The sequence below is a fragment of the Pseudalkalibacillus sp. NRS-1564 genome (assembly GCF_050467905.1).
GTDB classification, from domain to species: domain Bacteria; phylum Bacillota; class Bacilli; order Bacillales; family Guptibacillaceae; genus Guptibacillus; species Guptibacillus hwajinpoensis_B.
The window spans coordinates 173,015-230,685 of the sequence record NZ_JBITPM010000008.1; the positions used below are offsets into that span (position 1 = coordinate 173,015).

58 protein-coding genes and 1 pseudogene (2 of these 59 running past the window's edge) are annotated in these 57,671 nt (G+C 39.2%); 23 read left to right on the top strand and 36 right to left on the bottom strand.

Translation table 11 applies throughout. From position 1 onward, the window contains the following. Nucleotides 1–78, bottom strand: partial view of a metal ABC transporter solute-binding protein, Zn/Mn family gene (locus tag ACIFPW_RS04150; protein WP_430242227.1) — the beginning only. The gene continues 852 nt to the left of window position 1, outside the view; only the first 78 of its 930 coding nucleotides appear in the window; the start codon lies at nucleotides 76–78; its stop codon lies beyond the left edge, outside the window. Nucleotides 79–473: 395 nt separating this feature from the next. Here ACIFPW_RS04150 and ACIFPW_RS04155 point away from each other — a divergent pair, with 395 nt between their 5' ends. Further along, the gene (locus ACIFPW_RS04155) at nucleotides 474–962 is read left to right on the top strand and encodes a universal stress protein (protein WP_430242229.1); all 489 of its coding nucleotides are present in this window, start codon (nucleotides 474–476) and stop codon (nucleotides 960–962) included. Continuing rightward, entirely contained in the window at nucleotides 937–1,164 is a 228-nt protein-coding gene (locus ACIFPW_RS04160) for a helix-turn-helix domain-containing protein (protein ID WP_430242231.1), read from the top strand. Before ACIFPW_RS04155 ends, ACIFPW_RS04160 begins: the two co-directional genes overlap by 26 nt. Before the next feature lie 79 nt (nucleotides 1,165–1,243). Here ACIFPW_RS04160 and ACIFPW_RS04165 read toward each other — a convergent pair whose 3' ends face one another. After that, complete coding sequence (locus ACIFPW_RS04165; protein WP_430242233.1) at nucleotides 1,244–2,143, bottom strand: ATP-binding protein; 900 nt, start codon at nucleotides 2,141–2,143, stop codon at nucleotides 1,244–1,246. 28 nt (nucleotides 2,144–2,171) lie between these two features. Further along, nucleotides 2,172–3,023, bottom strand: coding sequence for an MHYT domain-containing protein (locus ACIFPW_RS04170; RefSeq protein WP_430242235.1), 852 nt, complete (start codon nucleotides 3,021–3,023; stop codon nucleotides 2,172–2,174). Between the two features lie 284 nt (nucleotides 3,024–3,307). Here ACIFPW_RS04170 and ACIFPW_RS04175 point away from each other — a divergent pair, with 284 nt between their 5' ends. Next, entirely contained in the window at nucleotides 3,308–3,592 is a 285-nt protein-coding gene (locus tag ACIFPW_RS04175; RefSeq protein WP_430242237.1) for a hypothetical protein, read from the top strand. On the opposite strand, the gene ACIFPW_RS04180 is transcribed toward ACIFPW_RS04175, so the two are convergent. Further along, nucleotides 3,593–5,440 (bottom strand): helix-turn-helix domain-containing protein, encoded by a 1,848-nt coding sequence (locus tag ACIFPW_RS04180; RefSeq protein ID WP_430242239.1) that lies wholly within the window; start codon nucleotides 5,438–5,440, stop codon nucleotides 3,593–3,595. Between the two features lie 19 nt (nucleotides 5,441–5,459). Continuing rightward, nucleotides 5,460–6,665: a M20 family metallopeptidase gene (locus ACIFPW_RS04185; protein WP_430242240.1), complete on the bottom strand. Its 1,206-nt coding sequence runs from the start codon at nucleotides 6,663–6,665 to the stop codon at nucleotides 5,460–5,462. A gap of 262 nt (nucleotides 6,666–6,927) precedes the next feature. On the opposite strand from ACIFPW_RS04185, the gene ACIFPW_RS04190 reads away from it, so the two are divergent. Then, nucleotides 6,928–7,545 (top strand): NAD(P)-dependent oxidoreductase, encoded by a 618-nt coding sequence (locus ACIFPW_RS04190; RefSeq protein ID WP_430242242.1) that lies wholly within the window; start codon nucleotides 6,928–6,930, stop codon nucleotides 7,543–7,545. Here the strand turns inward: ACIFPW_RS04190 and ACIFPW_RS04195 are convergent, their stop codons facing one another. The 6 genes and pseudogenes from ACIFPW_RS04195 to ACIFPW_RS04220 all read right to left on the bottom strand — a co-directional run bounded on the left by ACIFPW_RS04195 (nucleotide 7,546) and on the right by ACIFPW_RS04220 (nucleotide 13,576). Then, nucleotides 7,546–8,646: a Ger(x)C family spore germination protein gene (locus tag ACIFPW_RS04195; protein WP_430242244.1), complete on the bottom strand. Its 1,101-nt coding sequence runs from the start codon at nucleotides 8,644–8,646 to the stop codon at nucleotides 7,546–7,548. It lies immediately after the preceding gene. Then, nucleotides 8,636–9,723 (bottom strand): annotated as a pseudogene (locus ACIFPW_RS04200) (GerAB/ArcD/ProY family transporter). Before ACIFPW_RS04200 ends, ACIFPW_RS04195 begins: the two are co-directional and overlap by 11 nt. A gap of 27 nt (nucleotides 9,724–9,750) precedes the next feature. After that, nucleotides 9,751–11,223: a spore germination protein gene (locus tag ACIFPW_RS04205; RefSeq protein ID WP_430242246.1), complete on the bottom strand. Its 1,473-nt coding sequence runs from the start codon at nucleotides 11,221–11,223 to the stop codon at nucleotides 9,751–9,753. A gap of 149 nt (nucleotides 11,224–11,372) precedes the next feature. Beyond that, entirely contained in the window at nucleotides 11,373–12,083 is a 711-nt protein-coding gene (deoD, locus tag ACIFPW_RS04210; RefSeq protein WP_430242248.1) for a purine-nucleoside phosphorylase, read from the bottom strand. A gap of 226 nt (nucleotides 12,084–12,309) precedes the next feature. Next, complete coding sequence (locus ACIFPW_RS04215) at nucleotides 12,310–12,840, bottom strand: DUF420 domain-containing protein (protein WP_194221071.1); 531 nt, start codon at nucleotides 12,838–12,840, stop codon at nucleotides 12,310–12,312. Nucleotides 12,841–12,961: 121 nt separating this feature from the next. Continuing rightward, complete coding sequence (locus ACIFPW_RS04220) at nucleotides 12,962–13,576, bottom strand: hypothetical protein (protein WP_430242249.1); 615 nt, start codon at nucleotides 13,574–13,576, stop codon at nucleotides 12,962–12,964. A 395-nt stretch (nucleotides 13,577–13,971) separates the two neighbouring features. Here ACIFPW_RS04220 and zwf point away from each other — a divergent pair, with 395 nt between their 5' ends. From zwf to ACIFPW_RS04235, 3 genes are all read left to right on the top strand, one after another. Then, nucleotides 13,972–15,465, top strand: coding sequence for a glucose-6-phosphate dehydrogenase (gene zwf / locus ACIFPW_RS04225; RefSeq protein ID WP_194221069.1), 1,494 nt, complete (start codon nucleotides 13,972–13,974; stop codon nucleotides 15,463–15,465). 174 nt (nucleotides 15,466–15,639) lie between these two features. Beyond that, nucleotides 15,640–16,263 carry a cyclase family protein gene (locus ACIFPW_RS04230; RefSeq protein WP_194221068.1) on the top strand — a complete coding sequence of 208 codons (624 nt, stop codon included), beginning with the start codon at nucleotides 15,640–15,642 and terminating at the stop codon, nucleotides 16,261–16,263. A gap of 84 nt (nucleotides 16,264–16,347) precedes the next feature. Further along, nucleotides 16,348–16,923: a hypothetical protein gene (locus ACIFPW_RS04235; RefSeq protein WP_430242251.1), complete on the top strand. Its 576-nt coding sequence runs from the start codon at nucleotides 16,348–16,350 to the stop codon at nucleotides 16,921–16,923. 57 nt (nucleotides 16,924–16,980) lie between these two features. On the opposite strand, the gene gndA is transcribed toward ACIFPW_RS04235, so the two are convergent. Continuing rightward, the gene (gene gndA / locus ACIFPW_RS04240; RefSeq protein WP_194221066.1) at nucleotides 16,981–18,393 is read right to left on the bottom strand and encodes an NADP-dependent phosphogluconate dehydrogenase; all 1,413 of its coding nucleotides are present in this window, start codon (nucleotides 18,391–18,393) and stop codon (nucleotides 16,981–16,983) included. 346 nt (nucleotides 18,394–18,739) lie between these two features. Between gndA and rpiA the strand changes: the two genes are divergently transcribed. Then, entirely contained in the window at nucleotides 18,740–19,405 is a 666-nt protein-coding gene (gene rpiA / locus ACIFPW_RS04245; protein WP_430242253.1) for a ribose-5-phosphate isomerase RpiA, read from the top strand. A 30-nt stretch (nucleotides 19,406–19,435) separates the two neighbouring features. On the opposite strand, the gene ACIFPW_RS04250 is transcribed toward rpiA, so the two are convergent. Next, nucleotides 19,436–19,870 carry a universal stress protein gene (locus ACIFPW_RS04250; protein WP_430242255.1) on the bottom strand — a complete coding sequence of 145 codons (435 nt, stop codon included), beginning with the start codon at nucleotides 19,868–19,870 and terminating at the stop codon, nucleotides 19,436–19,438. Nucleotides 19,871–19,934: 64 nt separating this feature from the next. After that, nucleotides 19,935–21,233, bottom strand: coding sequence for a purine/pyrimidine permease (locus tag ACIFPW_RS04255; RefSeq protein WP_430242257.1), 1,299 nt, complete (start codon nucleotides 21,231–21,233; stop codon nucleotides 19,935–19,937). 185 nt (nucleotides 21,234–21,418) lie between these two features. On the opposite strand from ACIFPW_RS04255, the gene ACIFPW_RS04260 reads away from it, so the two are divergent. The 5 genes from ACIFPW_RS04260 (at nucleotide 21,419) to ACIFPW_RS04280 (ending at nucleotide 25,053) form a co-directional block, all read left to right on the top strand. Further along, nucleotides 21,419–22,693: an NCS2 family permease gene (locus tag ACIFPW_RS04260; protein WP_430242260.1), complete on the top strand. Its 1,275-nt coding sequence runs from the start codon at nucleotides 21,419–21,421 to the stop codon at nucleotides 22,691–22,693. Between the two features lie 115 nt (nucleotides 22,694–22,808). Then, complete coding sequence (locus ACIFPW_RS04265; RefSeq protein WP_430242419.1) at nucleotides 22,809–23,702, top strand: polysaccharide deacetylase family protein; 894 nt, start codon at nucleotides 22,809–22,811, stop codon at nucleotides 23,700–23,702. Further along, complete coding sequence (locus ACIFPW_RS04270) at nucleotides 23,699–23,818, top strand: DUF6254 family protein (protein WP_226612411.1); 120 nt, start codon at nucleotides 23,699–23,701, stop codon at nucleotides 23,816–23,818. Before ACIFPW_RS04265 ends, ACIFPW_RS04270 begins: the two co-directional genes overlap by 4 nt. Nucleotides 23,819–23,878: 60 nt before the next feature. Continuing rightward, nucleotides 23,879–24,085, top strand: coding sequence for a heavy-metal-associated domain-containing protein (locus tag ACIFPW_RS04275; RefSeq protein ID WP_430242261.1), 207 nt, complete (start codon nucleotides 23,879–23,881; stop codon nucleotides 24,083–24,085). Between the two features lie 167 nt (nucleotides 24,086–24,252). Beyond that, nucleotides 24,253–25,053 (top strand): sensor histidine kinase, encoded by an 801-nt coding sequence (locus tag ACIFPW_RS04280; RefSeq protein WP_430242263.1) that lies wholly within the window; start codon nucleotides 24,253–24,255, stop codon nucleotides 25,051–25,053. Here the strand turns inward: ACIFPW_RS04280 and ACIFPW_RS04285 are convergent. After that, nucleotides 25,050–25,901, bottom strand: a complete 852-nt coding sequence (locus ACIFPW_RS04285) for a YihY/virulence factor BrkB family protein (RefSeq protein ID WP_430242264.1) — start codon at nucleotides 25,899–25,901, stop codon at nucleotides 25,050–25,052. The genes ACIFPW_RS04280 and ACIFPW_RS04285 overlap by 4 nt on opposite strands. A gap of 144 nt (nucleotides 25,902–26,045) precedes the next feature. Then, a complete protein-coding gene (locus ACIFPW_RS04290) occupies nucleotides 26,046–27,080 on the bottom strand; it encodes an LCP family protein (RefSeq protein ID WP_430242266.1) in 1,035 nt (344 codons plus the stop codon). Nucleotides 27,081–27,339: 259 nt separating this feature from the next. On the opposite strand from ACIFPW_RS04290, the gene ACIFPW_RS04295 reads away from it, so the two are divergent. From ACIFPW_RS04295 to ACIFPW_RS04310, 4 genes are all read left to right on the top strand, one after another. Continuing rightward, entirely contained in the window at nucleotides 27,340–28,989 is a 1,650-nt protein-coding gene (locus tag ACIFPW_RS04295) for a PAS domain S-box protein (protein ID WP_430242268.1), read from the top strand. 130 nt (nucleotides 28,990–29,119) lie between these two features. Further along, nucleotides 29,120–30,148, top strand: a complete 1,029-nt coding sequence (locus ACIFPW_RS04300) for an SEC-C metal-binding domain-containing protein (protein WP_430242269.1) — start codon at nucleotides 29,120–29,122, stop codon at nucleotides 30,146–30,148. Between the two features lie 209 nt (nucleotides 30,149–30,357). Further along, nucleotides 30,358–31,203 carry an STAS domain-containing protein gene (locus ACIFPW_RS04305; RefSeq protein ID WP_430242270.1) on the top strand — a complete coding sequence of 282 codons (846 nt, stop codon included), beginning with the start codon at nucleotides 30,358–30,360 and terminating at the stop codon, nucleotides 31,201–31,203. Nucleotides 31,204–31,516: 313 nt separating this feature from the next. After that, a complete protein-coding gene (locus ACIFPW_RS04310) occupies nucleotides 31,517–32,191 on the top strand; it encodes a DNA alkylation repair protein (RefSeq protein WP_430242272.1) in 675 nt (224 codons plus the stop codon). A 33-nt stretch (nucleotides 32,192–32,224) separates the two neighbouring features. Here the strand turns inward: ACIFPW_RS04310 and ACIFPW_RS04315 are convergent, their stop codons facing one another. Together ACIFPW_RS04315 and lepB are read right to left on the bottom strand one after the other, a co-directional pair. Then, nucleotides 32,225–33,019, bottom strand: coding sequence for a CAP domain-containing protein (locus tag ACIFPW_RS04315; protein WP_430242274.1), 795 nt, complete (start codon nucleotides 33,017–33,019; stop codon nucleotides 32,225–32,227). 308 nt (nucleotides 33,020–33,327) lie between these two features. Beyond that, nucleotides 33,328–33,882 (bottom strand): signal peptidase I, encoded by a 555-nt coding sequence (gene lepB, locus ACIFPW_RS04320; RefSeq protein WP_430242276.1) that lies wholly within the window; start codon nucleotides 33,880–33,882, stop codon nucleotides 33,328–33,330. 167 nt (nucleotides 33,883–34,049) lie between these two features. On the opposite strand from lepB, the gene ACIFPW_RS04325 reads away from it, so the two are divergent. Together ACIFPW_RS04325 and ACIFPW_RS04330 are read left to right on the top strand one after the other, a co-directional pair. Next, the gene (locus tag ACIFPW_RS04325; protein WP_430242278.1) at nucleotides 34,050–34,718 is read left to right on the top strand and encodes a haloacid dehalogenase type II; all 669 of its coding nucleotides are present in this window, start codon (nucleotides 34,050–34,052) and stop codon (nucleotides 34,716–34,718) included. A 299-nt stretch (nucleotides 34,719–35,017) separates the two neighbouring features. Next, nucleotides 35,018–35,353: a hypothetical protein gene (locus tag ACIFPW_RS04330; RefSeq protein ID WP_430242280.1), complete on the top strand. Its 336-nt coding sequence runs from the start codon at nucleotides 35,018–35,020 to the stop codon at nucleotides 35,351–35,353. On the opposite strand, the gene ACIFPW_RS04335 is transcribed toward ACIFPW_RS04330, so the two are convergent. Both ACIFPW_RS04335 and ACIFPW_RS04340 read right to left on the bottom strand, forming a co-directional pair. Then, nucleotides 35,348–36,181 carry an STAS domain-containing protein gene (locus tag ACIFPW_RS04335; RefSeq protein WP_430242282.1) on the bottom strand — a complete coding sequence of 278 codons (834 nt, stop codon included), beginning with the start codon at nucleotides 36,179–36,181 and terminating at the stop codon, nucleotides 35,348–35,350. The two genes, ACIFPW_RS04330 and ACIFPW_RS04335, sit on opposite strands and share 6 nt — an antisense overlap. A gap of 164 nt (nucleotides 36,182–36,345) precedes the next feature. Next, on the bottom strand, nucleotides 36,346–39,510 hold the full coding sequence (locus ACIFPW_RS04340; RefSeq protein WP_430242283.1) for an efflux RND transporter permease subunit: 3,165 nt from the start codon (nucleotides 39,508–39,510) through the stop codon (nucleotides 36,346–36,348). A gap of 223 nt (nucleotides 39,511–39,733) precedes the next feature. Here ACIFPW_RS04340 and ACIFPW_RS04345 point away from each other — a divergent pair, with 223 nt between their 5' ends. Together ACIFPW_RS04345 and ACIFPW_RS04350 are read left to right on the top strand one after the other, a co-directional pair. Continuing rightward, nucleotides 39,734–40,618, top strand: a complete 885-nt coding sequence (locus tag ACIFPW_RS04345) for a TetR/AcrR family transcriptional regulator (RefSeq protein WP_194221049.1) — start codon at nucleotides 39,734–39,736, stop codon at nucleotides 40,616–40,618. A gap of 397 nt (nucleotides 40,619–41,015) precedes the next feature. Then, a complete protein-coding gene (locus ACIFPW_RS04350; RefSeq protein ID WP_430242284.1) occupies nucleotides 41,016–41,498 on the top strand; it encodes a sigma-70 family RNA polymerase sigma factor in 483 nt (160 codons plus the stop codon). 85 nt (nucleotides 41,499–41,583) lie between these two features. Here the strand turns inward: ACIFPW_RS04350 and ACIFPW_RS04355 are convergent, their stop codons facing one another. Continuing rightward, complete coding sequence (locus tag ACIFPW_RS04355; protein ID WP_048310190.1) at nucleotides 41,584–41,826, bottom strand: type B 50S ribosomal protein L31; 243 nt, start codon at nucleotides 41,824–41,826, stop codon at nucleotides 41,584–41,586. A gap of 337 nt (nucleotides 41,827–42,163) precedes the next feature. Here ACIFPW_RS04355 and ACIFPW_RS04360 point away from each other — a divergent pair, with 337 nt between their 5' ends. Beyond that, the gene (locus ACIFPW_RS04360) at nucleotides 42,164–42,331 is read left to right on the top strand and encodes a hypothetical protein (RefSeq protein WP_194222344.1); all 168 of its coding nucleotides are present in this window, start codon (nucleotides 42,164–42,166) and stop codon (nucleotides 42,329–42,331) included. Here ACIFPW_RS04360 and ACIFPW_RS04365 read toward each other — a convergent pair. The 3 genes from ACIFPW_RS04365 to ACIFPW_RS04375 all read right to left on the bottom strand — a co-directional run bounded on the left by ACIFPW_RS04365 (nucleotide 42,284) and on the right by ACIFPW_RS04375 (nucleotide 43,558). Continuing rightward, complete coding sequence (locus ACIFPW_RS04365) at nucleotides 42,284–42,406, bottom strand: Spo0E family sporulation regulatory protein-aspartic acid phosphatase (protein ID WP_430242421.1); 123 nt, start codon at nucleotides 42,404–42,406, stop codon at nucleotides 42,284–42,286. The two genes, ACIFPW_RS04360 and ACIFPW_RS04365, sit on opposite strands and share 48 nt — an antisense overlap. A 257-nt stretch (nucleotides 42,407–42,663) precedes the next feature. Then, on the bottom strand, nucleotides 42,664–42,843 hold the full coding sequence (fbpA, locus tag ACIFPW_RS04370; protein WP_194221047.1) for a Fur-regulated basic protein FbpA: 180 nt from the start codon (nucleotides 42,841–42,843) through the stop codon (nucleotides 42,664–42,666). A gap of 16 nt (nucleotides 42,844–42,859) precedes the next feature. Continuing rightward, the gene (locus tag ACIFPW_RS04375) at nucleotides 42,860–43,558 is read right to left on the bottom strand and encodes a DUF421 domain-containing protein (RefSeq protein ID WP_430242287.1); all 699 of its coding nucleotides are present in this window, start codon (nucleotides 43,556–43,558) and stop codon (nucleotides 42,860–42,862) included. 258 nt (nucleotides 43,559–43,816) lie between these two features. On the opposite strand from ACIFPW_RS04375, the gene recQ reads away from it, so the two are divergent. Beyond that, nucleotides 43,817–45,907: a DNA helicase RecQ gene (gene recQ / locus ACIFPW_RS04380; protein WP_430242289.1), complete on the top strand. Its 2,091-nt coding sequence runs from the start codon at nucleotides 43,817–43,819 to the stop codon at nucleotides 45,905–45,907. A gap of 39 nt (nucleotides 45,908–45,946) precedes the next feature. Here recQ and ACIFPW_RS04385 read toward each other — a convergent pair whose 3' ends face one another. The 12 genes from ACIFPW_RS04385 to ACIFPW_RS04440 form a co-directional block, all read right to left on the bottom strand. Beyond that, entirely contained in the window at nucleotides 45,947–47,134 is a 1,188-nt protein-coding gene (locus ACIFPW_RS04385) for an ABC transporter permease (protein WP_430242292.1), read from the bottom strand. After that, nucleotides 47,131–47,823 (bottom strand): ABC transporter ATP-binding protein, encoded by a 693-nt coding sequence (locus tag ACIFPW_RS04390; RefSeq protein ID WP_430242295.1) that lies wholly within the window; start codon nucleotides 47,821–47,823, stop codon nucleotides 47,131–47,133. The genes ACIFPW_RS04385 and ACIFPW_RS04390 overlap by 4 nt, the downstream gene beginning before the upstream one ends. Further along, nucleotides 47,820–48,938, bottom strand: coding sequence for an efflux RND transporter periplasmic adaptor subunit (locus tag ACIFPW_RS04395; protein WP_430242297.1), 1,119 nt, complete (start codon nucleotides 48,936–48,938; stop codon nucleotides 47,820–47,822). The genes ACIFPW_RS04390 and ACIFPW_RS04395 overlap by 4 nt, the downstream gene beginning before the upstream one ends. A 3-nt stretch (nucleotides 48,939–48,941) precedes the next feature. After that, nucleotides 48,942–49,622 carry a Yip1 family protein gene (locus tag ACIFPW_RS04400; protein WP_430242298.1) on the bottom strand — a complete coding sequence of 227 codons (681 nt, stop codon included), beginning with the start codon at nucleotides 49,620–49,622 and terminating at the stop codon, nucleotides 48,942–48,944. Nucleotides 49,623–49,862: 240 nt separating this feature from the next. Continuing rightward, a complete protein-coding gene (locus tag ACIFPW_RS04405) occupies nucleotides 49,863–50,066 on the bottom strand; it encodes a hypothetical protein (protein ID WP_430242300.1) in 204 nt (67 codons plus the stop codon). A gap of 342 nt (nucleotides 50,067–50,408) precedes the next feature. Then, the gene (locus ACIFPW_RS04410) at nucleotides 50,409–51,653 is read right to left on the bottom strand and encodes a DHH family phosphoesterase (RefSeq protein WP_430242302.1); all 1,245 of its coding nucleotides are present in this window, start codon (nucleotides 51,651–51,653) and stop codon (nucleotides 50,409–50,411) included. A gap of 249 nt (nucleotides 51,654–51,902) precedes the next feature. Continuing rightward, a complete protein-coding gene (locus tag ACIFPW_RS04415; RefSeq protein ID WP_430242304.1) occupies nucleotides 51,903–53,465 on the bottom strand; it encodes a fatty acid--CoA ligase in 1,563 nt (520 codons plus the stop codon). 179 nt (nucleotides 53,466–53,644) lie between these two features. Further along, nucleotides 53,645–54,241, bottom strand: coding sequence for a TIGR00730 family Rossman fold protein (locus ACIFPW_RS04420; protein WP_430242306.1), 597 nt, complete (start codon nucleotides 54,239–54,241; stop codon nucleotides 53,645–53,647). Nucleotides 54,242–54,288: 47 nt separating this feature from the next. After that, nucleotides 54,289–54,753, bottom strand: a complete 465-nt coding sequence (locus ACIFPW_RS04425) for a GNAT family N-acetyltransferase (RefSeq protein WP_430242308.1) — start codon at nucleotides 54,751–54,753, stop codon at nucleotides 54,289–54,291. 118 nt (nucleotides 54,754–54,871) lie between these two features. Continuing rightward, nucleotides 54,872–55,585 (bottom strand): NAD-dependent deacylase, encoded by a 714-nt coding sequence (locus tag ACIFPW_RS04430; protein ID WP_427391676.1) that lies wholly within the window; start codon nucleotides 55,583–55,585, stop codon nucleotides 54,872–54,874. 187 nt (nucleotides 55,586–55,772) lie between these two features. Beyond that, complete coding sequence (locus tag ACIFPW_RS04435) at nucleotides 55,773–56,597, bottom strand: STAS domain-containing protein (protein WP_430242310.1); 825 nt, start codon at nucleotides 56,595–56,597, stop codon at nucleotides 55,773–55,775. A 216-nt stretch (nucleotides 56,598–56,813) separates the two neighbouring features. Further along, on the bottom strand, nucleotides 56,814–57,671 hold the 3' portion of the coding sequence (locus ACIFPW_RS04440) for a glycine betaine uptake BCCT transporter (RefSeq protein WP_430242312.1). It continues 714 nt past the right edge of the window; only the last 858 of its 1,572 coding nucleotides appear in the window; its start codon lies off the right edge, out of view — the gene reads right to left on this strand; the stop codon is at nucleotides 56,814–56,816.

The window sequence follows — 57,671 nt, forward strand, 5'->3', positions numbered from 1 at the left end:
TGTCTCAGTACTACTGCACCCCGACATCACGATCAAAAATAATCCTGCACCGAAAACAAATCCTAACCACTTTTTCACATTTACCAACCTCTCTTTTTCTAGTTATACCGGAACCATTTCCCTTTACCTAACGTATGGGCGTTGTTTCTGTAAGGTGCTTATCCATTTCAATTTAACGAAAAACATTTGCTTAACGTCTTTGTTTTTTACCAGATAAACATTTCTTTCCCTAAGGCAAATTGTAAACAAAAATTTTTAAACTTCTCATATCAGCTAGTCAATATTCCTCTAACCACAAATGTTTCCTTAGCACAAAACTATCGCATGAATGCAGTTTTGTCAACTTAAGTTTATGCAGTTTTTCCTTGATATAGAATATTTTCATCATAATAGTGATATATCTCACAGTAATGACAAATGAGACGCTATACAATAAAGCTAAGAAATAAAGTTTCTATTGGGAGGGTATTAGAATGAGCACAAAGCATTCAAACATACTTGTTGCTGTTGACGGTTCTGATTCAGCCGAGATTGCTTTTTCCAAAGCTGTAGAACTTTCGATTCAAGACCAGGCTTCCCTACTGATTGCTCATGTCATTGATACGAGAAATTTCTCAACTTTTGAACTTTACGATATCGCAACGGAACGAGCAGAAGACTTTGGAAAGCGTCTATTAAAGGAGTACGAAGAAAAAGCACGAATGGCAGGAATTTCGAATGTTGATACAGTTATTGAATATGGATCCCCGAAAGCAAAAATTGCAAGAAAGATCGCTCCACAAAATAAGATAGATTTAATTGTTTGCGGAGCAACAGGGATGAATCGCGTAGAAAGATTGCTTATGGGCAGCGTTTCTGAACATATTACTCGTCACGCCACATGTGATGTATTTGTTGTAAGAGGCAGCAAAGTACTTTCTGAGGAGGTTGAGAAAGATGAACACAGCAGACAAAATACGTAAGCACCGTTTGGAAGCCAATTTATCCATTTCTGAGTTAGCGGTGAAAGTACGGATTGGGGCGGGGCTTATGCAGAAAATAGAAGAAAATCGTTATCAGCCAGACGTTCAAACACTCCTAAGAATATCAACAGCATTAGATATTCCAGCCTCTGAATTTCTTGAAAAGGAAACAATTGAGCAGTTAGAAAAAGCCGATACATGAAAGGATAGCTATTTATTAAAAAACGAGAAAAAACGCTAGCAAGTTGCTAGCGTTTTTCATTTGTACTAACTCTATTTCTTCAAACATTCACCAGCTTATTTTCATAAACTGGTAGGATCACTTCGACGGTAGTTCCTTCTCCTTCAACACTTGTTAAGCGCATTCTCCCGTTATGGTTATCAATAATGCTAAAACTAACCATTAGTCCCAGTCCAGTCCCATTCTCCTTCAACGTATAAAATGGTTCGCCGATCCTTGGCAATTGGTGCTCTGGGATACCTACACCCTGATCTACAAACGTTATAACCGCTTCTTTTTTCTCATTTTCTTTTACTTTTACAAAGATAGTGCCACCATCAGGCATCGCTTCAATAGCGTTTTTCACAACATTGACAAACACTTGCTTTAGCTGATTTTCTTCACCTAAAATAGGAAAGTGATCACACTCATACTGTGTTCGAATAACAATGTTTTTCAGGATTGCCTGGGATTTAAGAAGGGCGACTACGTGCTGAAGCAACGAAATAAGATCACTTTCTCCAAACTCTTTCTCTTGAGGTTTTGCAAGGAGCATAAATTCACTCACTATGAAATTAATGCGATCAATTTCCGATAACATGATTTGAAGAAACTCTTTTGATTTATCGTCTTCAGAAGAGCTATAGACTAATGTTGCAAAGCCTTTTAAAGAAGTAAGTGGATTTCTTATTTCATGTGCAACTCCCGCAGCGAGCTCTCCTACCGCTGTTAATTTCTCTGAGCGTCTTAGCAGTGCTTCCGTTTCTTTAAATTCTGTAATATCCTCCACTATGACAATAACACCCTGTACTTTTCCATGAACCATATGAGGAATGGAAATTAACTTCACATGAACCGAGTGACCTTCTCGATGAACAATGGCAGATTCACACTTTTGCGGAATACCTTCTTTCGTTCTTTCAAAACAATTTAACGTCTGCTTTAAGTAACGCTGATCCACGAATTGAAAACTCGTTTTATTACTTGTGCTATTCGATGAGTAGCCACTCATTTTTTTCTAAAGCGGGGTTCATATTTAGTATTTGACCACTGATATCTAGTACCATGATACCATCGGGACTATTTTCGACGAGTGAGAGGTATTTCCGCTCGCTCTCTTGAAGTTGTGTGGCCTGTTCTTCTAACTTTTGACCTCGAATCACACTAATTAAGGTTAAAACAGAAATAATGAATATGCCAATCAAAACAAGATACTGCAACACCGTATTTTCACTGTAGCTTTCTATTTTAAAATTTGAATTTGAAGCCGAGGAAATCATCGTAAAATAATGAACGGCGAGAGTACCTAGACCAAATACAATTGCCCCTGATAATTTCCCCCAGGAGTTCCGTTTTTCATTTGATACACCATAAACTAACCAAAAACTACAAACTGTCGAAATGAAGGCGATCAAACCTGGAATGACAATTTTCCACCAATCCGTCAAATGATAAATCTCTCCTAATAAATAGACAGATGTTAGCAATTGCAAAAAGACCAAAACAATGGTGAGAGAGAAACTTGCCACTACCAACTGTTTCAATTGTCTTTTTGATGAAATGATGTTGAATGACAGGAGTGATCCAACAATAGGAATAACTAAAGTAATGATAACAAACCATGGATTGTAAAAGGTTGAGTCGGCTGTTGAAATCCCTAACAGTACAAGATACTGTAGAATCCAAATCCCTGCCCCCATTGCTAATGCACTGCCAAATATCCATAGCTGTCGATATGAATGCGTCATATTGTAAGCCTTCTCATGAAAATCAAAAGCTGTATAAGTATAGCTAACTACCATTAAAATCGAAATCAAAATAAGAAAAAAAATGAAATTCATAGATGAGGTCTTCCATGATACGCTCCACTCCGTTTTCCATAACAAAATCAGTTCAAGTGCAAGTAATTCCTTTCACTATTAGTAGTCATTAGACATTCATCTTCAAATTCCTTCCACATTTTCTTAGATGATACAATTTTCCCATCTCATTTCCCTATCATTTAATCTGCTCAAGAAAGTTTCCAAATAAAAACAGCCTGCATGAAAGGGCAGGCTGTTACAAACATATCTTATGGCTAATTCATTTCAAAAAAGGGTATGGGGGAAAGGAAGGAGGATCTTACATGCCGCAAATATTATTTAAAGTACAGGAAGTTAAGCGACTACAAGACCATCACATACCCAACACGCTTGAAGCGAACGTCGAAGTGGAATTTATCAATCGAGAAAGTGGTGAACTGTTAAAGACAGGGCTTATTCCCGTTCGTTTCAATGAACACGGATCTTTCCCATCCATCTCTCATATCCAAATTTTCGAAGAAGAAAAGAAATTACAAACCAAACTCTTATTCGACATTCGACGATACGTACGAAAACTTCGCCCGTATCTTCAGCCAGACGATGAATAACTAGGCTTCAAATAAATAACGATAAATATTACAGGCAACTTGGATATTCATAAGGTCTGAAGGGTCATTAAAATTAATCGTTAGTATTTCTTGTATGCGTTGAATTCGATAGTTCATTGTATTGACATGAACATGGAGCTGTTCAGAAGCGTTTTTTAAATCTTGTCCGGTCGATAAGTAAACAAATAAAGTTTGAAAGAGCTCTCCTTTGCGACGTTTTTCATAAGCTAGCAACGGAGAGAGATACTCAAGCGCATAGCTTGCTAGATCTTCTTCTTTATTGTTTAACAGGAGTCGAAGCGCCCCGATTTCTCCATACCAAGATGAATAACCCGCGAACGTAAATCGCTTTAGAAATTTAATCGTCTTCTTCGCTTCTTGAAAAGATTGATCAATGGCACGGATTCCTCTAACTGGTTTTCCAATTCCGATTCTGCAAATTTTTTCAGTTGTAACAGACGAGATTAACTCATTAAATTCTTGGATGAACTGATTAACAGTGAGAATTGATGATTCGATGCCTTTCTCATCATCTTGATGGAACAGCAAGACAATTTGACGGCCCCACTCTGTAACACGCACAGTTTTTTGATGATTTTTCTCTAGTAAATGTTTAATAGATGCATGAATACATCTTCTAAACCATTCCTCACGTCCTTGTTCAAACTCCTGAGGTACATCGATTAAAGCGATTGTGAAATAACCATTTAATCCTGTCTTCAAACGTCCTGCAAGGTAACTTAAATCCGCTTCATCCTCTTGTGGCGATAGTAGATGGATGAGTAATTCTCCAGTTAAACGCTGTTGTTCTTTATGCTCCGATTCCTTTTTCATTAGCTGAAGACCCGCAACTGTACATGCGTGAAAAACGGCTGACTGCTCAAACCTTGTAAGTGGAAGCTTTTCAGAAAGAATAGCGAGATAACCGAGTGGAAATGACAATCGGCCAAGAGGAAAAAGTAAAGAATCTTCATCTGTTTGCACAACTTCTAACTCATTTGTCTCATTTTGAATGGTACTCAAATGATTAAGAATAATGCTTTGTAAGCTTTTTTCTGCCTTCCAATCAATCTGACTAGAAGCCTTCACCTCTCCAAATGGATCATAGATGGCTACGCTCTTTCCAATAGACTTTGTGAGATACGTGCAAATTTCTTGAAACGAGTCTTCATTCATCCCTATGTCAGATAGTGCCTGGTGTGTATCTACCGATATCGATAGACTCTCGTTTTGGTGAATCACTGTTTGATTAAATTGCTTTAACTTCTGTAAAGAAGCTTCTTTGTTTTGATACAAATTCGCGTTCATTAGTGCAATAGCCGCCTGTGAAGAAATAGCTTCCACAAGTCGGATGTCATCTTCTGTAAATCCTTTACCCCCATTAAACCGGTCGAGCACTATGACCCCTGTACAAGTACCTTCTTTTTTAACCGGGATACAAATCGTACTCAGCGGTAGCTCATGTGCAGATTGGTAATATAGGCTAGCATTTTGATGAGACATCGTTCCCATAGCTTTTTCGACTTCATCACTTGTTTTGAAGTGCAAAGTGGTTTCTTTCTCAAATGCAAGACCTGTCATCGACTCACCTGAACGGAGCATAACTTCATTGACCGTCTTCTTTCGAAACCCTGTCGACCCAGCCACTTTCAAACCTTTTTGTTCTTTATCATATAGAAAAAGCACACCACCATCAGCTGCATCAATGGCTGAGACGGCTTCTTCTATAACAGACTGAATGACAGAATAGAAATCTAGTGATGAGTTAAAGATTGTTGAAACTTGCATAAGTAAATGCAACTGCCTTTTGCTAAGTTCTGCCTCATTCTCAAGTAAACCCCTCGCCATCCATTTCACTCCTTTTATTTTAAGTGTTAACCTCTTCCGTCTCATAACGATGTTGCTCAAGATAAGCTAACGTTGCTTCCCCAAGCGTTTTGGCAGCAATCAACATAGCGTTCTCATCGATATCGAACATTGGATGATGATGAGGATACGTCGATTTACTCTCAGCATTACCTGCCCCGGTTAAGAAGAATGTTCCGGGAACCTCTTCTAGATAATAAGCGACATCTTCTCCGATCATTAAAGCTTCTGTTTCTACAACATTTTTCACCTCAGCTACTCTTTCTGCAGCTTCCTTCAACATCATCGTTTCTTTTTCATGGTTAACTACAGGAGGATACCCTCTGTCATAACTAAATGTATAGTCTGCCCCGCTACTCTCACACGTGCCTTTAATCATTTGTTCCATATACCCGATGATCTTCTCGCGAACATCTCGATCAAAGGTTCTAACCGTCCCTTTCAATGTTGCCGTTTCTGAAATAACATTGAAAGCGGAACCTGCGTGAAATGAACCGATAGAGATGACTGCTGTACTTGAAGGATTGATAAACCGGCTGACAATTTGTTGGAGATTACCAACCAACTGACTGGCGATCACAATTGAATCAAGCGCCTCATGTGGGATACCCCCATGGCCACCTCTCCCTTTGATCACAATTTCAAAAGAGTCAGCAGCAGCCATAATGCGTCCTGGTTTATACGCAATTGTTCCAGTTGGGAATCCAGACCAAAGGTGTGTTCCAAAAAGAACATCCACTCCCTCTAGGCACCCGTCTTCAATCATTGGCTTTGCTCCACCAGGTGTAATCTCTTCAGCGAATTGATGAATAAAGACGACACGACCTGCTAATTGATCTTTTTGCTCATGTAGTGCTTTTGCTAAGTGGAGAAGCGTTGATGTATGACCATCATGACCGCACGCATGCATTACACCTGGAACAGTGGATTTGTAGGGTACTTCTTTTTCATCATTGATTGGAAGGGCATCAAAATCAGCACGTAAGCCCACTGTCTTTCCTGGCATTGCACCTTCTAAAGAAGCCACTACTCCTCTGCCACCGACATTTATTTTAACGTCCATGCCAAGTTCCTCGTAGAAATCTGCAATTAGTTTAGGTGTTCGAACTTCATGGAATGACAATTCAGGATTCTGATGAAGATCTCTTCTTAGGTCAATCATTTGTGGTACTAAATCTTCTAATCTCTCAAAAAGCGCTTTTCTCATGTTTCATTCCCCTCTCCTCTATCTAAAACAAAATAAACTTCACTCTCTTATTACGTTACGAGTATTTTAACAAAAATTCTGAACTTTATAAGTAGAAATCAGAAATCTATTGTGAAATATAAAGGATTCTTCAATGTAAGCGCTGTATTCTCATTAAATCACCAAAAATACCAGTGCGGAATAATGTCATTCCATGAATATCGTTAGTTGCAATAGAGCCATTCCTTTTTTAAAATGAATAGTATTAGAAGGGAGAGTCAAGATGAATATATTGATTTTAGGGGCAACAGGACGAGTCGGAAGCAACATTCTTACATTAGCTCTCTCCGATCGGCATCAGGTGACTGTTTTAGCACGATCACCTGAGAAGCTCCCTACAAATAGTAACCTTACGATTGTCGAAGGGGATGTTCTCAATGAAGACGTCGTTGAAAAAGCTGCCAAGGGTGTTGATGTGATCGTTAGTGCACTTGGTACTGATAAAACAACAACGTTATCAGATAGTACCCCGATTTTAATACGGGTGATGAAAAATCAACAGATTAATCGGATTATCACCGTAGGAACAGCTGGCATACTTAATAGCCGAGTCGAACCAACTCTCTATCGTTTTGAATCCTCTGAGTCTAAACGAAAGACAACGCGAGCAGCAAGGGAACATCTTTCTGTTTATGAAATGCTCTCTGCTAGCGATCTGGACTGGTCAATCATCTGTCCTACTTATTTGCCAGATGGCCCGGCAAAAGGAGAATATCGCGTGGAAGAAGAATATCTTCCTGATGGTGGTCGTGAAATATCAACCGCAGACACGGCTGCTTTTGTATATAAGGAACTCTTCGATCGCAATCACTCCTGTAAACGTGTGGGGATTGCTTACTAATTACTGAGACATGCCTGTATCTTTTATCGTCACATCAACGTTTACTGATACAGGTATTGTTTCAAGGTATTCATGTTTATCTAGGTTTTTCCATTCTTGATATGATAGTGAATGCCTTACATATTGCCCTAGTCCAAGACTATCCGTTTGATTTTCCTTTAACACTTTAAGAATCCCCTCCGCGTCACGTTCAATATGTTCCGCAATTACCTTTTCAATTTTCTTAGTTTCGTTAGTACTTGAAATTTCTTTTGCTCCTGTATCCTCAATGACTGAGCCACGCATCTTCACATTTATTAGAATGTGATCAACCTTACCATTACTTTTAACAACCTTAATTTTCCTATTACTCTTAATATAATCAAAGTGAAGGTTGCGGATGTTATCACCATCCGGAATTTTAATCGTTAATTCCCCACTTTTTACTTTTCCAAGAAGAAATAAAAAAACCTTTGACTGAAGTAAATCCAAATGGGCTACATACTTATCTTCTCGAAAAAGAGCAGTTCCCATTAACACTAGATCATCATCTTCTCTGCTAAAAAGAGGGGCGACCGGATCAATGCCGTCATCAAAGTAATCTCTTGAAAAATGAAAGATGTCCATCTCTGGAATCGTAAATTTATCCGTTTCCGTTTTTAACATTTTGTCAACATAGCTACCTACATCCGGTTCGACATCTGTCTTAATGATCTCTTCCCCTTCTCCAAACGCCATGACAAGCTTCACTTGTGAACCAATTTCCTGATCTCGTTCCATCGATGTAATGACACGACTGACCCCTGCTTCAGCAAGTGTTCTTCCTATTATGATTGAATGAATTTGTCCATTGACAACCTGTTGCCTCGTTTTGGATGAGAGAAGATCTTCAGCTTCTTTTTTTGAATTGGCTACCGTATCAATGATTTCGTCCTGCTGGGATGTCTCACTTGATAAATCGGGGAATGAAGCCGTTACTTTTAACTTTCCTTCCTCCCCTTCTATTCGATCAAAACCAATCATACTAATAATCGCCAGGTCTTCAATTACTTTCTTGTCATTACAACTTGTCAGAACGATCATGGCTAAGATAACAATACATAGCTTTTTGTTATTCCGCATGTCGTTTCCTCCTTATACTTCTGATCCAAAGCGTTACGAGCAATAGTATAGGAAGCCCAAATGCAATCCCTGCAGCTGCTAATCCAAAAATTAATAGCCAGGGCGCTAGCTCGTATGCTACATCCACCTTTAACGTGATCAAATAAGCCACAAAGATGAGAATGAATACACACCACTTTTCATTAATAGCAGGTATTGCTCTATTGAGCAGGAGCTTCGCTGCCCATAAATACATAACGACGGTTATAAGAATTTTCATTAAGAACAAATTGAAAACAAGACTTTCAATCCTCTCAATAAGCTCGATTTCAATATAAGCAATCAAATTCAGCACTGGAAAACTAGTTAATTTAAGCTGATCAAATGAAAAATACATAAATGAAACGAAACATGTAAGCCCATAGACAACTGTTGTAATTACATGTCCAACATAAACACTTCGAAACCATTTAGGCTTTGTTTGATCAATATAAGGAAAGAGAAAGAGCACAATTTCAAAACCTAAGAAGGCAGTATAGACCTCGATCAGTCCTTGAATAGGATTACTCCCATCTTTAAAGATAAATGGTGTTAAGCGCATCAAAGAAGAATAAGGAATATGATAAATAAGCATAAACGTCATCCAAATCGTCAAAAAAAGAAAACGGTTGTTGTTTTCGTAATTGTATAAATGTCTTTAACGACAAGATATAAGGCGAGGAGCAAGATAATACTATACAGCAACAGCAAACTGGTATTTTGAAAAGCAAGGACTTGCGTGATGAGCATGTAGTCTTTTCCTACAAGAAGAGGGAGAATTGACCATATAAGCGCTAATATGACATAAAAAGGGGCAAGAACCTTTTGCGGAACAAGCCCTTCCATAATTTCAAATACATTCTCTCCCCTCCGAAAACGATTCACAAGAGAAACGAGAAAGATGTTTAATCCAGCAATGAGGGAAATAATGAGAATCATAACCCAGCCGTTTGTTCCGAAACTCACCGCGAGCATTCGAGGTAATTTATATAGCGTTACACCTGATTGAATCATATAAATCAGGATGGCGAGGTGGAATGGCGCTATTTTTTCCGACATTAATATCCCTCAATTTCTATCAGCTACTTACTTCACTTTTTTCTTATTTGAACTTCTCGGTATAGCTGGCCTCGTTTTCATTAATGAGTAAGGAGCCCTTAATAAGAAGTCGCCCCAGTCTTTCTTGAAAAATGGGGATAAGGGTGCTAAATATGGTGCTCCAACGCTCGTTAAGCTACTTAAATGAATCACAAGAATCGTCAATCCAATCACGATTCCGAGATTGCCAAGTAATCCTGCGAGTAGAATTAAACCGAACCGCGTTAGACGGATACTTGCACTCATTACATAACTTGGAACTACAAAAGAAGCAATGGCAGAGCTTGCCACCACAATAATGAGAACGTTGCTTGTAATACCAGCCTGAACAGCCGCTTGCCCTATGACAATACCGCCTACAATACCGATCGTTTGTCCTACTTTTGTAGGCAGGCGAGCACCTGCTTCACGTAAAAATTCCAGAGTAACTTCCATAATTAACGCTTCATATAAAGGATCAAATGGTACTTTGCTTCTTGAACCGGCAAGAGTTGTTAGAAGTGACTGTGGAATCATTTCATAATGAAAGGATGTGACGGCAACGTATAGGGCGGTAAATCCAATCGTAATCATGAATGCACCAAAGCGCAGTAGTCTTGTGGCCGTTCCAGTAATCCACCTTTGGTAATAGTCATCACCCGTTTGAAAGAAGTCAAAGAAGCTTGAAGGGGTAATAATCACTGCAGGACTACCGTCCATAACAATGACGACTTTTCCTTCTACAAGTGCTGCTGCAATCGCATCCGGCCTTTCTCTTAACATAAATTGCGGAAAAAGCGCATTAGGCTGATCCTCAATTAATTGAGTAAGAATATGTGAATCATAAACGGCATCAATTTCAATTTTTTCAATCCTATTAGTCAAATCTTGAACGATTTCATCATTTGCAATTCCTTTAATATGAAGAACATAGACGCTTCCTTTTGCCACTTCACCTACTGGAATTTCATTAATCTTTAAGTGTGAACTTCTCACACGTCTTCGGATCATAGAGAGATTGATTTCACTGCTCTCCACAAATCCTTCATGTGGTCCTGTAATCGTTGTTTCCGTTTCGGAAGGCTGAATTTCACGCTGCTTTGGTCCAGAAATATTAATTAAATAAGCTTGTTCTTTATGAAAAACAACAGCCTCTCCCTTTAAAATGCCATCAATTAGCTTCTTCTCATCATCTGATTTGTGAAAGTTCGATCTTCTAAGGAAAGGTAGAGAAGCTTCTTCAGAAGCATGGTAAAGGGGTTCAAGCAACTCCATCTTCAGCAGTTGATCGTTAACTAAATGCAGGAAATAAATAATTGAAATGCTTAGCTCCGGGAAAGTTCGATGAACAAGGTCATCACAATCGCTGAAGTTATCTAAAATAAGCTCTTTAAGGGTGGTTTTGTTGTTTTGTTGGTTATCCGATTGCTGATCCATTTCTTTCAATTTATGAAGTCGTTTGATTGTTCTCCTTCTAACCATTGTAAATCCCCCCTCATACGTTAGTTCTAGCTTTTGGAGATAACGTATGAAATATGCATTTCTTGGGATAAATGAGTCACAAAAGCAATTAATGCTAAATGAAAACAAAAAAAGAAGACGAGCTTTTTATTAGCCGTCTTCTTCTCGTTTTATTTTTGTTTTAATGCCGCTTCAAGGGCAATAATCATCATCTCTTTAAAGGTTGTTTGTCGTTCTTCAGAGGTCGTTTCTTCCCCCGTTACGATATGGTCGCTAACGGTTAACACCGTTAAGGCATTCACGCCGAACTTCGCAGCAATTGTATAGAGAGCAGAAGTTTCCATTTCTACACCAAGTACCTGGTAGTCAGCAAGCTGCTGGAAGATTTCCGGATTGTCACGGTAGAAGGAATCACTTGTAAACACATTCCCTACATGAACGCTCATTTCCTTTTCAGCTGCAGCGTCGTAAGCGTTTTTCAAAAGATTAAAATCAGCTGTAGGAGCAAAATCCATACCGTTAAACTGAAGGCGATTCACACCTGAATCCGATGTCGCGCTCATCGCAAGAATAACATCTCTTACTTGCACTTCCTTCTTTAATGCTCCACATGTTCCAACACGAATAAGATTCTTAACACCATAGCTCTGAATCAATTCGTTCACATAAATCGAAATAGATGGAACACCCATTCCAGTTCCTTGAACAGAAATTCGTTCGCCTTTATATGTACCTGTATATCCAAGCATACCTCTTACTTCGTTGTAGCAAACGACATCTTCTAGGAATGTCTCTGCGATATACTTAGCACGAAGCGGATCTCCTGGTAGTAGAATCGTTTCCGCAATATCCCCTTGTTTTGCACCAATATGAACACTCATAGTCGTACCTCCTTGATATAATACGTACACTAACAAAAGTAGCATAAGATCCGCTCTTATGCCACACGCAATCATATAATAGTAGCCTATCCTTCCTTAAAACACACTATACAGGAGGTTAGCGAGCTTACTAAATGCTATTTATACTGTTGTTAATCTTTACCCCACTCATTAACTTAGTCATAAAAAAAGCCCGAAGCGGACGCTTCAGACTTTATATAAGGCCTTAATAATATGGTGAGATCATCAAGTAAACGACAACACCTGTAATACTAACATACAGCCAGATCGGCATCGTCCACCTAGCGATTTTACGGTGTTTAGCCACTTGCATGTTTAATCCTCTCGTAACCGTAATTAAAGCCAGAGGAACAATAGCGGCAGCTAAAATAATGTGCGTAATTAAAATAAAGAAGTAAATGGGAACGATGATGCCTTCTCCTCCAAACGAAGTGGATTCAGAAAGCCCATGATACGTCACATATGAAACGAGAAAGAGTGCCGTTGTTGTAAAAGCAGCAAAAATAAACCGCTTATGCATTTTAATATTCTTTTGCATAATAAAAATGAGCGCTGCTACTAAGAAAACAAATGTAAAGCTATTAAAAACAGCATTTAGCAAAGGGAGCAGCGTAATATCAAATCCTACGTCACCACTATACTCAGGTAGGAAAAAAAGGACAACAACGAGCACATTCACTGCAATTGATAGCCCGACAATCCATGGTGTATAATTCCGTTGTTTAACATCATTCATTAGATTTCTTCTCCTTATCACAATAATCTACCTTTTAAGGATAAGAAAGTTTCTCGGATTGAGCAACCAATGAGGTACATCTCACACGTAAATTTCAAATTCGTGACACGATTTGTTCACATTAAGGTGTCCATTGATCATGAATAATTCCAATTAAATAGTATTGTCCGTTATATTCAGAGAATACCAATTTAAGACTTTTCCAATCCATTCCTTCGAATTCTTCCGATCCGGGCACAAAAAATTCTACATAGTGACTTTCCGGAAACACATCCTTAATATTCTGTATGCTATTTGTTTCCCGATGAATGCCATCAAACGTAACGATTTCCGTCTCGCTAAATTCTACATCGTATACATATGCATTAAAATATTCCTCAGGCGATAAACGAATGGGATCGCCTCTTCCTGCTTCTGTTCCCCATTCAAGCTGCTTAGAGTTCTTAAAGAACTCTTTTAGTTGAGCTGGCATAAACACTTGAGCTCGTTTTACTTCTATCGTTCCATAGGGAGAAAATAGCACACCTTTTTTTGGGTGAACAAATTTAGAAAGCTCTTTGCCATCTTTCGATTTAATCGCATTTAACACGTTATACCCTTGCTTCATTACGATACTTTGAACAGATTCTGTGCGCTCTGCTTCCACTTCTCCTGAATCTTGAGACTTCTCCTCAACAGTTGAACATGAAATACTGAAAGCAATAAGCAGGAAGAAGATGACCAGTTTTTTAAGCATTGTACTCATCCTCCCTTTTCTTCTCAATCACTTACCTACTATATTCGCCGTAATTGAATCCATTCATTCTATTTCAAAAAAATTTACGAATCTTCCCTTCAAAATCCTTGCACACACCTTTCCGCAAAGGAATCAGCTTGGTATCGCTTACAGCCATATACCATTATATTTATTTTTCAAAATCCTACTGTAACTTCAATCACACAATTTGATTTTAACGCGAAAAAGCTATAAAATTTTTACTTGGGAACCCGGTAATATCTTCTATTACGGGATCGATAGAATTTCAGCAGACGTTTTATCATTAACAGTCTTTACTGATGAATTAAGGAATTCACTGTTCCTTCCATAAGTTCCCTCTGGAACAGCAATAATCAAAAAGTGAGGTCACAAAGATGAATCAACCATCAAAACAGGCTTCTGTTATCGTGATTTTCGGTGCAACAGGAGATCTTGCCAAACGCAAGCTATTTCCATCACTCTATAACCTCTATTGCAAGGGAGTACTTGCAGAGGATTTCGCTGTTGTTGGAGTAGCAAGAAGACAACTTACTAATGAAGAATTCCGTTCAAATGTTCATGACTCTGTTATACATACAGCATGCATGGATAAAGATGACAAGCATGAAGAATTTAGCAGTCACTTCTTCTATCAACCATTTGATGTTACGAAGAAAGAATCTTACCAGGAATTAAATGAATTAACACAATCGCTTGATGAGAAATTTAATATTCCAGGAAATCGCATTTTTTATATGGCGATGGCTCCAGAATTCTTTGGAACAATTGCATTAAATCTAGACTCTGAAGGTTTAACAGATGGTGACGGCTTTAATCGCCTCGTTATCGAAAAACCTTTTGGCCACAATTTCCCATCAGCTCAAAAGCTGAATGATGAAATTCGCCAAGTGTTCTCTGAAGATGAAGTTTATCGTATCGATCACTATCTTGGAAAAGAAATGGTGCAGAATATCGAAGCGATTCGCTTCGCCAACTCAATGTTTGAACCACTCTGGAACAGTCGCCACATTTCAAATATCCAGATTACTTCTAGTGAAACGGTTGGTGTCGAAACACGTGGTGGATACTATGAAAAATCTGGCGCTCTACGTGATATGGTCCAAAACCATGTCCTACAGATGGTTTCACTTCTAGCGATGGAACCGCCTGTCAGCCTCTCAACAGAAGAGATTCGCGGTGAGAAGGTTAAAGTGCTTCGCGCGCTTCGTGCAGTTAAACCGGAAGAAGTAAATGACTACTTCGTTCGCGGTCAATACAAACAAGGCGAAGTAGATGGAGAGACATTACCAGGCTACCGTGAAGAAGATAATGTGGATGAAGAATCAAATACAGAAACATTCGTTGCAGCGAAGCTAATGATTGATAATTTCCGCTGGGCTGGTGTTCCATTCTATATTCGCACTGGTAAACGAATGACAAATAAATCTACTAAAATTCTGATTGAGTTCAAAGACTTGCCAATGAACCTTTATAAGAATGAAAGTGGCAAGCTCGGACCGAATATCCTGGTCATTCACATTCAACCTGAAGAAGGCATTACGCTTCACTTGAATGCCAAAGATACAGGCGATATGCGTAAAACAACACCGATCCAGTTGAATTTCAATAACGATCAAGAAAACAACATGAACTCCCCTGAAGCATATGAACGCTTGCTTCATGACGTGATGCGTGGGGATGCAACAAACTTTGCTCGCTGGGATGAAGTAGCTCTCTCATGGCAGTTCATTGACCCTATTTCCGTGACATGGGCTAACGAGAAAGAACAAGACTTCCCGAACTACCCGGCTGGATCTATGGGACCTAAAGCAGCAGATAAACTTCTTGAAAATGATAACTTACACTGGTGGCCCCTACCGAAAGAGTAAAGTAATCGAGACACTGGAACTCTATAAATTGAACACGCTCTTTGTGTTCCTATTCGACAAACATCGTAGTTTCTGCGATTCGTCGCAATTGATTCAAAATGACAAAAGAAAGATACGTGCTTCACGTATCTTTCTTTATCATATACACTACTATTTGAAAGGAAGTGTTTCTTAATGAAAATGTATGATGTAAGTGCACCTATCTTTAATGGAATGGCCGTTTATAAGAACAAGGAAGAAAAACAGCCTGAAATCAACACCACGACGAATGGCCATGTAACAGAGTCTCGTCTATCTCTTGATGTACATACGGGCACTCACGTAGATGCTCCGCTTCATATGATGAATGATGGCGCAACGATTGAATCAATTAATCAAGAAGATCTTGTTGGAAAAGCCAAAGTAATCGACGTCACCAATGTAAAAGGTGCGATATCTGATAAAGATATTGAAGCTGAAGACATCCAAGAAGGAGACTTTATCCTTTTCAAATCACAAAACTCTTTCGAAGAGGAATTTAACTTTGACTTTGTTTTCGTTGGTGAAGACGCTGCACGCTACCTTGCAGAGCGAAACATTCGCGGGGTTGGCGTAGATGGTCTTGGTATTGAACGTAGTCAGCCTGAGCACCCTACACACCGCTCTTTATTCGAAAAGGATGTTATCATCATGGAAGGCTTACGCCTAAAAGACGTGGCCGCTGGAGAATACTTCATGGTTGCTGCACCTTTAAAACTTCAGGGAACTGATGCATCACCTGCTCGCGTTTTATTGTTTGAAGGATTAAAAGAAGCATAGTACAAAGAAAGCCAGGGTGAATCCCTGGCTTTCATACTATCTTCTGTGATTGAGATACCCATACTGATAATATGGAGGGTTTTCATGAAGTCCCTACTTTATCTTTCTAGAAAGTTAAGTTCTCGATTGACTCCAAGTATTTGGTTTCTCTCTGTAGTCATTTTCGCCTTATTCCTCGCATTTATTCTTCCTGAAGTATCGGAAAGATCGTATAAAGTCACTAGGACAAGTGATTCTCCTGATGGCTCTTTCTTTTATACTCCTGAAAAGCTTTATAGCGTTGCAGAGCAATATGGAGAAAGCGGGAGAAGCTATTACATTAAAGAGCGCTTTAGCTTTGATATTATTTGGCCACTCGTTTACTGGTTCTTTTTAACCACATCGATTACTGTTCTCTTTCGAACTATTTCCAACGAAAATTGGCTACTTCTAAACTTACTCCCCTCTTTCGGTGTTCTATTTGATTACTTAGAAAACATTTCAACATCTGCTATGATGTATTTTTATCCAACTACGTTCCCATTCATTTCATGGGCTGCACCGTTCTTCACCTCAATCAAATGGTCACTCATTTATGCTAGTTTTTTACTCATACTCATTGTCGGTCTATTGCGATTCATTCAAGTTGGTAAAAAGATGGTATATAAATTTAAAAACTGAAAGTAAAAAACCGCTAACCCTCCCTTAAGGAAGTGATTAGCGGTTTTTGTTTAACTTTTAGTCTTCAAGCCATTCTGTGTGGAACACACCTTCGCGATCAATACGCTGATACGTGTGAGCGCCGAAGTAGTCTCTCTGCGCCTGTAGAAGGTTTGCTGGAAGAGTTTCGCTACGATAGCTGTCATAGTAAGCAATCGCGCTTGCAAGCCCAGGAACAGGAATTCCACGCTGTACAGCAAGTGAAACGATATCACGAGCAGCACCCTGATAAGATTCAACGATTTCCTTGAAGTATGGATCAAGAAGAAGGTTCGTTAAGCTAGGCTCACGGTCATAGGCTTCTTTAATGTTTTGAAGGAAACCAGCGCGGATTATGCAACCACCGCGGAAGATCATAGCGATTGAACCATAATCTAGATTCCAATCATACTCATCTGAAGCAGAACGCATTTGTGCGAAGCCTTGTGCGTAAGAACAAATCTTACTCAAGTAAAGAGCTTTACGGATCTTCTCAATTAGTTCTTCTTTATTACCATCAAACGCTGGTACATTAGGGCCAGCAAGAAGCTTGCTTGCTTTCACGCGCTCTTCTTTCATTGCAGAAATAAAGCGGGAGAAAACAGATTCCGTAATGATTGAAAGTGGTACACCAAGATCAAGAGCACTTTGACTTGTCCATTTACCTGTACCTTTTTGTCCAGCTGTATCAAGAATGACATCTACAAGCGCTTTGCCTGTTTCAGGGTCTTTCTTCGTAAAGATATCAGCTGTAATTTCGATAAGGTAGCTATCAAGCTCACCTTTATTCCATTCTTTAAATACTTCGTGAAGCTCATCAGTAGAAAGACCCAGCACGTTCTTCATCATGTAATAAGCTTCGCCGATTAGCTGCATGTCACCATACTCGATGCCGTTATGCACCATTTTCACATAGTGACCTGCTCCATCTGGACCGATATATGTTGTACAAGGATCGCCATCTACGTTTGCAGCGATCGCCTTAAAGATATCTTCAACTTCACTAAACGCATCCGGCTGTCCACCAGGCATAATAGAAGGACCATTAAGTGCGCCTTCTTCTCCACCAGAAACACCAGTACCAATAAAGCGAATACCTTTTTCTTTCAAATCTTCGCTACGCTTTTGCGTGTCTTTAAAGAACGCATTCCCGCCATCAATGATGATATCATCTTTATCAAGATGTGGAAGCAGCTGGTCAATCGTTGCATCCGTCGGCATGCCAGCTTTCACCATTAGCAAAATTTTTCTAGGTGTTTCTAGAGATTGAACGAACTCTTCAATGCTGTATGTATCCTGAAAATTTCGTCCTTCAACTTCTGACATCATTTCTTTTGTTTTTTCTTCAGATCGGTTATACACAGAAACAGAATAGCCGCGACTTTCGATGTTCATCGCGAGGTTCTTCCCCATGACCGCCAATCCAATAACACCAATTTGTTGTTTTGACATCTTATTCCCTCCAGCTCATTTCCTATTTTTCGTTAACTCACCTATCGCAAACCATTTTGTTACAAGTAAATCACCCTATTGAAATAGTATGTTCACCTGCTATCAAGCTAGTCACGCGAACAGTCTGACAGTATGCATTATACGTCTTTCCTGCTAACCGTGCAAAGATTAGTAACTAAACAACATGGTATAAATAACCTATAAATATCATGATAGAAAATGGCATATTCAAGAGATCCTTATCACACCAATGAAGTATGCGCTTACAAAATTCATTATTGGGAAACCGGGTACATTACGATTATAATTAATGGGTTAGCATAGATAGAAAAGGAGTGGTTGAATTTTGAACGAAAAACAACGCGCAGGCGAAGAAGCCGCTAACTATGTTCAGAATGGCATGATTGTTGGGCTTGGCACAGGCAGTACTGTCTATTGGACAATCCTCAAAATCGCGCGAATGGTTAAAGAGGGATTGGATATTAAGGGAGTAGCAACATCGACTAATACTGAAATACTCGCTCGTGAAAACGGCATTCCCCTTCTATCCCTTGAAGAAGTGTCCTCCATTGATTTAACGATTGATGGGGCAGATGAATTAACAGAAGATTTAACCCTTATAAAAGGAGGGGGCGGCGCCTTACTTCGCGAAAAAATTATCGCTTATCATTCGACACATATGATCGTTGTTGCTGACTCTAATAAATTTGTGAAAAAGCTTGGGACATTTCCTCTTCCAGTAGAAATCGTTCCTTTTGGATATTTAAAAACCATTAACGCTTTAAAGAAATTTGGATGTCAAACGGCCATACGAAAAAAAGAAGGTTCATTTTACGTCACGGATAATGGCAACTACATCGTCGATTGTCAGTTCGGAGAAATTAATTACCCCTCTACTTTGCACGACAATCTTAATCAGGTTCCAGGTGTTGTAGACAACGGGCTTTTTATTGGCTATGCTGCTAAAGCAATTATTGGTCAGGAAAACACAATTACATATGTGGAGAAATAATAAAACCCGGCAGAAATGCCGGGTTTTGAGTTATTTAATAATTAATACGGGACAATGAGAACGCTGAAGGACCGTATGACTCACGCTTCCGAGGAACCACTCACGTAAACCGTTCAGTCCCCTGCTCCCCATAATAATAAGGTCACGATGATGCTCATCTGCATATTTCACAATTTCATTTCCAGGGTTCCCTTCAAGAACCATTGTCTTCACTTTATGATTTGGTAGCTGAACGTCTAACTTTTCGCTAATCCCCTTCAGCATATCCACCGCTTCTTTTCTAAGTTCATTTAAGATACTCGCGTAAACAACAGCAGAGCTAATTTGCGCTGTGGGGTTTAATGCTGTGACAACGTCAATTTCAAGAGAGTCATTTTCTTTTGCCATAGCGATCGCTTCATTTAATGCTTTAACACTCAGGTCAGATCCATCAAAAGCTACAAGAATTTTATTGTATTTTTTCATTGCAACATTCTCCTCCCCTGTTCTACTTTCATTTTAACATAAGAAAAGAACTAGTCCTGTGACATTAATCACGAAGAGATGTTTCCTTACGGTGTTTTTTGTAGAGAATTTGCTCTGTCAAAATCGCAGTAATGGAACCGAGAATAAGTCCATTGTTTAGAATAGACGCCGCAATTGGAGGTGCTTGCTGAAAGGCTTCGGGCGGAATAAACATAGTTCCAATACCAACCATAAAGGAAATCCCTATTATAAATGGTTTTCCCTCTGACTGATCTTTCTTAAACTCATTGAAAGCAATTCCAACCATATTCACAAATACAATAAAGATAACGGCATATCCAACCGGTTCCGGTAGCGCTGCAAAGAAGCCCATTAAAGCTGGAAACAAACTAATGATAATAATAAATCCACTTCCAAGTACAAAAGGAAGTCTCTGCTTTAATCCTGTTGTTAATATAAATCCAGCGGCACCTGAGATCGGCACGCTTCCCACCGCAGAAAAAACGCCTCCAAGTAATTGATTTATACCTGAAACAAAACCTGCTTGTCTATAGCGTCCCATTGGCTTTGTATTTGCCAACTTACTCAACACCTCTTCGACTACGCGAATACTTGCAATCATGTTGGTGAGAAGAAGCAGCGTGACTAGAAAAGATGTGATTATCATGCCGGAATCCCATGTAGGATACCCAAATGCAAGTACCTCAGGGAGCTCAATCATTCCTCCCTCAGGAACAACGATCGGTTTGGCTAGTCCAAGCACCGCAAAAATGATCCACCCTATAATCAGGATAATGAGAATACTGTATTGTTGAATCATCGCAGGCATAGAACGTGAAAACCAAATCGAGATAAATACAAGTAAAAGCGATAGTCCAGCAATTCTAAGATCAATGCCTTCTTTTAAATAACCCACACCCATCATTCCATTTAGAAACGATCCGCTAAGTTGAGCAACAAGAAGCAAGAGATAAATTCCTGTCACGACCGGTGTAAAGAGACGAGATAACTTTTCTACTAATCCAAACGCACTAAGAAGAATGAAGATCACTCCGCTTGCAATCATTGCTAGCTCAAGTGCTTGTAGCGTCTCTATATCAGATCCGAAAAGGGTAGAGCTTAATCCTGCATAAAGCACAAATACTCCCCACCATAACCCGGCAGGACCTTCATTAATAGGTAAGCGATGACCGAACGTTACTTGAAGTATTCCGGCTACGCCAAGCACAAACATCGTTCTTTGTACGAAGCCTGCTGCCATGGCAGGATCCATATGGAACAAGCTAGCGATAGCAACCGGAGCAACGATTGACCCTGCAATCATAAAAACGGCCCATTGAAGAGCAGATAATGTATTACGCATGTAAAAGCCTTCTTTCCTTATAACAAATTATATACCCCACTTATTTTATCAAAGTGACTGAATGAGGTCATTACGTATTTTTCCACTATAAAAAAGATCAAGGCTCTGTTATACTATTTTATTGGTGATTTGATTTAATCAAATACACGGGTGGGAGAGGGAAACACAAGTAAGAAGGGAATAAAGTGAAAACGAAAATTAATTTTGATTTTCAGGCTCACGATACTTCACTGAAGAAAGAAATTCTTGCAGGCATTACATCATTTTTTACGATTGTTTATATTGCAGCGGTTAACGCGTCAATCCTTGCTGATGCAGGAATTCCTTTCGAAGCAGGAATGATTGCAACAGTCCTGACGTCAGTGTTCGGCTGCCTGTTAATTGGTTTTTATGCAAATGCACCGATTATCCTCGTACCAGGAATGGGTGTCAATGCGTTCTTTACGTATACAATGGTTGAATCAATGGGATTAAGTTGGGAGGTGGCGCTTGCTTCCGTCTTTGTTGCAGGGATTCTCTTTGCAATCACGGCATTCACACCACTTTCAGGTGTCCTGTCGAAGTCAATCCCAAGATCATTAAAAGAAGCCATTACTGTCGGAATAGGTTTGTTCTTAACATTTATCGGATTACAAAAAGGTGGCATTGTCGTTTCTAGCGATTCGACTTTTGTAGAACTTGGAAACCTTGGATCCGCTCATGTTATGGCAACTCTTGTAACGCTTGCAATAGCAGCTATTCTGTTTATTCGAAATGTAAAAGGTCATTTCTTAATTAGCATGCTTCTCGGGACAGCACTTGCCTGGTCACTTGGCTTAATTTCAACCGGAAAACAGGAAAGTTTCTCTTTTTCCTCATACGGAGCTGTCTTTGGAGCGATGTCATTCGATGATATTCTTATGCTCCCTTTCTGGATCGCAACCTTTTCAATGGCGATGATTCTTGTTTTTGAGAATATGGGCTTGCTTCACGGCTTACTTCCAGATCAATCGAAATTCGATAAATCTTACAAAGCAAATGCCATTTCAGCTATCTCGTCTGGACTTTTCGGCACAAGTCCTACCGTTTCAACTGTCGAGAGCGCCTCAGGTATTTCTGCAGGAGGTCGTACTGGTTTAACGTCCATCACAACAGGATTATTGTTCTTAACGTCTCTCTTTTTCATACCTGTCTTCAAGATGATTCCTGATTCTGCGATCGCCCTAGTTCTTATTATTATAGGCGGACTGATGATCACATCCATTCAGAACATCTCTTTACAAGATTTCTCTGAAGGGTTTCCGGCGTTCTTAATCATAGTGATGATTCCACTCACGTATAGTATTGTAGACGGTATTGCATTTGGCTTTATTGCCTATCCTTTTCTTAAAATTGCTTTAGGAAAAGCAAAAGAAGTTCCTGTTCCAATGTATATTATCGCGAGTTTATTTTTCATTAACTTCTTTTTGCATACGATCTAAGATTAACGTTATAAAAGTATGAATGAAACCTTCCTTGTTGGGAGGTTTTTTTAATATCCATCACTACATCCAAATATTGTGTGATAAGCTTGAAAAGGTGATGAAATTGACGAATATGAAAACAGCTTTTCTTATACTATCCATTCTTCTTATCTCTGCTTGTCAGCAACGAGAAGCCCAACACTCCTTTTCTGAAGCATCCTTCATTAAAAGACCTATTCCCCATATGCATCGTGAAGTGCCAACCGAACTAATTCGTTCAAAATACGAAACGCTTAAGCCGAATGAATGGGGTGAACGCGTCACAGGGGTCCAAACGCACTTTGAAACATCAGAAAAAGAAATCGCTCTTACCTTCGATGCATGTGGTGGACCACATGGCAATAACGTCGACCGTGAACTTATCAGATTTTTAAAAGAAGAGCAGGTCCCTTCAACCCTTTTCATTAATAGCAGATGGATTGAAGAAAACACCAAACTATTTCAGCAGCTCGCTACTGATCCGCTATTTCAGATTGAAAATCATGGCACTCATCATCAACCTCTATCTGTAAACGGTAATTCCGCGTGGGGTATTTCAGGAACGGGTTCAGTCAAAGAAGTGATTGCGGAAGTCAAAGAAAACCAGAAGAAAATCGAACAACTTACAGGATCGAAATCAACTTTGTTTCGGTCAGGAACGGCCTATTACGATGAAGTGGCAGTTCAAATCGCTAAGGATCTTGGTATACAAATTGTAAACTATACCATTCTTGGAGATGCTGGTGCGACTTTTTCAAGCGGACAAGTGAAAAACGCTCTTATGACGGCCAAACCTGGCGATATCGCTTTGTTACATATGAATCAACCAAAAAAGTGGAACGTCAGAAGGCGTGAAACAATCCGTTCCTATTCTCCAAGAGAAAGGTTTTACCTTTGTTCAACTTCACAACCAGAATTTGCAGTGACTACAATTGTTCTGAATGGTCACCTTATGAATGAACAACTAATAAGGGGTGACAACACATGAGTCAATCAAAAGGCCAGCGTGAAAGGCAATTTCGAAAAAGAAAAGAAGCGCAAAACCCACACGGCAAGATTAAGTCGCTTGAACAGCTTGCTAACGAAACACCGAATAAACCTTAGTTCGATTAAACTCCTTCTAATATGGGTAAAGGCAAGTAGAGTAAGAAAGGAGTTTGTTTTATGAATGAAATGACGGTATCTGTATCCGGCATGAAAGGTGAAGACTGCATTCAACGCATTGAATCTGCGCTTCTCTCTTTAAACGGTATCGATCGAGCTCTCGCCGATCTGAATGAAGAAACAGTGACCATTGTATATGATGAAGATGCCGTTGGTCCATCGGCAATCATGCAAACAATTGAAGACGCTGGCTATCAGCCTTCGTAGCTTCGTTAGAGTCTGTGCAACTTGCAGGCTCTTTTTTTAGTGACGATATTCTACATAGATCAACAAAAAAACTCGAATTCTTTCCTATGAACTTTCAATCTTCGCATTTTCATGGTGGTAAGGTATAACTATGCGCTAATGAAAAGTTAAGGAAAGGGGTGGCGTGAGTGGATCACACTAACCTGAAAGTCGAAAAAAAACTCCCTCTAATGCCAGAACATTATCCATCACCTTGCTCATTAGAGGAATACAACGAGTTAATCGAGAAGCTTGAAGCTTTAGCTTATGAAAATAAAACACTCAGTACCGTTCATTATCTTGTAGCAGGTGTAGCACATGAAATCAAAAATCCTCTTACCATCATGAAAGGTTTTCTCCAGCTCATTAAACCCGATTTAGATAAATTACAAAAAAACGACATAGCTGATTTACTATTATCAGAAATCCATCGAACCAATACATTGATTGAAGAATTCCTTCAAGCTGCACGTCCTATAGAACATATTAAAGAGCGTATTGATGTTGTTCCTTTCCTAAAAAATATTATCCTTCTTTTCCATAGCCAGGCGACTTTGAACAAATGTGATATTACTACGAATCTAAATCACTTTACAGAACCACTAGAAGTGACGTTCGATTCAGGACAATTTAAGCAAGTGTTCTTAAATATGATCAAGAATAGTATGGAGTCGATTCGTAGTAGCAATAAAGAAAGCGGAAAGATTTCATTATCAATTGCAAAGCGTCTTCACTCCGTTACGATCAAAATTAGTGATAACGGAGCTGGCATGGATACGTCCACTCAACAAAAGGTCTTCCAACCTTTTTATACAACAAAAGAAAAAGGAACAGGACTTGGCCTATTCCTCTGTAAACAAATTATTCAAAACCATAAGGGAACGATTAAGGTGAGTAGTGCTCCATCGTTTGGAACAACTTTCACTATTCAATTACCACTGACTCATTAAAATCCGACTTGTTCACTTTCTGCTGAAGTCGTTGCTCTCCTTCTGTTCTTATGGAGAAGCGCGTTAACCTCACCGCCTACGAGAAGAATGATGCCCGTTAAATAGAACCAGAGCATTAAGATGATAACACCACCAAGACTACCGTAAGTTGCTGAATAGTTACCGAAATTACTTACGTAAAAAGCGAATGCAAGAGAAATCACTTGCCAGCCAATCGTGGCTACGACCGCTCCAATAATAACCTCTTTAAATGGAAAGTGCTTATTAGGAGCAAATCGATAAAGAGCTGCCAGAATACACGCCATTATTCCTACAGCAATAACCCAACGTAAAATACGGAAAAGAAACTCAGTCGAGCTCGGAAGATTAAGTGTCGAAGTAACAGCATCTATAATGACGTCACCGAAAACAGGTAGAACAAGTGTGACAATAAAGACAAGTATAAGTCCAACTGTTAGGCAAATTGAAAGCAACCTAGCTTTAATAAAAGATCTCGTTTCTTCAACGTCATATGCAAGGTTAAGAGCCTGCATCAGAGCCATCATACCGTTCGATGCAGACCAGAGAGTACCCAGTAAACCAATCGTTAAGAGCCCTCCCTGCGGCTCACTTATGATTGATAGAACATTATCCTGAAGTATACTTCCTGTCTCTCCGGGAGCATATTTTGTGAGAAAATCCACTGCTTCCTGTTTATCAATCGATAAGTATGGAAGAATTGAAAGAATTAAAATAAGTAAAGGAAAAATCGAGAGCATAAAGTAGTATGCTAATTCTGCTGCAAGACTTGTTACACGATCTTCTCCTATTTCTTTACCTAATTTTTTAACGAATGCAATCCCTGACATCTTCACTAGTCCCCTTTCTACAGTTCTTCCCTTCCATTCCCTATTATGACTAACTGTAATCATCAACATAAAAAGGAAGCAGACACGTTGTCTGCTCCCTTTAGATCTTACCTTTTACTCTTAATTTAATTTCGAACATTCCATTTAAGGCGTTGTTGAATCCTGCTCTTCTTCTATAGCATTCATATTCCCATTTGGATCTTCAATTTGATCTTCTAGGTTCAAATGAGTTTTAAGCTCCGTTTTCGCCGTCGCTAGCGACTGATCATCCAGTTTGAAATAATAAGTCCCAGCCGGTTGAAAATCAGTACCTGTTAACTGTAGTTTTTCAATTGAATCGATTTTCGAAATAAATGGATAAAGTCCCAGAGCTTCGTTAAAGGTAAAACTCATCGTTAAGTTCTCACCGATACGATCTACTAAGTCCCCATACTTCGGAATAGAGGAAAGTGAACTGACTTTATCAATGGCTGCAGTAATCACTTCCATTTGGCGCTGACCACGCTTCAAATCTGAATCAGCCTTACGGGTTCTTGCAAAAGCAAGGGCCTCTTTCCCATTTAGCGTCTGCTCTCCTACTTCTAAATCAATTTTCCCTTTAGATTCCTTGTATAGTTGATCTGCGATAAGCTGCGAATCGATATTAACTTTGATTCCGCCCATTTCATCAATCACTGTTTTGAAAGCATCAAAATTAACTCTGACAACTTCATCAATTGGAATTCCTAACAAACCTTCCACTGTATCAATGGTCAAATCAATTCCACCAAAAGCATGAGCGCGAGTGATCTTGTCCATTCCTCTTCCAGGAATGTTAACATACGAGTCACGAGGAATACTAAGAAGCTTCATTGATTTATCATCTTGATTAAATGTGGCTACCATCATCGAATCACTGCGCCCATTCGATGTATCCTCTTCATCATCAACACCGAGTAATAACACAGAAAAATGATCTTTCCCCATATCAACTGCACCATTTCTAAGATCTGACTGGTTTCCACGTTCTGGCTCCATCACTGATTGGTCTGAAACGCTGGAAACTTTATAATAAAGGTATCCCGCATACCCACCAAAACCGACTATAATAAATAATAGAATGAATAGCGTTATTCTTAATCCACGTCGTTTTTTCTTAGGCTTATATCGACTTCGAGGTTCCATATGTTCATCATTCATAGAAAATTATCTCCTTCAATATAAATCTTCTTTTACTACATGCCTAGATCATTCGTATCATAAACCGAATGATCGTCGGTCTTTCGCTGACCGATTCCATTGTAAAAGGTTTATTCTGAAATAATCCTAACTATAAATGTATCACTCTTTATCACGACTTTCTACCTAAATATTTTACCAACTAGTTGGGAGTACTTTGTAATAATCTTAAGATATATGTAGAATACAATAAGAAGCTATAGAGAAAGGACAAACTCTAGTGCATATTAAAACCGAATCAATCCCCTGGATCATTATAGGAAGCTATTTTCTATTCGGCTCAGTTTGGATATTGCTTTCTGATACAATTCTGTATCACTTCTCTTCCGACTTCTTAGCAAATAAGCAAATTGGGCTATATAAAGGCTGGTTTTTTATTTTACTAACTTGTTTGTTTCTTTATTTCCTATTGAAACACCTTCTCTATAAAAATGAAGTTATGGAAAATCAGCTTCTTGAAAGTGAAGAACGATATCGGAGGCTTGTTGAATCTTCTCCTTATGCCATTTGTCTTATGGAAAAGGATGAAATCACCTATACAAACCGTACTGGACTCCAAATGGTAGGTGTTGACTCGATTCAAGACCTCTATGTTAATCGTCAATCACTTATCGCTAACTCGGAAGATACTGAGAGGTTCAAAGGCCTACTAAGTAAAATACACGCTCAAGAGGAACCGTCTTCTGAAACAATTGAATACCAATTGTTACGTTCAAATAACGAAGTCATAGATGTCGAATCAACGCTGATTCCAATTATATTCAATCACAAATCCACCACGATCATCCAAACTCGAGACATCACAGAACGAAAAAAAGCTGTGAAAGAACTTTGGGAAGCGAAACAACTCATACAAGCGATCATTAGCGCTTCTCCTATCGCCACTCTTGCCCTCGACATGGAGTCAAACATTCGACTGTGGAATCCAGCTGCCGAAAAAATATTTGGATGGAAAAGCGAAGAAGTGATCGGCAAGAAAAGCCCCATTGTTCCTGTAGAGGAAAAGGATATTACGATTCCTGAAATTATTGAATATGGACATATCGTAAATAAAGAAGTCAAACGGATGCGTAAGGATGGATCAGTCGTCTTTACAGCTTTGTTTACAGCGCCTATCCAAGATGAAAATGGTCAGATCAATGGGATCATGGCTGCGTTTATGGATATAACAGACAAAAAGAAGACAGAAGATGCTCTGCTAAAAACAGAAAAACTATCTGCTGTTGGCCAACTTGCCGCTAGCGTAGCTCATGAAATACGAAATCCTTTAACATCTGTCAAAGGATTCATTCAGCTTCTAAGTAGTGATAATGATTTTGCAGATAAGACGCCGTTCCTTTCCATTATGCTATCTGAAATTGACCGGATGGATTCGATTATTAAAGATTTGCTAGTCCTTGCCAAGCCTCAGGCTGAGCATTTTACATTTTTTAATGTAAATGCATTGCTTTCATATGTCATGCAGCTTTTAAGTACACAGGCATCTCTGTACAACATTTCTTTTATAACAGACTTCACTGAACGTCACGAATCTCTATATGGAGAAGAGAATCAGCTGAAGCAAGTTTTTATTAATTTAATCAAAAATGCGATGGAAGCGATGCCTGATGGCGGCGTATTACGATTAAAAACTGTAGTAAAAGACAATAGCATTAACGTGATCATCGTCGATGAAGGTGTTGGTATCCCAGAACACAAACTAAAAACACTTGGAGAACCTTTCTACACAACAAAAGAAGAAGGCACTGGTCTAGGTCTGCTATCTAGTTTTAAAATTATTGAGAATCATCAAGGAAAAATCGATTTTAATAGTACTGTCGGAATTGGAACCACTGTGACCGTTTGCTTTCCGATTGAACGTGAGACATGATAGGAATGAATAAAAAAATAGTCATTTCCGCTCGGATTTTGTCCATTTTTTGTGCTTCTAGCCATTTCTATGCTAAAATATCATTCGTCTCTTATTCTCGAATAAGCTTGACCTGAAGGAGGAAGCAACATTGCAAAAAACTAAAAGAAATGATCCCTGTCCTTGTGGCAGCGGCAAAAAATATAAAAAATGCTGTATGACATCTGAAAGTGCACAGGATCAATTAGAAGAACAGCTCTATACACAAGAACTATATACAATTCAAGCACAGCTTGTAGAGTATGCTATGAGTGAACATGATCAAAAAATGGTCTCTCTAGCAAATGATTTATTCAACCGTTTTGAAATCCCGAAAAACCTTGAGGAAGCTTATATGCACGGTATTTTCCCGTGGGCCATTTTCCATCAATCTCTTAACCAGTGGAACAAAACCATTATTAGAGAATATCTTCAACTTTATTCGCACACCTTCTCTACTGAGAAAGTTAAAGAAACTGTGAACGACTGGCGCGATGCATACATGTCTATTTATACAGTGGAAGAAGCATCAGGTCACACAGCGGTCGTAAAAGAACTCGGGTCAAACCAACCGATCAGTGTCCTTTTACATGAAGAAGTGATCCTTACTAGCGGAGAAAGTCTAGCAGGCATTCTTCTCCCTGTCAAAAATGGTGCCATGCCATTTATTGAACTTCTTAAAATCGCACCAGATGCTATGGAAATGGTGGAAAAGAAACTTTCATCAGAAGAAGCGAACTACAATGTTCGTTCCATGATGCAACGTGATTTCCCAGAAGTACTTAGTCAAATTGTGAAGCACGGCAACGGTTCAGAAGAATCAAACGAATCGATTGAAATGATTTGGTCTAGAAAAGAAGATGCAGAAGTAGCTTCACTCTTTATGGAGCAGGTTAGTGATGAGTACTCTCAGGAACAACTTCAAGAAATTCTTCGTTTTTGGAAGAAATATGCTGATGATGAAAAGCCTATTGTTAGAAAAGCTTCTATCTTTGCAGCATCTCTTGAATATCTTGCTGCCAAAGTTTATGACACTTCAATCAGCCAGAGTGCTCTTGCGAAAAAATATGGAACATCTGCTTCTAGTATTTCTAGTAAATATAAAGCCTTCCACGAACGCTTTATCCCTGTCATGAACTAAAATTAATGATCACACATTTAAGCTGGTTTAACCTTAAGCCAGCTTTTTCATTAATTTCGATTTACATATAAGATATAATAAAAGGGTTATGTTAAGGACCATTGTTGTTTTCAAATGCTTAATGCTCTGTGATAACCAATCGCTTCGAGCAAAAGGTAGAATCAACAATAGAAACGAACATGGCTAACACGAAAAAAAGGGGAACTGAAGTGACCGATCAAACATCTACTCAAAAAGTAGGAACTTATATACTTGAACAAGCCTTGGAGATTGCACAAAGTACATATGAACGTCAGCGCCAGGACCTTGATGACGCAGATTTTAATAATGAACCGAAACTTTCCATAAAAAACACGACCTATCTTATAAAATTGATTGGTAAAAGTCTTCAAAAAGACACTGTGAACGCATTTGCAGCAATCGAAGAATTTGGAGAAGAATCTGGCGAACTCGTTCAAGACGAAAATGAAATGATCATTTCTCTAATTGTGACTGTACCTCTCATTCGAGAAGCGATATGGGAGGCAATCGAACCAATCGTTGAAAATTTAAATATGAAACCACGGGATGTCATTCAATTACCAAGTAGGATAGATCCTCTTCTTGACCAGTTTGTGTATAGCTATGGGAGTTCTTATATCACTAGTAATCAGCAGCTTGAAACAAAATATAACTCGACTCTGGAAGAACTTTCTACACCGATCATTCCTATTATTCAAAATCTTGCTATTCTTCCACTTGTTGGTAATATTGATACGTACCGCGCAACACTAATCATGGAGAAAACGCTTGATCAATCTCGTAAACTTGAACTCGACCATATGATCATTGACTTGTCAGGAGTTGTGACAATGGACACGATGGTCGCAAAACACCTGTTTGACATAACAGAAGCGCTAAGCCTTATGGGAGTTCAGGTGACACTGACCGGCATAAGTCCTTCGATTTCGATTTCAGCTGTACAGTTAGGAATTGATTTACACAAACTAACCATCAAATCCAGTCTTCACAATGCACTTACTGAATTAGCCGTTCTTTCTAATCCTTCTGTTTAGTTCATTACGCTGTTCACAAATCTGTCATTCTTATCAAAAACATCCCATAATCCTCATATTTTCATGAAAGCCTGCTATACTTTAGTCATTCCAGAAAAGCTTTCTCCCAACCCGGAAAGCTTCTCTGGTTCCAACGTATAGTAAATTAATGCATCCCTTCCCTCCCCCGGGAAACCTCCTTATTTTAGTAAAGAAGAAGGCGCGTCAAAAGACGCGCCTTCTTCTATTTGCAGAAAAAACTTTATTAAAGTATATTATCATCATTCCAATAAAAACCAAATATTTTGTAAAATGTAGGAAGGAGGTAAGAAACATGTTAACTGTATCCATTATTCAAAAAGAGCTTGAACCGCTCCAAAATCCAGAGCAATCTAAAAAAATGGAAAAGTATATGCGAAATCAATTTCCTTTTCTCGGCATTAAGACACCAGAAAGAAGGAAAGCTGTTATTAATGCGCTTAAAATTCATGGAAAACCAGATCTCGATACCCTTAAAGAACTGCTTGAAAAGCTATGGGCATTACCAGAACGAGAGTATCAGAATGCCGCCCTCGATCTTCTTGACCGAGTCAAACGTTTTCCCAAAGACTATATCGATCTTATTGAGCAACTTATTATCACAAAATCCTGGTGGGATACTGTAGATGGACTTGCTGTCCATAGTGCAGGTATTTACTTTCAACAATATCCTGATCAAATTGCACCGATAACAGAGGAATGGGTGAACAGTCCAAACTTATGGCTAAACCGTAGTGCGCTTCTTTTTCAACTTTCTTATAAAGATTCCACAGATTTCGATCGACTCAAAAGATACATCCTACTACTCAAAGATTCAAATGAATTTTTCATCCAAAAAGCGATCGGCTGGTCGCTCAGAGAATATTCCAAAATAGATTCTGAAATCGTGAAAAACTTCTTAGAGAATTATACTTTACCCCCTCTTAGCAAACGTGAAGCTAGTAAGTTTATTAACAAGCAAAAAAAATAACCCATCTACTAGAGATGGGTTATCAATCTATTATTACTTACCAATAAACTGTTGTGTCCAAATATTTCCTTCTTCTACATAACCAACACCAATATGTGTGAAGCTACCGTTCATAATGTTCTTACGGTGTCCTTCACTGTTCATCCAAGCGTTCACAACTTCTTCTGGTGTTTGTTGTCCTTTAGCAATGTTTTCTCCAGCTGATTGATAATCTACGCCAAACTGGTTCATCATATCGAATGGTGAGCCATACGTTGGGCTATTGTGAGCAAAGTAGTTATTATCTCTCATATCTTCAGACTTTGCTTGTGCTACTTTACTAAGTTCAGTATCTACTTCAAGTGCAGGCAATCCAGCTTTTTCACGCTCTGCATTTGTAAGATTAACAACCTGTTGTTCAAATTCTGATAATCCTGTGTCTTCATTAGTTTCTTTAGCTGGTTCTGCCTGCTCTGTCTCTGGTGCAGGCGCTTCTTCTGGCTGTGCTTCAGAAGGTGTAGCTTCTTGAGCTTCGGCTTGTTCTTTAGCTGGCTCTTCAGAAGGAGCTTCAGATTTCTCAGCCTGCTCCTCTTGTGCTGGCTGTTCAGTATTACCTTGCTGTTGGAAAATCTGATCTAGATTAATAGAATCTTTAATAGAAATATTATATTGTTTTTCGAAACGATCCAGAATAGACTGCAACTCATTTATATTGTTGACCTGGAATGTTTGCGCATTAACTTCTGCTTTGACAGCGTGTTGGTCGCCTGTATTAGCAGAACTATTTGATGGGTTTGCTGCCAGCAGGGCTACTGCCGCTGTGACACCTAGAATAATTGACTTTTTCAATGTGATTCCTCCCTGATTGGTGAAATTTCTTACACACTGAGAATATCATAAGATTGCTAGTCTAAAAGACCATAATAACTTCCTATGCTAGTAATTCATACCAGGTGATTTTTCGTATAAATCAAGTTAATTATTCATAAAAACCCTTTTATATCAACGGTTATGAGCAGAATATCTTAATATACTTGAAACTTTAAGTTTGGTAAAAGATCCATATATTAGGCGGCGACTTACTGTTAACGTTTCATTTCAACTGTTTCAAAAGCGTAACAAAAACAAGAAGAGCGATTACGCCCTTCTTGTTTACTTCAATTTGTTGACCTCACTTCTTTAAAGGGAAACCACACCACTTCTGCTTTTCTAACGACTTCTTCCAACTCAATTTTCCCAAGACCATTTCGGCTATCCATACTTCTCAAACGATTATCACCCATCACAAAAAGCTGACCTTCGGGTACTTCGATCGGACCAAAATCTTCGGTTAATCTCATTCCCATTGTTTCTGCATCAGCACGATTTCCGTCTAAGTAAGGTTCTTTAAGCTGTTTGTCGTTTACATAAAGGTTATCCTGACTCATTTCGATAATGTCTCCAGGTAATCCAATTACTCGTTTCACATAATGCTTCTCTGCATCTTCATCCTTAATAATAATAATGTCTCCTCTTGCTGGCTCTTCCTGCACATAGGAGATGAATTTGTTAACGAGCAGACGATCTCCATCATGTAGGGTTGGATCCATTGAAGCTCCTTCTACAATGTATGGAGCGATGATAAACATTTTAATCACAAATGCCAGGATAATAGCAAAAAGGAGAGGTGCCCCCCAATCTTTTAGCCAATTTGCTTCTATTTCTGTTTTCATTTCGCCCTCCAGCATTCAATCAAGATTCTATATTAAGTCTAGCATAATTTTCCTATAAAGTTCCATATGAATACCACTGTCTTTCAGCCTATTTTGAGCAAAAAGTTTTATCTTCCCTTCTTTTTGTGGAACACTTAATCAAGTTACATCCTTAAAGGAGGATTCTTATGAAAAATATAAAGGCTTTCGTATTTGATGCATATGGTACGTTGTTTGATGTTTATTCAGTATCTAAAAAGTGTGAAGAGCTGTTTCCTAGTAAAGGAGATCAAATCAGTCAAAGTTGGAGAAAAAAACAGCTTGAATATAGCTATCTCAGACAAATGATGGGAAACTACCGACCTTTTTCTGAGGTTACTCGAGATGCCCTTCGCTATGCTGTAGAAGAAGCAGAGACAGAATTAAGTCATGAGAATGAGGAAATTCTTCTCGAAGCTTATCAGCAACTAGATGTGTATGAAGAGGTTCCAAAGGTACTTCAAGAATTAAAAGCACAAGGTATGACGCTTGCTATTTTTTCAAATGGTTCACACGATATGCTCGATCCGCTCGTAAAGCAATCTCCTCTATCTGAACACCTGGATTACATTATAAGCGCAGATGACATTAAACAATTCAAACCATCACCTGCTGCTTATACTCATGCACTTGACTTCCTTGAGCTTAAGCGAGAAGAAGTTCTGTTCATGTCTTCAAATGGATGGGATATATCTGGTGCCAAGAACTTCGGTTTTCATACAGCCTGGATTAATCGTAACGAAAACCCTGTTGAAAAGCTAAACCTTCAACCAGATAGTATCTACCATGAGTTAAGTGGTATAACGAACTGGTCGTAGCACTTCATTCGAGATCATATGGATTTCTTCACGTTTCGCCCCTTGCCTTAAAATAAAAGAATTAAATATACTTCCGAAAACCTGAACGAAAGTTCAGGTTTTCGTATTGAAATTGTTATCCATGCTTGTATCAGAGATTACAAGAGCGTTCTTCAACACGAACAATACTTTAGACCCACAGCCAAATCACCCATTCACCAAAATAGGCCCATTGACCAGCACAATGCTTAGCCGTATAATCTACACATCAAAGCGTTCATTTACTAAAATTTGAGAGAAAGAAGCCAGGTGCTTGGACTATGATTAATGTAACTTATTCAATTCAGAAGGAAATCATTCGCTATCAGGAACAGCTACGATTATTTCGTATTTCACTTAAAAAACTGCCGGCTAGTACGCCGGCAGAGCATGCGACTCGAGACTTGTGTAGAGAAATAGCCTTTAAACTAGCTTCAACGGAAGATCTTGTAAGGAGTATTTTTAAGTCGAGAAAATTACCTTATCGCGAGCTTTCAAAGCAATTCTTTTATAAGATTAGCATCCTTAAGCGTAATAGCAAATACATCATAGCTCTCTTTTTATTGAAGCATGGCAATTATCAATTGCTTGATGATCACCTCACATGCATGCTATAGAATAGCACTCAAAGCTTGATGCAGGTGAGCATAAGTATTCACATTATTAAAATCAATTCCGAGCTGAACAGCTGTTTGCGCAATTTCAGGCCGAATACCCGTTAGAATCGATTCAATACCTGAGAGTTCAAGCATGTTGATGAGTTGAAAGATCTCATTTGCTACCATCGTATCCATAATTGGTACGCCTGATAAATCGATTACAAGATAGGACAGCTGTAGATCAGCACTACGTTCAATTCCTTTTCGCTGAATAAGAGATGCACGGTATGTGTCAATCGTTCCTATCAGGGGGAGTACGCCAATTTCTTTTGAAATCGGAATGATTGGCACGCTTAGTTCAGTAATCTTTGTTTGCTGAGCTGCAATCTGTTCTTCATTTAATTGATTGGTATAGACAGTCACCTTATGAAGAAGCAAATCAAACGACTTGTTCATGTAACTACCCCGCTCAGCTAATCGACTTGCTTCAATCAGCTGATCTTCTTGTGCACTAAACTCTACCATCACGTCCCAAAGAATTTGTCTGAGATAGGTTAAGCTTGCCACTGACTGCTGTAGAGAAAAGGTGTGATTCGAAAAAATCCCTACCATTCTTTCAGCCCACCCTAGAACATCCCTGCTATTTGATTCAAGAAAAATCATTTGTTTTACAAAATCCGAACAGAATAACTGAATTTCGTTTTTTAATTCCGGTAATTTAAGAACTGCCGTATCGGTTGCTTCTCTCTCATCAACCAAAAGTTGTAGGCGCTTCGTCCATTTGTCTCCGATCTCTTCTAGACGCTCATGAAAATATTCGACATACATTACTTCCACTTTTTCCATTGTTATGTCTCTCCTATTTACTCATTAATAGTTCATTGTTTCCCGAAAACACCATTTTGTACACATCTGACAACTCATTTAGAAAAACAGTGCGATTCGCATGTTTATTTACCCAATCAAAGCACAAAAAAATGGAGGCCCCACCGGCCTCCATCTTTTATTCTCTATTCGCTTTTGGGTTTCCTTCTAAACTTCATGAAGAATTCGTACACAACAGGCACAATAATTAGCGTAAGAAGAGTTGAACTTGTTAAACCACCAATAACAGTGACCCCAAGTCCTTTAGAGATGAGCGCTCCGCCTTCTAAACCGAATGCAAGTGGTGCTAATGCGCCAATTGTCGCAAGTGCAGTCATTAGAATCGGTCGAAGTCGCGTACCACCAGCTTCAAGTAGCGCTTCCCTTGTTGTATATCCTTCTTTTTCCTTATGAATCACGCGGTCAATCAGTACAATCGCATTTGTTACAACAATACCGATTAACATTAGCATTCCAATTAGGGAAGAAATACTAATTGTTTCTCCAGCAATCAATAGTCCGACTAGTCCACCAATCACGGTAAACGGAAGTGAGAACAAGATCGCAAGTGGTGCAAGACCACCTCCGAAGGTAATAACAAGAACCAGGTACACAATCGCAATAGCAGCAAGCATTGCTAAACCGAGCTGAGTAAAGGACTCATTAATATCCTGAGTTACTCCGCCGAGACTTACTTCTGAAGAGTCCGGTAAGTCCATGTTATCAATGGCTTCTTGCACATCTGCAGAAACTTGACCAACATTGTCATCAAGTACTTCCGCTGTCACGTTAGCATACACTTTGCCATCGCGACGAGTGATTGTGTTAGAAGACTCCCCTTCTTCAATCGTTGAAATCTCACTTAGAGGTACGTCCATACCAAGTGGTGACGTAATCGTTGTACCTTCTAAATCTTTTTGATCTTTATATGTCTTCTCACTCACTTCAAGAACGACATTTATTTCTTCTCCATCTTTTTCAATAGTTGTAAGAACTGGTGCTTCCCCTGTGTTTCGAAGCTCCATTCCTATTTGACCAGCTGATAGCCCTAGCTCACTTAGCTTTTCTTGATTTGCTACAATCGTAAACTGATCGTAGGATTCAGAAATACTAGAACTAATATTTGTTAGATCTTTTTCTTTCTCTAGAACGGCCGTTACATCTTCAACAACTGGACCAAGGTCATCCATTGTTTCTCCATTCACAACTAATGTGATCTGGTTACTTCCACCAGAAGCAGAGATGTCCTGATAGCCCCATTCACCTTTTTCAGTCATTTGTTTCAAATCTTCAAGAACGTTTTTGCGTTCTTCTTCAAATCCTTCTGCTTCTTCATCATAACTTACGAAGAAGAGAACCTGGTTACTTGCACCTGGATTCATTGGATTTTCTCCACCAACTGAGAACTGAATGGTATCAACATCTTCCTTATCAAGGAAATAATCTTCCGCTTCAAGAGCGAGATCATTGATATTCTCAGTCGTTTCACCAGGCTCTGGATTATAGGTCGCTACAATCATTTTCTCTTGATCGGAAGGTAAGAAGCTTACGCCAACGATCGGTGCGAGGAAAAGACTTCCTACTAATACAAGTAGACTTGCTCCAAATGTAATCAGCTTATGATTGAGTACCCAATTCAGCATCTTCTTATAACCGTTCGCAAGACGACTATTGCCTTCTTCTTTATGCGAAGGTTTTCCTTCTTTTTTCACAAGCCCTTTTTTAAAGAGAGAGTGAGCCATCGCTGGCACAATGGTAATCGCAACAAGCAATGATGCTAGTAGAGCGAATACCATCGTTAGTGCAAACGGTAAAAATAGTTCACCTACTGGCCCCTGTACTAGGCCAAGTGGTAGGAATACGGCAATCGTTACAATGGTAGAAGACATGATTGGAAGGAACATTTCCTTCGTAGCTTCTGTAATGAGTTCTTTCCCACGTAGCTTCTCACCTTCAATGGCCATACGTCGATAAATATTCTCTATGACAACAATGGAATCATCGACAACACGACCGATCGCAACCGTCATCGCACCAAGCGTCATAATGTTCAGTGTAATATCTAATTGATTTAAAACTAGCAATGCGATTAACAAACTCAGCGGTATTGAAATAACCGAGATTAAAGTTGAGCGAATGTTACGCAAGAACAATAGGATGATTAGTACTGCGAAAATCGCTCCAATAATCGCTTTATTCAACATTGTACTAACAGATTCTTCGATAGGTTCTCCTTGGTCGAATATCGTCACAATACTAATGTCGCTATTCGAATCCTCAAGTGATGCAATTTTATCTTTCACACCATTTACAACATCAACAGTGTTAGCATCTGCGCTCTTTGTAACTTGGATACCAATCGATTCTTGACCGTTCGTACGTGAAATTGATTCCGCTTCCCCAACTAATTCAATGTCTGCAATGTCCTGAAGCTGAACGGTTGGAACTTTCGGTTGTGCTTGAGCTTCGCTAGCTCCTTCAGCAGAAGCGGACGGGGCTTGTGCACCATCAGTTGATGAAGGTGCTTGAGTAGCTGAGCCTGCTTGAGCTCCCTGACCCTCCTGTGATGGAATGACTGGAATTTCAAGTTCTTTTAAATCTTCTAATGACGATACATTACCGTCTACAACAACAGCTTTTTGATTATCGTCAAAGTTATATAGCCCAAGAGGAATGTTAACAGCAGAACCTTTAATGAGATTCTTAACAGTCTCTTCGTCTAAACCGTACTCTTCCATTTTCTCATCTTTAAATGAGAAGGATACTTCTTCGACTTCCTGCCCAGCAATCGATACAGATGAAACACCTTCCACGCCTTCAACTGCTGGAAGTACATCATCTTCTACACGCTGGGTTAATTCTGTAAGTGAACGATCTTTCTCTGAAACGCTTAGAGACATGACTGGAAAAGCATTAAAACTTAATCGTGACACGTCTGGGTCTTGCGTTTCTTCAGGTAATGAAAGTGACTGAATGGTTTCCCTTACTTCATCTTCAGCTTCATCCATGTTTTTACTGAAATTATATTCAATTTGTACATTCGAAGCATTTTCAAATGAAGATGAACTAACGACCTTCACTCCTGGGAGACTTTCCACTTTGTTTTCAATTGGTTCTGATACTTTATCAGACACTTCTTCTGGTGTTGCACCAGGATACACTGTCGTCACGGACACGAGCGGGGTATTAATATTTGGAATGGTCTCCATCTTCATATTAAACCCTGAGTATAATCCGGCAGCGGTTATGATAATCGTTAATAACCAAACTGCAAACTTATTATTTAATGAAAATTGAATCAGCTTTCTCAAGCAGCTTCCACTCCTTTTTTCTACTTCTGCTATGACTGACCGGTCATTACACAATAACTATACTTAATTAAACGTTATAATTCAAGTTATTTTGTTTACAAACCACTGTAAAATATACGTAAAAAATGAGATTAGGAAAAAAAACTTGAACATGATATAATAGATGTGACCAATTGGTCATCAAAACCCGGTCAGTAAAATTACTGGCGAACAGAGGTGTAAGATGAATGAAAAAAAGAAAGTAATCCTTGAAACGGCGATGCAGCTTTTTGCCAAAAAAGGATTCCATTCCACGTCTATACAGGAAATCGCTAATGAAAGTGGAATTTCTAAAGGAGCTGTCTATCTCCATTTCCAATCTAAAGATGATGTGCTTTATTCCATTTTCGCTTATTATTATGAGAAACTAAAAAAGAAAATATCAGAAGCGAAATTAGATTCCTTCACCCCTGAAGAACGGCTTGAGAAGCTTCTTTACGTCCAGGCACAAGAAATTTTGCATCATAAAGAGTTTATTATTATGCAATTCAGGGAACAAGCTATTTCGATGAACAAAGAAATAGACGATTTAATTCTTAAGATAAGAATGGAGTCCCTTGAAACGTTAGCGAGTAGCATTCAAGACTTATATGGCGATCGGATTACTCCGATTCTCCCGGACTGTGTTTTGCTCCTAGATGGTATGTACTCCTCCTATATTAAGCTAATTGTCTTACAGAATGCTGACTTAGACCTGGAGTATCTTCCACGCTTTATATTAAGTCGCTTGAATGACATGGTAAGCGGTATGTTAGAAAATAACACTGCCCCCTTCCTCTCATTGGATCATGCCTCTGCAATCTTCCAGAACATGAGTCATTCAGATGGGTGCGAGCGAAAATCCCCTTCTCATATATTGAATGAAATGGCTACGTTGATTAATCGAATGAACATTCAAGAAAACCAGCGTAAAGAGCTGCTTGAAACCATTCAATTTCTGAAGAAGGAAGTAAGTGATCCAAACCCGCGTCGCTTTATCTTTAAAGGAATGCTACATCAGTTTGAAGGATTCTCCGAACTTGACTTATATAAGACTGCACTTATTGACGCACTGGAACTCGATCAGTAATCCAAAATTAGTGGAGGTGGAAGATTGTGAAAGAGCCGCTCCTAACAAAAGAAGAGTTAAGACGTATTGTCCGCGAACTTCAATTAAAAGGAATTAACGCCCAGCTTTGCTATCGAAAAGCATAAGTCCTCTCCTCCGAAAACGATCTAACCTTAGATCGTTTTTTTATGTTTCTTTAAGATTTTATAAACCGAATATGAAAAAAGAAAGATTCTCCGTTAGGTGATTACGAGTGTGGCTGTACTCCCCATTCCCAAAAGCATGACTTGATGTACATACCGATTCTCCTAGACAAAACTCTAAGTTTGCTCATATGACTCTTCTCTCTTATTCACGTATCGTCTGATTTACCGGCGGAATAAAAGGAAGGTGCACCTGATTACAGGAGAAAATTTCATTGGAAGATAGCGTATTTGAAGATTTGGTTGAACAATACATGCCACTCATCAAAAGTCAGATTAAAAAGCTTCATCTTACAAACCATTATATGAGATATGAACAGGTAGGCATGATCGCCCTATGGGAATGTGCTGAAAGCTATCAACATGGAAAAGGAAGTTTTTCATCTTACGCCTACATGAAAGTCCGTGGAAAGCTAATTGATGAATGTCGCCAAGAAATACGATTGTCTAAACAGCTCGCTCTTCACTCAGATTGGAGTGAATATGAAGAAAGGCTACCAATTCATCAACAAACTCTATTAACTGAACTAGACTTAAGTAATCTTACAGAAAAGCAGAGTAAATGGGTGAACATGGTCGTTTTGGGCGGGGAATCCCTTAAGACATTAGCTGGGGTTGAAGGAGTGAGCATTGAAGCAGTAAAATCCTGGAGAAAAAGTGCATTATCAAAGTTACGAAAACAGCTTTTATCGATTTGAAAGTTTTATAAATGCTCCGATCACTTTTATCGTATATTTTTAGTCAAAAAAAAGAAAACACTCCTGGGAGTGTTTTCTACTTTTATTAGCGGTTGTATTTCTTTTTGAACTTTTCAACACGACCACCAGCATCGTTAAAGCGTTGCTGACCAGTGTAGAATGGGTGAGATTCAGAACTAATATCAACTTTGATTAGTGGATATTCGCTACCGTCTTCCCACTCAATCGTTTCGTTAGATCCCATAGTAGAACCAGTTAGAAACTTAAAACCAGTACTAACGTCTAAAAATACAACTTGCTGGTATTTTGGATGGATTCCTTCCTTCATTGCTAGACCTCCTTTATCAATCAAATCATCATTTACGTTAAATGAATGTTATAGAAATAAACAGAGGTTTGGGGCCACATAATAATGGGCACCAAAACCCGTCCTTTCTAGTATATAATTTTTGAGCCATTTGTTCAAACATTGTATGAAATTTTTTTAAGAAAATTAAAGAACATTATGTAGGTCATACAAGCCATATAGTACAAAAGACTTAATTTAACAGAAAATAATGAATTTTATAAGAACATTTGAACGATTTTAAGTAAAAAGGATTGACGATTTAGCATCTAATTTGTCATGATTGGTGTATAAACTGAATCTCGAGGAGGATGTTGAAATGAACGATGCAGTTCGTGAGGAGATTATACTAATTCAACAAATTCGTGATTGTATTCGTGAGTTCCAAAACGATTATCCACCAGTCGTTAAGGAAGCCATTTTTCACTCGATCCAAAGGTTAACTTCTAAGTTGGTTGACGGAGGCCAAACGTTGATACGAAGTTAGTAGATCATCCAACTCCTGACTACACTGTAAAGTTTCTTTATGTGAAATTCCTTTAGATGTACCAATCTCAATCATTTCCTCTTGCTTACGCTTTATCCAGTGAAGCAATTCTTCTTTTGCGTCCTGTTTAACATATAACAAGGTTCGTCACCCCTCCTATCGGTTTAAGTACAAGCTCTATTATCCAAATTATTTTATGACTTGTGAAGGCTTTCGCCAAAACTAGACAAAATGACTCTATTTCTTTATTAAAATGTTCTTTACACTATTCGAACAAATTCTTAATATAAGACCATTCATTCATAAAAATAACAGCTTCTAAATAGAAGCTGTTACGAACTAACCTTTGTAGTTAACCGTTGTAATTTATCTCTCGTTATAGAAAGATAGTAGTAGTACAATTCTGTTTGGGAGCACTCGTATAATTGCTTGTGCTTCACTTTATATATTCCACGATCTAGAAGAAGCACGATAAGCTCTTCTTTTGATCGGAACGACCTTTCTTTTTCCATAACATCCTCCATTGTGCTATTCAACTTCCGAAATACCATCTTCATAGTAATCAAGCGTTAGCTTTCCATCAGAGTGAAGCTGCGCAAGAAAAACATCTTCTACTACCACCTGTTTGTCTATTAGGTAGCTTCTCAGCCACTCTTCGCTCTTCCCTACTTCAATGAGCATTCCTTTAATGATTTCTCCATCCATAATTACGGTTTTAGGCTCTTTCTCTTCGGGAAGATGAAGCCACAGTTCTGATGGTCTGACCACCCGATAATCTCGCTTTAGTAAAACGCTGAGCTCTCCATCCGCTTCAAATAGTGCAAACTCTACCTCGTTTACAGAAAAGACGCTTTTTTTGCGGAGCATTTCTAGCAGTTCATCAATTGTAAAACGCTCTTTCTTTAAGTTGTCCTCAAGGATCTTGCCATCTTTTATAAAAATTCGTGCTTTTCCTTCCACGAAATCTCTTACTTTTTTATTTTTCATCGATAAATAGCTGAGTAACACAGAAACAAGCGTCCATATTAACAGACTCGTTATACCGTGAATAACGCTTACCTCGATGTCCATTGATAAACTACCGGCAATGTCACCAATAATGATGCCAACAATATATTCAAAATAGGAAAGTTTAGATAATTGCTTTTTCCCTAGAAGCTTTGTGATGAAAAATAGTCCGATAAGAATAAACAAAGATCTTAGTATAACTTCAAACCAGTCCACCATACTCATGTTCCCCTTTGATTACGCTTAAAAACCACTTTTTATTTGCACGTTCTACCATTTTGCCCATTTCCTAAACATTTATCCTTTATTAATACTGAAAGGACGATTGATGAATGCTTTCATTAATCATGTTCATTAACCTTTGCAGTGATCATTTCCATTTTTAAAGAATCACGGAGGTTGTCTATACACAATTCAATGGGTACGGTAAGATGAGAAAAGCAAACGAACTTCTGACGAACCAGAAAGGAAGATACGATGCTCCAACAAGCACGAGAACAACTTAAACATCATTTTGGGTATGATCAATTTCGAGGTGGACAGGAACAGATCATTTCAAGTGTTCTATCTAACTATAATACGCTTGGCATTATGCCTACTGGTGGAGGTAAATCAATTTGTTACCAAATTCCTGCTCTTCTATCCGATGGATTAACGATCGTCATTTCACCGCTAATTTCACTAATGAAAGATCAGGTTGATGCGCTTGCCGGATACGGTATAGAAGCTGCCTATATTAATAGCTCACTTACAGAGACTGAAATTAGAGACCGTATGGCTGAAGCTGAAAGCGGAGAAATAAAGTTACTGTACGTCGCTCCAGAACGCTTAGAAGCACCAACGTTTCAGCGATTGCTTAAGCGGACTAAGATTTCGCTAATTGCCGTCGATGAGGCCCACTGTATTTCCCAGTGGGGGCATGATTTCAGACCTAGTTATATGAAGATTAGCCAGATGCTTCATCACTTTGAAGTGCAGCCTCCCGTCGTTGCTTTAACCGCCACGGCAACACCTGAAGTTATTCAGGATATTCAGCGAATCTTAAACATAACCCCAGAGCAAACCTTTATCTCCGGATTTGCCAGGGAAAACTTGCACTTCTCTGTTATTAAAGGAGAGAAGAAAAAATCATTTATCGATAAATACCTTAGCCAAAACGCTTCTGAATCCGGTATTATCTATACCGCCACTAGAAAGGAAGCAGATCAGCTTTACGCTTCCTTACACAAACAGGGCATCAAAGTTGGCAAGTACCACGCTGGTATGACAGAAAAGCAGCGCAAAACAGCGCAAGAGGAATTTCTATTCGATAACATTTCCGTTATGGTCGCAACTAATGCTTTTGGGATGGGGATTGATAAATCGAATGTTCGGTTTGTGATTCATCATAACCTTCCAAAGAACATGGAATCTTACTACCAGGAAGCAGGGCGAGCTGGGCGTGATGGAGAAGAAAGTGATTGCTTTGTTCTCTTTTCTCCTGGTGATATTCATGTGCAGAAGTTTCTCATTGATCAGAACCAACATGAACCTGAACGTAAATCCGCTGACCTCGCCAAATTAAAAGCGATGGTTGATTATTGTCATACTGAAAAATGCCTCCAAGGAACCATTCTTCACTATTTTGGAGATGAGCGGCCAGGCTATCAATGTGGTAAATGTAGCAATTGTGTTGATGACAGAGAAGCGGTTGACATTACCCGTGAAGCCCAAATGATTTTTTCAACGATTAAACGAGTCAATGAACGATTTGGGAAAACAATCATTGCACAGGTTCTGAAAGGATCAAAATCAAAACGCTTGAACGAACTTCGACTCGACAGCGTTTCAACTTTTGGTTTATTAAAACATCTCACTCAGCAGGATATTGTGGATATGATTGATTTTCTAACAGCCGAACAATATATTCTTTTAACTGATAGTAAGTACCCCACCCTCGTTCTACAGGAGAAAACATTACCTGTGTTAAAAGGCCAGGAAAACATTTATAAGAAAGTAGCTCGTAAACCAGTAGCGATCGAAGAGGATGATCAGCTCTTTACTCAGCTGCGGACGCTACGAAAGCAAATTGCCGACCGTGACAACGTGCCACCATACGTAGTGTTTGCCGATAGTACCTTGCGAGAAATGAGCGCCAAAATCCCTTCCACACGCGAAGAAATGCTTGAGATCAAGGGCGTCGGGGATATGAAGTTTGATAAATATGGCGAAGTCTTTCTAGAGCTACTCTCATCGGCAAAATCAGCGAAACCTACGTCTTCAGAGGATGCGAGTCATAAAGCCTCATTAAAATTATTTGATGAAGGTAAAGACATTCCAAACATCTCAGCAGCGCGTTCGTTAAGTCCAACCACCGTCGAGAGTCATCTACTAAAGGCAATGGAAGAAGGTTTACTTGAAGATACAAGCCGTCTCATCGATCAGGAAACAGAGCATCAGATTCTTGAGAAAGCGGCAGATGTAGGGTTTGATAAACTAAAGCCAATTAAAGAAGCACTACCCGAATCGTTTACTTACTTTCAAATTAAAGTCGCTTTAACAAAACATCGTCAAACTTCGAATAGTTAACGTAAAAAAAGAGGATGAGTCTGCTCATCCTCTTTTTTACTATTCATAACGAAGGGAATCAATTGGGTCTAATCTTGAGGCTTTGTTCGCTGGTAATAAACCAAATACAATCCCAATAAACATGGAAAAGACGACGGCTCCTAAAACGACCTGCCATGAGATTAACGATGGCCAGTCTGCAAAAAAGGAGACAAGATAAGCTGTACCAGATCCTAGCAATATACCAATGATTCCTCCAATTAAAGTTAAAATAATGGATTCGACGAGGAACTGAAGCAAGATTTGTTGCCTTGTCGCTCCTAAAGACTTTCTAATTCCAATCTCACGCGTTCGCTCCGTTACAGAAACGAGCATAATGTTCATTACACCTATTCCACCTACGAGAAGCGAAATTCCAGCAATACTTCCAATTATGGTTGTCATAATGGTCGTTACCTGCCCAATTCCTTGCGCAATTTCTTCCATATTAATAACTTGATAAGAATCATCTGTATCGTGTAGCTGATTTAATAATAACGTTGCACGGTCTCCAATCGGTTGAATATCATCAGCGTTCTCGACTTGAAGCGTCACCTGACTGTAGTTACTCGTTCCAAGCATATTTCGCATCGCCGTCCAAGGAATGTACGTTTCGACTGAACCGAACGCAAAAAGCCCTGTTGGTTTCTCAAGCACCCCAATCACTTCAACAGGCTGAACACCAATTCGAATGATTTCTCCGATTGGTGATTTACCTTCGAATAATTCTTCCTGCATCGCTGCACTTACAACGGCTACTCTTCGACCACCGAGAAAATCAGCACTTGTAAAAGAACGACCTTCTTCTACTTTTAGTTGGTTCACATCTAAATAAGCTTCATTGATACCTGTAATTGAAGTTTCGGCTTCTTCTTCTCGAAGTCGAGCGGTAGAAAATTCAGAGGAAGAGGCCACAACATTCGAGACCTTTTCCACTCCCTCTAACTGGCGGATATCCTCCTGTGTAAAAGGATTATCTTCCCATTTCCCCTGCTGCATTTCTTCTTCAGAAGGCTGGTAAAATATTTCAATCGTATTTCCATCACCGGCTATTTGAGACTTAAGCATCGCCTCTCCGCCCTGCCCAATAGCAACAACGACAATCACGGCAGCAACTCCGATGATAATGCCAAGCATCGTTAAGATGGAACGCATCTTATGGGCTTTGACTGACGTCAAAGCCATTTTGATATTTTCCCAAAGACTCACGTTGTATGCCCCCTGTTCGCAAGAGGATTCTGCCCTAGCAAACCGTCCCGCACGTAGATCACACGGTTTGCATACTCGGCTACTTCTGGTTCATGTGTGACGACAACAATCGTCGTTCCTTCTTTATTAAGCTGAACGAACAAATCCATGATCGCAACGCTAGTAGTCGTATCAAGGGCTCCTGTAGGTTCATCAGCAAGAATAAGAGACGGATCATTCACAAGTGCTCTTGCAATAGCGACACGCTGTTTCTGGCCGCCTGAGAGTTCATTTGGAAGGTGTTCTACTCGGTCCTGTAGTCCCACCTTCGTCAAAGCATCTCTAGCGCGCTCTTCTCGTTCTTTTTTCGAAGCACCAGCATAAACCATAGGAAGTTCCACATTTTTGAGCGCTGTTAGTCTTGGTAATAATTGAAACTGTTGAAACACGAAACCAATGGATTGATTTCGAACTTTCGCTAGCTCCTGATCTTTATGTTTCGACACATCTTCTTCATTTAAGAAGTAAGATCCAGTTGTTGGGCGATCAAGGCAACCAATTATATTCATTAAGGTTGATTTACCTGATCCAGACGGACCCATAATGGCAACAAATTCACCACTATTAATTTCCAAACTAATTCCTCTAAGAACATTGACCGATTCCTTACCAAGGGTATAGCTTTTTGTAATCTCATCAAGTTGGATCATTTTACGGTCACTTCCATATTGTCTTTAAGCTTATCCGGCGGATTGATGATAACTTGTTCTTCCGTAGAGATCCCTTTCGTCACTTCAATCCGCTTCGTTGTAGAAGAACCTGTTTCAATTTCGCGTTTCACAGCTTTGCCCTTCTCCACAATAAAGACAAATGATTCTTCCCCATCTTGCTGAACCGCTTCAAATGGAAGTGTTAATGCTTCATGCGATTCCGTTTCAATTTCAAGAATCATCTGGAACCCTGGCTTTAAATTCAACTCTTCTGGCTTCTTTAATGTAACCGTAACCGGATATTGAACAGCAGAAGCGTTTGATTCAGCTCCCGATGCTTCTGGTAAATAACCTACATCCATTACTTCCGCTTCCCATTTTTCGTCAGGTAGCACATCTGTTGTAATGGTAACTTTTTGACCTGATTCAATGTTCAACGTATCGTATTCAGAAAGCGTTCCTTCGACGATAAGGTTTTCCATGCTTCCAATTCGCAAAAGAGGCTTTTCCATTTGAGTCGACTGCGGTACGTTTGCATCATTGGCTTCTAACACAACACCGCTAATGTCACTTGTTACTTCAAGTTCGCTTATTTTCTGCTTCAAACGATCTTGCTGCAATAATGCCTGACGTAAGTCAAGATTCGCCATCCGCTTATCCATTTCCACTTGATCAAGCTCTGCTTCCATCGTTTCTGCTGCTTCTTCTCCAGCTTCATCAGCTAAGTCGCTTTTTTTCTCGTTTAAACGCTTTTCTTGTTTATCAAGTGAATTGATTCGTAGATATAGCGACTCGATGTTAATATCGTTCTGCTCTTTCTCCATTTCTAAATCCTGATTCTCGTATGTAAGTACTGAATCTCCCTTTTTTACGGAGTCTCCTTCTTTAACAAGAACCTCCTTCACTTCACCCTTAGCAGGATCCTGATAAAGGGTGCTTTCATCAGCCATCGCTAACGTTCCAGGAGTCATAACTGTGGAATTTATTTCTTCCTTTATAGCCTTTTCAACTTCAACAGTAGCCGTGCTATCCGCATAAGTCCGATAAATGTTCACACCTACTACAATAACAATGACTAAAACAACAGCGATTGCAATCCAAATCTTCTTTTTCATTGCTTATATTCCTGACATATTATTCGTTACACCATTGATTACGGCGCCGCCAATTGTAAAAACAAAAAGGATAATAGCGATTGTCCATACGAGTCCTTTGGGCCATTTAGCAGTAATGCGAAGACCTAGAGCCGTCAGTATAATCGTCCAGATTCCAAAGATCTCAATACCATTCAGAAATCCACCTAGAAATCCATCTCCACTTACTAAACTACCAAGACTTGTGTAGAGCTTATCAACTGTGCCTCCGACAATAGCAATAATAAGTCCATTAAGAACAGCACCTATTGCTCCAATAAACCCAATATACGTATTCATCGAGAAGAATTGTTTGAACGTAGCTTCTGAGCTTGTTGCTTTATTAATCAACCAAAGAATAAAGCTACCAACGAGGATGGATAATACCGGACCAACGCCAACCGACACGATTGTAATGATTTTAGTAAATAAAATAAGACCGTCAACATTTTCTCCCTGTAAATCCCCTGTAGCGAACTGCTCTTCGAATCCTGGCCCAAGTATCATCAACCACCCGCCGATCAGTGATAATACCGTAACAACGAGTAAGGGCAACCATACTTTAGGAGCTTGTCGGATATGGCTTAACTGTTCTCCAGGACTCCAAATCATTCCAAGTAGTGATGGCTTTGCTACATTTCCTTTTTCTTCATAATCTTCGTTCATTATGTACACAACCTTTCAAAATAATGTCATCTCTTTCTACGACTCTAATAGAAAAAGGTTCCATTATTTTTGAAAAATAGTTATTTTTTCTAAAAGTCGTCACGTTAAACACACAAAAAAAGCTGATTATTTCATTTTGAAATAATCAGCCTCCAGCTATACTAATAGCCGCTCTCTTTATGAACAAAGTTCACCTAAGAGTTACATGCCCTAATGGCTCTACAACGCACAACGTTACGTCTAGCTATAGTGCAAACGCAGCTTCATGATGTAATCGACATCACCAAATTCGAGAGATTCTAAGATCTCTTCTTCTGAGAATCCAGTAGCGGTCGCGATCGTCCTAATGTACGGTTTCTTCTCAAACTTTAAGCATCGTTCCCTGGCTTTCTGTGTCTGGTAAAGGACTTGCGAATAGCGATTGTTAAAGATCATTCGCTTCACTGATTTCTCCTTTCACACCCATTATGCAAGCTCGCAACGCTATGGTTGAGTGCCATGGGCATGTAACCTTCTATACCCCGGGATCAAAGAAAAGAAACAGATTTTGTGCACTGATCAGCGCCAAGAGTTCTCTCCCTCGTCGTCTTCAAAAATGGCTTCGTGGTTTCGCATGCTACCATACAAATAAAATAATAGGAAGAAAACAAATAGGAAGCTAGCTTTTTTCATTCAGGATTACCTCATAGACACAAAACGACTGTGCCTCTTTCTATCCTTTTATTTTAACGAAATAAGAAAACAAAATGATGAAAAATCGATGTGAATTCTATATGAAAAAGACGCTCAGCTAAGAGCGTCTTCTTCTTGATGAAGCATTGACTTGATCATATAGTGATAGCGATCGATGATTTGTTTCTTTGTAAGAGGAAGAATACGGACAAAGTCTTCCACGACTTCCTTATCAGAACGGAGCCACGCATGATAAGAACGTTTGACGTATCGTTCTGCATCCTCAAAGTGTTCGAAGTCGTTCTTTTCAACCTCGCCGCGGCACATGATTTCCCACTGATCATTTCGACTAGGACGAATGTAGATGATTTTCCCTTCATGATTCTCATAGAAAGAGCCACTTTCACTGTTTCGCTCATTGAGCTTATTCCGTTCAGGATCTTTACGAAGTGGCTTAAGAGCGAATGATGGCGCTACAAAAATACAAAACGTGTCTTCATTCATTTCACAACCTGAAGCTTTAGGGTGGCCTCCGCCTCCATAACGTGAAGCAAATTCAGAGACATCTGCTTCATCATGAATCGTTCGAAAACCAAGTCGTCGGCTTCCATCATTGATGATCGTAATGAAATCAAGATGTGGATTTCGCTTATTTAACTCATTACCAAGTTCTGAATGATACGATTCAGCATGAACAAGACCGATACAGTACTCATCCACTTCCATTTGAACGAGCTGACGATTTTTCTGATGAATGTAACGCTCGATTTTCCGCTCCTCTAGATCAAGAATCATTTCTTCTGATTCATTGAAAGCAAAGGAATTGGGATCTCGCGTTAAACGCCTCAGCATCTCGGATTTAAATGTTTCTCTTCCCATAATAGAAAATAGATCATTCAATCGTTTCGCATCGACCTCATTATCCTCTTCCCATTCCCAAGTATCGTACTTTCGTACAAGCTCAAGAAACTGTTCTAACGATTCCATGCGCTCAATTTTCTCTTTCTCCAACAGAAACTGATAAAAAAGTGTTGCGGCACACGTTTTTTTATCTTCACCTGGATCAACAAAACCCCATTCGTAATCGTTAAAATGCATCGCTGTAGCATGATGATCGATCATTTGGACATGACTTCCTTTTTGATAACGCTCCTCCAAATGTTTTTCAACATGCTCATTCACAGATAAATCAGTAATGAACACCGGATCTCCGCTGTTTTGTAGAAGAAATGATTCTACCCTGTCATCTAAATTACGATATGTACAATGTGTGATCTCAGCTTCATTCTCAAATGCCAACTCGGCAATAAGAGCACAGGCCGTTCCATCAAGATCACTATCCGTAAACAATTTAATCATGAGCAACTCCTCCTATTCGATGTTAGTATGTACGCCATTTCAAAATTCATGAATATACGAATCATTGAAAAAAGCGAGCGAATGCCCGCTTCCTTCCTACAATTTTTCAATTATACAGGTCTTTCGCAATCCCTGTCCAATATAAAAGAACAAAATCCATTTACACGTGAATGAGTCATTTATCGAAGGATTAACACTATTATCTAATATTGCTATAATAGCATCCCCGTTCTTAGCTAGTTTTAGCGTTTAGGATTCATTTGTTTTAACTTGATACTTTTCTCGCAAGCGAAACTTTTGAATTTTGCCGCTAGCATTTCGCGGAAGTTCTTCTAAGAATAAATATTTCCGAGGGCGCTTATAGTCAGCAAGGTTTGGACTTTCTTTACAATAACGATCGAGTTCTGCCTCTGTTAACCCTTCCGCTTTCTTCACAATAATAGCGGTGACGATCTCTCCCCACTTCTCATCTGGCTGCCCTAGTACCGCCACATCTAAAACTCCTTCATGACCATGGAGAACATCTTCCACCTCTCTCGGATAGACGTTTTCCCCACCGGAAATAATCATATCATCCACCCGATCCGAAACGTAAAGGTAGCTATCTTCATCCATATAGCCGAGATCTCCTGAATGATACCACCCTTTATACATCGCTTCATTCGATGCATCAGGGCGATTAAAATATCCCATCATCATACATGGTCCTTTTACAATAATTTCACCTACTTCTCCAGGGGGAAGCACGTCATCAGGTTCTGAAGGACCTCGTTCATTTGGACGAACAACCCTTACTTCATGGTTTAAGGCTGCTCTTCCTGCAGAACCTACTTTTGTTAACTGTTCGTGCTCATCAAGAAATGTTACAGCTGGGCCCATTTCAGTCATCCCGTAAGCTTGAATTAAATGAATACCAAGCTTTTCTTTTACCGAAACGACAAGGGAAGGCGCCATTGGGGCAGCACCATAAAGCCCTACCCTTAAACTACTTCGATCATATTTACCGTAATCTTCTTGAAGAATCATATTCCACATCGTTGGAGCCGCAAAGAAAACTGAAATTTTCTCGTTTTGAATGACTTCAAGTACTTTCTTCGGTTCGAAGTGATGAACAATAACATTTGCTGCACCAAAATGTACTCTCGGTAAAAAGTTACAGTGCAATTCTGCACAGTGGAACATTGGCGCTGCCACAAGTCCCCGGTCGGCTTGTGTAAGCTTTAAAGAGGCTCCACATAAGATGCTTTGCTCTAACATATTACGATGGCGATGCATGACACCTTTAGGTCTACCAGTCGTTCCACTCGTATACATAATCGCATACGTATCGTTCTCATCTACTTCAGCTACTGGCTCTTGATCATGCGAAAGACGAACATGTTTCTCGTAGCTCTCGGCGTATGAGGGTTCATGATCATCGATTGACCAGAAAGAAACATTCGGATACTGAGACTGTATCTCTGAAACAATTGGTTCGAGAGCACGTTCAAATAGGAATATTGATGGCTTCGCATCTTCAATAATGTAAGCGATCTCATTAGATTTCAATCTAAAATTAATTGGATTAATGACAGCTCCTATTTTCGCACTAGCAAAATAAAGCGTAGCTAATTCCACAGTGTTAAATAAAAAGGTCGATACCCGATCTCCCTTTTTAACTCCTGCATCTAGTAAAGCATTAGCGAGGCGATTCACTTCACTATTCCATTCCTTATAAGTCCATCTTATATTTCGATCTACATCAACTAGCGCTTCTTTCTTACCATACTTTTTTACCGTTTGAAGGAATAAAGAACCGATGGTTATATACATTTAGAAACCTCCGCATCTTTCTTCTCTTATATTTGGTTTGCGTATGTATAGTTCCATTTTCACAGAGATAATTCCTTCTTTTTCGTCTGAATACTTAATTAATTTAGGCGTGTTTACTGAATAAACAATCATACTTTTAAGTATAGGAAAGCACAAAAAAATACCGGAATGTCCGGTATTTAAATGCGATCACTTATATCATCCTGCTTCCATTTATTCATCATAGGAACCGAATGTCGACTTATCATCGCAACAAGTTTCTCAGGGTTTTCTTCTGTAAGCAACGGCTCCATATATTGCTTATGAAGAAAGCCTTCCTCTACCATGTGCTCAAGCATGAGATAAAAGCGTTCATAATAGCCTTTTGTATTCAGGAGTCCAATCGGTTTATTATGATATTCAAGCTGATACCAGGTGAATATCTCCGTTAATTCTTCAAGGGTTCCAATTCCACCAGGTAACGCTATGAAAGCATCTCCTAACTCATACATCTTGGCTTTACGTTCATGCATTGTATCGACTATAACTAAGTTCGATAGCTCTATGTGAGTCACATTATCATATATTTTACGAGGAATGATCCCTGTCACTTTGCCTCCAGCTTTTAAAACCGATCTTGCTAGCGCCCCCATTAGCCCGACATTTCCCCCACCGTAAACCACTTCAATATCCTTCTCTGCAAGCTCCTTGCCAAGCTGCTCAACGGCTTCAAAATAGTGGTTATCAACATTCTCACTAGATCCACAAAAAACAGTCATCCGTTTCAGTTCATTCAATTTTAGACCCTCCCCCCATCATTTCAATTAGACAAATAAGAATTTAGTTATAAGCTTTTCTTCATATTAATATTAGTTGTTTTAAATCCTAATCGCTCATAAAGGCGAATTGCTTTTGTATTATGACCAAAAACATGAAGCGAAAGTCCTTCAATGTCTTTTTCCATTAACAATACTTCCAGTGCCTTTATGGCTTCAGTTCCAAAGCCTCTACCTTGTTTATCTTCATTTACTGCAAACTCATAGATAAATGCTTCCTTTGCTTCGTTATCCTCCTTTACCCATAAGATTCCTACCTTTTCCTCTATAGCTGCATTTACAATGGTATACAGGAAATGATCTTCGGTATGTCTTCCTTTAGGCAATAATCGTTCAAATTCCTGCTTAGACTTTTCATACGCTTCTTCTTCTTTCCAGTTTCCTGCCGAAGCTTTTTCTGCTGCATAACTATCAATCGAAACTTCAAGAAATTGTTTATAATCATAATCATTCATTGGTTGTAATACTATCAAACACCGACATCTCCTTTCTATCTCTTTTTATCTTACTATTAAATATGTTTGAAAAATAGTGTAAATTCGACCATAAAAAAACACCGATATCCATCGGCATTTTTTATGTCTCCATGTTCTATTGTGCCTTAGCTTCTGCAAGATCATTTAGAACCTTGCCTATTTTATCATGAATAACAAGGTCAGCTGCGCTGTCATACCCTGTTTCCTCCTGATTAACAATAACTAACTTAGCACCGTTACGTTTCGCTTCCATCGGGAATACGTTTGCGGGTGATACTTCTAGTGAAGATCCTAGAACGATAAATAGATCAGCCTTCTTCGCTTCCACTTTCGCTTGATGAATCGCGTTCATTGGAAGTGGTTCACCAAATAATACAATGCCAGGTCTGTTAAATCCCCCGCAGTGGCAGACAAAATCATCATTCATGTATCTTTCACTTGAAGCTTTTTCTCCACATTCATCACAATAAATCGATCGCAATGAGCCATGCATTTCCGCAACGTTTTGACTACCGGCCAACTGATGAAACCCATCAACGTTTTGAGTCAGAATACAGCCAAGCTTTCCGCTTCGTTCCCAATCAGCAAGATGATAGTAACCTCTATGAGGAGAAGCTTCGTTTAGCTTTTGTATTCGTTGCTTATAGAATCGAACAAATAAATCTCGTTCGTATTTCATCGCATCTCTGCTTGCAAATTGAAGCGGGTCTACCTCATTCCACATTCCATCGAGTGCAGATCGAAAGTCAGGCAAACCGCTTTCTGTACTCATCCCTGCCCCTGTTAAAACAACAGTATGTTTGGATTTATTAAATAGTTCCGTAAGCATAGAATCACCAGCTTTCATTTATCCAATAGTTAACCATTCACATATTTTCCGCTTTCTAAACCACTTGTCCCGTTTTTTGTTATCTAATCGTAAGGTCGTTTTATCTTTTTTTACAATTTAATATGAATGAGTGGGGTTATCAACCTTGATAAAAACTGCCCTTCACATAATGTGAGGGCAGTTTCACTTAAGACATATTCACTAAATCGGCTAGTGCTCGCTTTAATGTTGAGTATGTGTTGGCCTGACCAAAATTTGTTTCTAGCTTTACGACTGATAAGGCTATTTCTGGTTTGATTCCACTAATTCTCGCTTCCACTCCAACAAGCTTAAGAGCTTCAATAATTTGAAAGAGCTGTTGAATGACAAATGTATCAACGATGGGAACCCCTGAGAGATCGATCACAAAATAATTAAGATTGAGATTCACGGATTGATGAAGAGATTCCTCCATGATTAACTTCGCCCGGTATGTATCAATCGTTCCAATCAAAGGTAGAACGGCAACGCCATCCATAATAGGCACGACTGGTGCTGACAATTCAAGAATCTCTTTACGAGACTGCTCAAGTAAATTTGTTTGATAGTCAACATAAGGAATACTAAAGTAATAAACGACCAAATTCATTGTATAATCTAGCTTTGAGATCATTTCATAAAGCTCTTCAATGCCCATGCCTTGCTCAATCGCATATTCCTTCAATACTTCACCTATAAAATTGCGATAATGAGGCACCTCACTTAACATCGCATCAAGCGTTGTTCCAATTCTTGCACACTCTTCCCCAGTCTCAATACCCCACTCTTTAATCTTCTGCTTACTCTCTAAGTCTTCAAGCGCTAACGCTTTAGCATAGACGGTGACCAATTCAATACGCATTGGGAGCAGTTCATTAGATAGAGTCTCCATCTGATCTGGGAATTTTTTATTTTGCTCAACTGTAATTAAATGGGCAATTTCCTCTTTACGATCGAGGATTTTTTCACTTGCGGATTGCAACCTTACCGTCATCTTTCATCCCCACTTATCCATAATATCCTATATGCTAAATCATTTTATAACGGCGGAGGGTAAAAGTAAAGATTGAGCGACCGACACCTAAGTTATTGAATGAGGAAAGTTGATTTTTGAATTCTTTACCGTTTATGTTAATCAATTCAATGAGTCAAATTAGTATATGCAAAAAAAGAAAAAAGACGATAAGGAAGTCCTTATCGTCTCAAATCTTTATTTTGTAGCAGGTGCAGTTGAATCTGTAGGTTCAGAACCTGCTTTCTTTTCTTTTCGTTTTTCTTTTTTAGGCTTTGGATCTTTCGCCACTAAATATTTCTCTTTCTTTAAAGCTTTATAGAAGGACACGGTCATTAATATCATAATAATGGAGAACGGTAATGCTGCGAGAATCAATACATTCTGCAACGCCTGTAATCCACCAGTGTATAGAAGTACCGCAGCCATAGCTGATTGTGTAACCCCCCACGTTAGCTTCACGCTTGTACCAGGATTTAAGGAACCGTAAGTTGTTTGCATTCCAAGAACAAACGTTGCGGAGTCAGCTGAAGTAATAAAGAATGTACCGATTAGGGTTATCGCTATGATTGATAAAATAAGCCCTAGAGGGTAATTTTGGAACATACCGAAGAGAGATTCCTCTGTTGCTAGAGACGCAATATCAGCAATTCCCTGCTGTTGAATGTTGATACCCGAAATCCCAAATGTTGAGAACCATAGGAAGCCAACAATCGAAGGAACAAGAAGTACAGTTACGAGAAATTCTCGGATCGTTCTTCCTCTTGATACGCGGGCTATAAAGATCCCTACGAATGGTGACCATGAAATCCACCAGGCCCAATAGAAAATTGTCCAGTTATTAATCCATTCACGGTTCTCTGGATTTAATGGCGCAATACGGAAGCTCATTGCCATTAAATTGGTTAGATAAGAACCGATTGTATCTGTAAACATATTCAGAATATAAACAGTAGGTCCTAGAATGAACATCGCTAGGAAAAGAACTCCTGCTAATCCTATATTCGCATTACTTAAGTATTTGATTCCTTTTCCGATCCCTGACCAGGCTGAAAT

Coding starts and splice junctions, on each gene's coding strand:
- gndA (WP_194221066.1), bottom strand. CDS start 18,393: ATGTCAAAACAACAAATTGGTGTTATTGGATTGGCGGTCATGGGGAAG.
- ACIFPW_RS04430 (WP_427391676.1), bottom strand. CDS start 55,585: ATGCTTACGGAACTATTTAATAAATCCAAACATACTGTTGTTTTAACA.
- ACIFPW_RS04255 (WP_430242257.1), bottom strand. CDS start 21,233: ATGCGTAATACATTATCTGCTCTTCAATGGGCCGTTTTTATGATTGCA.
- ACIFPW_RS04275 (WP_430242261.1), top strand. CDS start 23,879: ATGAATGAAATGACGGTATCTGTATCCGGCATGAAAGGTGAAGACTGC.
- ACIFPW_RS04415 (WP_430242304.1), bottom strand. CDS start 53,465: ATGTATATAACCATCGGTTCTTTATTCCTTCAAACGGTAAAAAAGTAT.
- ACIFPW_RS04325 (WP_430242278.1), top strand. CDS start 34,050: ATGAAAAATATAAAGGCTTTCGTATTTGATGCATATGGTACGTTGTTT.
- ACIFPW_RS04195 (WP_430242244.1), bottom strand. CDS start 8,646: ATGCGGAATAACAAAAAGCTATGTATTGTTATCTTAGCCATGATCGTT.
- ACIFPW_RS04390 (WP_430242295.1), bottom strand. CDS start 47,823: ATGATCCAACTTGATGAGATTACAAAAAGCTATACCCTTGGTAAGGAA.
- ACIFPW_RS04220 (WP_430242249.1), bottom strand. CDS start 13,576: ATGCTTAAAAAACTGGTCATCTTCTTCCTGCTTATTGCTTTCAGTATT.
- ACIFPW_RS04345 (WP_194221049.1), top strand. CDS start 39,734: ATGAATGAAAAAAAGAAAGTAATCCTTGAAACGGCGATGCAGCTTTTT.
- ACIFPW_RS04290 (WP_430242266.1), bottom strand. CDS start 27,080: ATGAATGATGAACATATGGAACCTCGAAGTCGATATAAGCCTAAGAAA.
- recQ (WP_430242289.1), top strand. CDS start 43,817: ATGCTCCAACAAGCACGAGAACAACTTAAACATCATTTTGGGTATGAT.
- ACIFPW_RS04185 (WP_430242240.1), bottom strand. CDS start 6,665: ATGAGAAAAGCGCTTTTTGAGAGATTAGAAGATTTAGTACCACAAATG.
- ACIFPW_RS04285 (WP_430242264.1), bottom strand. CDS start 25,901: ATGTCAGGGATTGCATTCGTTAAAAAATTAGGTAAAGAAATAGGAGAA.
- ACIFPW_RS04160 (WP_430242231.1), top strand. CDS start 937: ATGAACACAGCAGACAAAATACGTAAGCACCGTTTGGAAGCCAATTTA.
- deoD (WP_430242248.1), bottom strand. CDS start 12,083: ATGAGTGTTCATATTGGTGCAAAACAAGGGGATATTGCGGAAACGATT.
- ACIFPW_RS04155 (WP_430242229.1), top strand. CDS start 474: ATGAGCACAAAGCATTCAAACATACTTGTTGCTGTTGACGGTTCTGAT.
- ACIFPW_RS04395 (WP_430242297.1), bottom strand. CDS start 48,938: ATGAAAAAGAAGATTTGGATTGCAATCGCTGTTGTTTTAGTCATTGTT.
- ACIFPW_RS04205 (WP_430242246.1), bottom strand. CDS start 11,223: ATGGTTAGAAGGAGAACAATCAAACGACTTCATAAATTGAAAGAAATG.
- ACIFPW_RS04235 (WP_430242251.1), top strand. CDS start 16,348: ATGAAGTCCCTACTTTATCTTTCTAGAAAGTTAAGTTCTCGATTGACT.
- ACIFPW_RS04330 (WP_430242280.1), top strand. CDS start 35,018: ATGATTAATGTAACTTATTCAATTCAGAAGGAAATCATTCGCTATCAG.
- zwf (WP_194221069.1), top strand. CDS start 13,972: ATGAATCAACCATCAAAACAGGCTTCTGTTATCGTGATTTTCGGTGCA.
- ACIFPW_RS04400 (WP_430242298.1), bottom strand. CDS start 49,622: ATGAACGAAGATTATGAAGAAAAAGGAAATGTAGCAAAGCCATCACTA.
- ACIFPW_RS04175 (WP_430242237.1), top strand. CDS start 3,308: ATGCCGCAAATATTATTTAAAGTACAGGAAGTTAAGCGACTACAAGAC.
- ACIFPW_RS04215 (WP_194221071.1), bottom strand. CDS start 12,840: ATGAATGATGTTAAACAACGGAATTATACACCATGGATTGTCGGGCTA.
- ACIFPW_RS04310 (WP_430242272.1), top strand. CDS start 31,517: ATGTTAACTGTATCCATTATTCAAAAAGAGCTTGAACCGCTCCAAAAT.
- ACIFPW_RS04180 (WP_430242239.1), bottom strand. CDS start 5,440: ATGGCGAGGGGTTTACTTGAGAATGAGGCAGAACTTAGCAAAAGGCAG.
- ACIFPW_RS04435 (WP_430242310.1), bottom strand. CDS start 56,597: ATGACGGTAAGGTTGCAATCCGCAAGTGAAAAAATCCTCGATCGTAAA.
- ACIFPW_RS04170 (WP_430242235.1), bottom strand. CDS start 3,023: ATGAATTTCATTTTTTTTCTTATTTTGATTTCGATTTTAATGGTAGTT.
- fbpA (WP_194221047.1), bottom strand. CDS start 42,843: ATGGAAAAAGAAAGGTCGTTCCGATCAAAAGAAGAGCTTATCGTGCTT.
- ACIFPW_RS04335 (WP_430242282.1), bottom strand. CDS start 36,181: ATGGAAAAAGTGGAAGTAATGTATGTCGAATATTTTCATGAGCGTCTA.
- ACIFPW_RS04365 (WP_430242421.1), bottom strand. CDS start 42,406: ATGATTGAGATTGGTACATCTAAAGGAATTTCACATAAAGAAACTTTA.
- ACIFPW_RS04190 (WP_430242242.1), top strand. CDS start 6,928: ATGAATATATTGATTTTAGGGGCAACAGGACGAGTCGGAAGCAACATT.
- ACIFPW_RS04250 (WP_430242255.1), bottom strand. CDS start 19,870: ATGAAAAAATACAATAAAATTCTTGTAGCTTTTGATGGATCTGACCTG.
- ACIFPW_RS04270 (WP_226612411.1), top strand. CDS start 23,699: ATGAGTCAATCAAAAGGCCAGCGTGAAAGGCAATTTCGAAAAAGAAAA.
- lepB (WP_430242276.1), bottom strand. CDS start 33,882: ATGAAAACAGAAATAGAAGCAAATTGGCTAAAAGATTGGGGGGCACCT.
- ACIFPW_RS04410 (WP_430242302.1), bottom strand. CDS start 51,653: ATGATTAAATTGTTTACGGATAGTGATCTTGATGGAACGGCCTGTGCT.
- ACIFPW_RS04375 (WP_430242287.1), bottom strand. CDS start 43,558: ATGGTGGACTGGTTTGAAGTTATACTAAGATCTTTGTTTATTCTTATC.
- ACIFPW_RS04230 (WP_194221068.1), top strand. CDS start 15,640: ATGAAAATGTATGATGTAAGTGCACCTATCTTTAATGGAATGGCCGTT.
- ACIFPW_RS04360 (WP_194222344.1), top strand. CDS start 42,164: ATGAACGATGCAGTTCGTGAGGAGATTATACTAATTCAACAAATTCGT.
- ACIFPW_RS04265 (WP_430242419.1), top strand. CDS start 22,809: ATGAAAACAGCTTTTCTTATACTATCCATTCTTCTTATCTCTGCTTGT.
- ACIFPW_RS04355 (WP_048310190.1), bottom strand. CDS start 41,826: ATGAAGGAAGGAATCCATCCAAAATACCAGCAAGTTGTATTTTTAGAC.